48 protein-coding genes and 1 pseudogene (2 of these 49 cut by a window edge) are annotated in these 57,671 nt (G+C 42.4%); 41 read left to right on the top strand and 8 right to left on the bottom strand.

The annotated features are described in order from the left end of the window. Together SORDD05_RS09850 and SORDD05_RS05815 are read right to left on the bottom strand one after the other, a co-directional pair. Nucleotides 1-385 (bottom strand): annotated as a pseudogene (locus SORDD05_RS09850) (transposase) (it extends 967 nt beyond the left edge of the window). Between the two features lie 310 nt (nt 386-695). After that, nucleotides 696-4,412 (bottom strand): pullulanase, encoded by a 3,717-nt coding sequence (locus tag SORDD05_RS05815; RefSeq protein ID WP_061417742.1) that lies wholly within the window; start codon nt 4,410-4,412, stop codon nt 696-698. Nucleotides 4,413-4,853: 441 nt separating this feature from the next. Between SORDD05_RS05815 and rpoB the strand changes: the two genes are divergently transcribed. The 8 genes from rpoB to recA all read left to right on the top strand — a co-directional run bounded on the left by rpoB (nt 4,854) and on the right by recA (nt 17,621). Further along, nucleotides 4,854-8,465, top strand: a complete 3,612-nt coding sequence (rpoB, locus tag SORDD05_RS05810; protein WP_061417739.1) for a DNA-directed RNA polymerase subunit beta — start codon at nt 4,854-4,856, stop codon at nt 8,463-8,465. 32 nt (nt 8,466-8,497) lie between these two features. After that, entirely contained in the window at nt 8,498-12,163 is a 3,666-nt protein-coding gene (gene rpoC / locus SORDD05_RS05805) for a DNA-directed RNA polymerase subunit beta' (protein WP_061417736.1), read from the top strand. 205 nt (nt 12,164-12,368) lie between these two features. Then, complete coding sequence (locus SORDD05_RS05800; protein ID WP_081102463.1) at nt 12,369-12,992, top strand: hypothetical protein; 624 nt, start codon at nt 12,369-12,371, stop codon at nt 12,990-12,992. Nucleotides 12,993-13,095: 103 nt separating this feature from the next. Next, nucleotides 13,096-13,539, top strand: coding sequence for a tRNA (adenosine(37)-N6)-threonylcarbamoyltransferase complex ATPase subunit type 1 TsaE (gene tsaE, locus SORDD05_RS05795; protein WP_061417733.1), 444 nt, complete (start codon nt 13,096-13,098; stop codon nt 13,537-13,539). Continuing rightward, on the top strand, nt 13,529-14,050 hold the full coding sequence (locus SORDD05_RS05790; RefSeq protein WP_061417730.1) for a GNAT family N-acetyltransferase: 522 nt from the start codon (nt 13,529-13,531) through the stop codon (nt 14,048-14,050). The genes tsaE and SORDD05_RS05790 overlap by 11 nt, the downstream gene beginning before the upstream one ends. 4 nt (nt 14,051-14,054) lie before the next feature. Next, nucleotides 14,055-15,089 (top strand): glycopolymer--peptidoglycan transferase LytR, encoded by a 1,035-nt coding sequence (brpA, locus tag SORDD05_RS05785; protein WP_061417727.1) that lies wholly within the window; start codon nt 14,055-14,057, stop codon nt 15,087-15,089. A gap of 73 nt (nt 15,090-15,162) precedes the next feature. Then, nucleotides 15,163-16,419, top strand: coding sequence for a competence/damage-inducible protein A (locus SORDD05_RS05780; RefSeq protein ID WP_061417722.1), 1,257 nt, complete (start codon nt 15,163-15,165; stop codon nt 16,417-16,419). Between the two features lie 83 nt (nt 16,420-16,502). After that, a complete protein-coding gene (gene recA / locus SORDD05_RS05775) occupies nt 16,503-17,621 on the top strand; it encodes a recombinase RecA (protein ID WP_061417719.1) in 1,119 nt (372 codons plus the stop codon). 56 nt (nt 17,622-17,677) lie between these two features. On the opposite strand, the gene SORDD05_RS05770 is transcribed toward recA, so the two are convergent. After that, nucleotides 17,678-18,232, bottom strand: a complete 555-nt coding sequence (locus tag SORDD05_RS05770; RefSeq protein WP_061417716.1) for a GNAT family N-acetyltransferase — start codon at nt 18,230-18,232, stop codon at nt 17,678-17,680. 109 nt (nt 18,233-18,341) lie between these two features. Here SORDD05_RS05770 and SORDD05_RS05765 point away from each other — a divergent pair, with 109 nt between their 5' ends. Beyond that, nucleotides 18,342-19,712 carry an MATE family efflux transporter gene (locus SORDD05_RS05765; protein ID WP_061417713.1) on the top strand — a complete coding sequence of 457 codons (1,371 nt, stop codon included), beginning with the start codon at nt 18,342-18,344 and terminating at the stop codon, nt 19,710-19,712. Nucleotides 19,713-19,808: 96 nt separating this feature from the next. After that, entirely contained in the window at nt 19,809-20,525 is a 717-nt protein-coding gene (locus SORDD05_RS05760) for a YebC/PmpR family DNA-binding transcriptional regulator (RefSeq protein WP_061417710.1), read from the top strand. Between the two features lie 47 nt (nt 20,526-20,572). On the opposite strand, the gene SORDD05_RS05755 is transcribed toward SORDD05_RS05760, so the two are convergent. After that, on the bottom strand, nt 20,573-21,271 hold the full coding sequence (locus tag SORDD05_RS05755) for a CD20-like domain-containing protein (protein ID WP_038804170.1): 699 nt from the start codon (nt 21,269-21,271) through the stop codon (nt 20,573-20,575). A 192-nt stretch (nt 21,272-21,463) separates the two neighbouring features. Between SORDD05_RS05755 and SORDD05_RS05750 the strand changes: the two genes are divergently transcribed. The 24 genes from SORDD05_RS05750 to SORDD05_RS05635 all read left to right on the top strand — a co-directional run bounded on the left by SORDD05_RS05750 (nt 21,464) and on the right by SORDD05_RS05635 (nt 43,415). Then, entirely contained in the window at nt 21,464-21,925 is a 462-nt protein-coding gene (locus tag SORDD05_RS05750; RefSeq protein ID WP_061417706.1) for a MarR family winged helix-turn-helix transcriptional regulator, read from the top strand. Then, nucleotides 21,909-23,678 carry an ABC transporter ATP-binding protein gene (locus tag SORDD05_RS05745; protein ID WP_061417703.1) on the top strand — a complete coding sequence of 590 codons (1,770 nt, stop codon included), beginning with the start codon at nt 21,909-21,911 and terminating at the stop codon, nt 23,676-23,678. Before SORDD05_RS05750 ends, SORDD05_RS05745 begins: the two co-directional genes overlap by 17 nt. After that, on the top strand, nt 23,668-25,428 hold the full coding sequence (locus tag SORDD05_RS05740; protein WP_061417700.1) for an ABC transporter ATP-binding protein: 1,761 nt from the start codon (nt 23,668-23,670) through the stop codon (nt 25,426-25,428). Before SORDD05_RS05745 ends, SORDD05_RS05740 begins: the two co-directional genes overlap by 11 nt. Before the next feature lie 96 nt (nt 25,429-25,524). Further along, a complete protein-coding gene (locus tag SORDD05_RS05735; protein ID WP_061417697.1) occupies nt 25,525-26,028 on the top strand; it encodes a phosphatase PAP2 family protein in 504 nt (167 codons plus the stop codon). A gap of 113 nt (nt 26,029-26,141) precedes the next feature. Next, nucleotides 26,142-26,588 (top strand): LytTR family DNA-binding domain-containing protein, encoded by a 447-nt coding sequence (locus tag SORDD05_RS05730; protein ID WP_000776588.1) that lies wholly within the window; start codon nt 26,142-26,144, stop codon nt 26,586-26,588. A 5-nt stretch (nt 26,589-26,593) separates the two neighbouring features. Beyond that, the gene (locus SORDD05_RS05725) at nt 26,594-27,268 is read left to right on the top strand and encodes a LiaF transmembrane domain-containing protein (protein ID WP_061417695.1); all 675 of its coding nucleotides are present in this window, start codon (nt 26,594-26,596) and stop codon (nt 27,266-27,268) included. A gap of 105 nt (nt 27,269-27,373) precedes the next feature. Beyond that, nucleotides 27,374-27,562: a 50S ribosomal protein L28 gene (gene rpmB / locus SORDD05_RS05720; RefSeq protein WP_001140948.1), complete on the top strand. Its 189-nt coding sequence runs from the start codon at nt 27,374-27,376 to the stop codon at nt 27,560-27,562. A 152-nt stretch (nt 27,563-27,714) separates the two neighbouring features. Next, a complete protein-coding gene (locus SORDD05_RS05715; protein ID WP_000216441.1) occupies nt 27,715-28,080 on the top strand; it encodes an Asp23/Gls24 family envelope stress response protein in 366 nt (121 codons plus the stop codon). Between the two features lie 2 nt (nt 28,081-28,082). After that, nucleotides 28,083-29,750: a DAK2 domain-containing protein gene (locus SORDD05_RS05710; protein ID WP_061417692.1), complete on the top strand. Its 1,668-nt coding sequence runs from the start codon at nt 28,083-28,085 to the stop codon at nt 29,748-29,750. Nucleotides 29,751-29,873: 123 nt separating this feature from the next. Continuing rightward, complete coding sequence (locus SORDD05_RS05705) at nt 29,874-30,080, top strand: hypothetical protein (protein ID WP_000390699.1); 207 nt, start codon at nt 29,874-29,876, stop codon at nt 30,078-30,080. Continuing rightward, nucleotides 30,077-30,271, top strand: a complete 195-nt coding sequence (locus SORDD05_RS05700; protein WP_000709167.1) for a hypothetical protein — start codon at nt 30,077-30,079, stop codon at nt 30,269-30,271. The genes SORDD05_RS05705 and SORDD05_RS05700 overlap by 4 nt, the downstream gene beginning before the upstream one ends. Further along, nucleotides 30,258-31,133: an ABC transporter ATP-binding protein gene (locus SORDD05_RS05695; RefSeq protein WP_061417689.1), complete on the top strand. Its 876-nt coding sequence runs from the start codon at nt 30,258-30,260 to the stop codon at nt 31,131-31,133. The genes SORDD05_RS05700 and SORDD05_RS05695 overlap by 14 nt, the downstream gene beginning before the upstream one ends. Nucleotides 31,134-31,145: 12 nt before the next feature. Further along, nucleotides 31,146-31,880, top strand: a complete 735-nt coding sequence (locus SORDD05_RS05690) for an ABC transporter permease (protein WP_061417688.1) — start codon at nt 31,146-31,148, stop codon at nt 31,878-31,880. Nucleotides 31,881-31,884: 4 nt separating this feature from the next. Beyond that, on the top strand, nt 31,885-32,982 hold the full coding sequence (locus tag SORDD05_RS05685) for a sensor histidine kinase (RefSeq protein ID WP_061417685.1): 1,098 nt from the start codon (nt 31,885-31,887) through the stop codon (nt 32,980-32,982). Nucleotide 32,983: 1 nt separating this feature from the next. Continuing rightward, nucleotides 32,984-33,583: a response regulator transcription factor gene (locus SORDD05_RS05680; RefSeq protein WP_061417682.1), complete on the top strand. Its 600-nt coding sequence runs from the start codon at nt 32,984-32,986 to the stop codon at nt 33,581-33,583. A 317-nt stretch (nt 33,584-33,900) separates the two neighbouring features. Continuing rightward, nucleotides 33,901-34,314, top strand: coding sequence for a 30S ribosomal protein S12 (rpsL, locus tag SORDD05_RS05675; RefSeq protein ID WP_001142332.1), 414 nt, complete (start codon nt 33,901-33,903; stop codon nt 34,312-34,314). Nucleotides 34,315-34,333: 19 nt separating this feature from the next. Next, complete coding sequence (gene rpsG, locus SORDD05_RS05670) at nt 34,334-34,804, top strand: 30S ribosomal protein S7 (protein WP_000087873.1); 471 nt, start codon at nt 34,334-34,336, stop codon at nt 34,802-34,804. Nucleotides 34,805-35,192: 388 nt separating this feature from the next. Next, complete coding sequence (gene fusA, locus SORDD05_RS05665; RefSeq protein ID WP_000090331.1) at nt 35,193-37,274, top strand: elongation factor G; 2,082 nt, start codon at nt 35,193-35,195, stop codon at nt 37,272-37,274. Nucleotides 37,275-37,537: 263 nt separating this feature from the next. Then, a complete protein-coding gene (locus SORDD05_RS05660; protein ID WP_061417679.1) occupies nt 37,538-39,238 on the top strand; it encodes an acetolactate synthase large subunit in 1,701 nt (566 codons plus the stop codon). After that, nucleotides 39,231-39,707: an acetolactate synthase small subunit gene (ilvN, locus tag SORDD05_RS05655; protein WP_061417676.1), complete on the top strand. Its 477-nt coding sequence runs from the start codon at nt 39,231-39,233 to the stop codon at nt 39,705-39,707. The genes SORDD05_RS05660 and ilvN overlap by 8 nt, the downstream gene beginning before the upstream one ends. A 65-nt stretch (nt 39,708-39,772) precedes the next feature. Beyond that, nucleotides 39,773-40,795 (top strand): ketol-acid reductoisomerase, encoded by a 1,023-nt coding sequence (gene ilvC, locus SORDD05_RS05650; RefSeq protein WP_000290685.1) that lies wholly within the window; start codon nt 39,773-39,775, stop codon nt 40,793-40,795. Between the two features lie 78 nt (nt 40,796-40,873). Then, nucleotides 40,874-42,124 (top strand): threonine ammonia-lyase IlvA, encoded by a 1,251-nt coding sequence (gene ilvA / locus SORDD05_RS05645; protein WP_061417673.1) that lies wholly within the window; start codon nt 40,874-40,876, stop codon nt 42,122-42,124. A gap of 77 nt (nt 42,125-42,201) precedes the next feature. Further along, nucleotides 42,202-43,098, top strand: a complete 897-nt coding sequence (locus tag SORDD05_RS05640) for an SPFH domain-containing protein (RefSeq protein WP_000242874.1) — start codon at nt 42,202-42,204, stop codon at nt 43,096-43,098. Between the two features lie 101 nt (nt 43,099-43,199). Continuing rightward, the gene (locus SORDD05_RS05635; protein WP_001130035.1) at nt 43,200-43,415 is read left to right on the top strand and encodes a capsule biosynthesis transcriptional regulator; all 216 of its coding nucleotides are present in this window, start codon (nt 43,200-43,202) and stop codon (nt 43,413-43,415) included. A 93-nt stretch (nt 43,416-43,508) separates the two neighbouring features. Here the strand turns inward: SORDD05_RS05635 and SORDD05_RS05630 are convergent, their stop codons facing one another. Further along, nucleotides 43,509-44,249, bottom strand: a complete 741-nt coding sequence (locus SORDD05_RS05630) for an amino acid ABC transporter ATP-binding protein (RefSeq protein WP_061417670.1) — start codon at nt 44,247-44,249, stop codon at nt 43,509-43,511. After that, nucleotides 44,249-45,808 carry an ABC transporter substrate-binding protein/permease gene (locus SORDD05_RS05625; protein ID WP_061417667.1) on the bottom strand — a complete coding sequence of 520 codons (1,560 nt, stop codon included), beginning with the start codon at nt 45,806-45,808 and terminating at the stop codon, nt 44,249-44,251. The genes SORDD05_RS05630 and SORDD05_RS05625 overlap by 1 nt, the downstream gene beginning before the upstream one ends. Before the next feature lie 132 nt (nt 45,809-45,940). Between SORDD05_RS05625 and SORDD05_RS05620 the strand changes: the two genes are divergently transcribed. Then, on the top strand, nt 45,941-47,830 hold the full coding sequence (locus SORDD05_RS05620; protein WP_061417664.1) for a DUF2207 domain-containing protein: 1,890 nt from the start codon (nt 45,941-45,943) through the stop codon (nt 47,828-47,830). A gap of 59 nt (nt 47,831-47,889) precedes the next feature. Beyond that, nucleotides 47,890-48,735 (top strand): undecaprenyl-diphosphate phosphatase, encoded by an 846-nt coding sequence (locus SORDD05_RS05615; RefSeq protein WP_061417661.1) that lies wholly within the window; start codon nt 47,890-47,892, stop codon nt 48,733-48,735. A gap of 33 nt (nt 48,736-48,768) precedes the next feature. Here SORDD05_RS05615 and dinB read toward each other — a convergent pair whose 3' ends face one another. Continuing rightward, the gene (gene dinB / locus SORDD05_RS05610) at nt 48,769-49,830 is read right to left on the bottom strand and encodes a DNA polymerase IV (protein WP_061417657.1); all 1,062 of its coding nucleotides are present in this window, start codon (nt 49,828-49,830) and stop codon (nt 48,769-48,771) included. A gap of 236 nt (nt 49,831-50,066) precedes the next feature. On the opposite strand from dinB, the gene pflB reads away from it, so the two are divergent. Both pflB and SORDD05_RS05600 read left to right on the top strand, forming a co-directional pair. Further along, nucleotides 50,067-52,382 carry a formate C-acetyltransferase gene (gene pflB / locus SORDD05_RS05605; RefSeq protein ID WP_000260613.1) on the top strand — a complete coding sequence of 772 codons (2,316 nt, stop codon included), beginning with the start codon at nt 50,067-50,069 and terminating at the stop codon, nt 52,380-52,382. 392 nt (nt 52,383-52,774) lie between these two features. Beyond that, a complete protein-coding gene (locus SORDD05_RS05600) occupies nt 52,775-54,880 on the top strand; it encodes an ATP-dependent Clp protease ATP-binding subunit (protein WP_061417654.1) in 2,106 nt (701 codons plus the stop codon). Nucleotides 54,881-54,939: 59 nt separating this feature from the next. Here SORDD05_RS05600 and SORDD05_RS05595 read toward each other — a convergent pair whose 3' ends face one another. Continuing rightward, nucleotides 54,940-55,422, bottom strand: coding sequence for an S-ribosylhomocysteine lyase (locus tag SORDD05_RS05595; protein WP_000032544.1), 483 nt, complete (start codon nt 55,420-55,422; stop codon nt 54,940-54,942). A 295-nt stretch (nt 55,423-55,717) separates the two neighbouring features. On the opposite strand from SORDD05_RS05595, the gene SORDD05_RS05590 reads away from it, so the two are divergent. The 3 genes in view from SORDD05_RS05590 to SORDD05_RS05580 are tightly spaced (at most 1 nt apart) and all read left to right on the top strand, a layout consistent with a single transcriptional unit that may run on beyond the window. Further along, nucleotides 55,718-56,425 (top strand): ABC transporter ATP-binding protein, encoded by a 708-nt coding sequence (locus SORDD05_RS05590; protein WP_061417650.1) that lies wholly within the window; start codon nt 55,718-55,720, stop codon nt 56,423-56,425. A 1-nt stretch (nt 56,426) separates the two neighbouring features. Next, nucleotides 56,427-57,215 carry a lantibiotic ABC transporter permease gene (locus SORDD05_RS05585; protein WP_061417647.1) on the top strand — a complete coding sequence of 263 codons (789 nt, stop codon included), beginning with the start codon at nt 56,427-56,429 and terminating at the stop codon, nt 57,213-57,215. Further along, nucleotides 57,215-57,671, top strand: partial view of a lantibiotic ABC transporter permease gene (locus SORDD05_RS05580; protein WP_061417644.1) — the 5' portion only. Its footprint extends 266 nt past the window's final position; only the first 457 of its 723 coding nucleotides appear in the window; it begins with the start codon at nt 57,215-57,217; its stop codon lies beyond the right edge, outside the window. Before SORDD05_RS05585 ends, SORDD05_RS05580 begins: the two co-directional genes overlap by 1 nt.

Below are 57,671 nucleotides of genomic sequence, written 5' to 3'. Positions count from 1 at the left end.
TGGCCAGCTGATAAGTAATATCAGTCATAGAGGTCTTTTCAATCAACTTTTGAGCAATTTTTTGGTTGATAATACGAGGGATTTGGTGCTTTTTCTTGACGAGAGAAGTCTCAGCGACCAACATTTTCGAACAATGATAGCACTTGAAACGACGTTTTTTCAGAAGAATTCTAGTAGGCATACCAGTCATTTCAAGGTAAGGAATCTTAGAGGTTTTTTGGAAGTCATATTTCTTCATTTGGGTTCCGCAATCAGGACAAGATGGGGCATCGTAGTCCAGTTTAGCGATGATTTCCTTGAAGGTATCTCTATTAACAACATCCATAATTTGGATATTAGGGTCTTTAATATCGAGTAGTTTTGTGATAAAATGTAATGGTTCCATATGATTCTTTCTAATGATGGTTTGGTCGCTTTTCATTATAGATCTTATGGGACTTTTTTTCTACAACAAAATAGGCTCCATAATATCCATAGGGGATTTACCCACTACAAATATTATAGAGCCTGCAAACAACACCCCATGACTAGAAGATTCTTCTAACCATGGGGTGTTTTCTCTATAGGAGGGCTAGGTTATACTCTTCGAAAATCTCTTTAAACCAGGTCAGCTTCGCCTTATCTACAACCTCAAAGCTGTGCTTTGAGCAGCCTGTGGCTAATTTCCTAGTTTACTCTTTGATTTTCATTGAGTGTTAGTTCTTTTTCTTGTTTTTTATCAACCATCCAAGTCCAAGAAGGGCAAGGATGCTGAATCCAGCAAGGGCAAGGAGGGATTTGCTCTCAGTTCCTGTGTTTGGAAGGAGGTTCTGAGAGTGAGCCTCTGCAGCAGTTTCTTGAGTTTCAGGATTGGCTGCTAGGTTTTGAGCTTGGCCTTGTTCTGGTTCAACTTTCAAGCTAGAAAAATCAAATTCTGGTTTTTCTTCCACAGCTGGAGCGACAATGGCACCACCTTGAGACAAGCGGAGAACGACAGCAGTGAGAGCGTTTAATTTCAAGCCTTTTTCGGTCCATTCGAGACCTTGAGGATTGGCAATTCCTACGAATCCTGCTTGGTTTTCATCAGCCAAAACTTCGGCCTTTCTTAAGTGAGCAAATGCAGTTCCCAAGTTGAATTCTCGAGCCTTACTATCCGCATTGACAAAGACTGCGTAGACATCTCCATTTGGAGCGGTGATTTGGTAGCCGATGACTACGTCTTCTTTTTCAACACCATTTTGGCCTGGGACAGTAATGAGTTGGACGCGTTCTTTGATATCTTGTAGACTCTTGAGGCGGAAGGCGTCTGTAGATTGACGAAGAGCGATCAATCCTTTCATGTAGTCACGGCTCTTGACATTTTCAGGATATGCTTTGCTATCTGTAGCCTTGGTCCAATCAAACTTGTTGACAGCATCACTAGAGTCGTAAGAGTCATGGATAAAGTAAGGATAGACAAATGGCTTGCCGTCTTTGTCACGTAACAAGTGAGACTTGTTTGGAACCTTATCGTCTGGAACAGGAGTCTTATAGGCTGGATCAAGGAATTGTTTGGTACGTCCGTATTCCTGACCAGAGTGGATAAACGGAGTTCCTTGAGCAGTCAAGACCATGAGGTTTCCAAGTCGCAAACGGCGATGGATTTCAGCGTAGTTCTCAGCCTTGCTTGGGTCTTTTTTGATCGACTGGGCAATGATGTCAAAGAGGGTCAAGTTATCATGGGCTGCGATATACTGGATAACATCTCCAGGACTGTCTGCTTCAAAGTTGGTTGGTTGGGCAATGAGATTTTTAAAGATGGTATTGATATCTCGTTTGCCACCTGTTATAAAGGCAGGTTGACCTTCGTTTGGATAGCCAGACTTGAGGTTGTTGCGGATGTCGTCTGAAAAGACAGCGACAGTATCTGTTTTCTTCATCCAATCTTGGTCGGCAGGTTGTACAAGCGCATTTTCATCACCAGTATAGGTTCTCCAGCCTTCACCTAGCATGATAAGATTTGGATTGAGGGCGCGTGCAGCCTTGTAAGCTTCTTCAATTGAAGCAGCATCGTGGTCACCCATCATATCGAAGCGGAAACCATCTACTTTGTAAGTTTCAACCAGATACTTGATAGAGTCTACCAAGACACGTTTAGACATGTAGTGGGTAGTTCCCAAACGGCCGCCTCCAAAGCTAGTACGTGGAGTTCCGTCTGCGTCCATAAAGTGATAGTAGTTTGGCTCAATATCTTCAAAAATGTCAACATTGGCAGTATGGTTGTAGACCACGTCCAAGATAGCCCCCATGCCACGTTTGTGGATTTCGTTGATGAGGTTTTTGAATTCGGCAATTCGTTTTTCTGGATCCTTAGGATCGCTTGAGTACATACCAGTCAAGGAGAAGTAGTTTTGAGGGTCATATCCCCAGTTGTAGTTGCTGTTGCTTGAAGCGTAGGCAGATAAACGTTCATGGTTTTTCAATTCATTGACAAAGTAGTAAGACAAGACTGGAAGGAGTTGGATATGAGTCACACCCAAGTCTTTGAGATAGTCTAGTTTTTCGATAAAGGCTTCAAAGGTACCAAATGGTTTGGTCAAGTCTTTTGCGATGGCAGGATCCGAAGTGAAGTCACGCACATGAGCTTCATAGATGACGGCATCTTCACGCGATTTGAAGTTGCGAATCTTCCCATAGGTCAAGTCTTGCGGACCTAACTTCGCTGGATCGACAAAGGCAGCCTTAGCAACTTTATGGGCAGCGTCTGTTTTTGCAAGATCGCTGTTCCAAGCTGCTAACGATTTAGCATAAGGGTCAAGAACGAGGACAGTTTTACCTTGGCGCTCGATTTGGTAGTGGTAGTAGTAGCCAGTGTAGTTGCTGATACCGAGACCAGAGTTTGCATCCAGAGTTTGTTTCCAGGTGCCTTTTTCTCCTTTTTCAAGGGCAACAGTTCCGACTACTTTTTCAGGATCTTTCTTGTCATATACGACAACGGAAACCTTATCAGCGCTTGGAGACCAGAGGGTGAGGTCAACACGCTTGCCATCTTCTTTTAGAGTTGCGCCGAGTGGACCATCGTAACTGTAGGACTCATCCTTGAGGCGCCAGCTTGAACGTGTGGTAAAGCGGTCTGAATTGTAGCTGACAGTGTACGGGTGTTGGGTGTCAGAGAAGTCGCCGATGTAGGTCACTTTTTTACCTGTCTCATCCACTTCCACGTCTGTGATAGCTACTTTATTCCCTTGGTAATCAGTGATGCTGGAGTGTTTGAGGATATCGTCTTTCTTAGCTCCAACGAGGGTAGAAAAACTGCTTTCGATACGAGATTTAGCCACGTGTTGGGCACCAGTCATACGGATATCGTGAACGTAGTAGGGGTTGGTATAGATGGTTTCGTCATCATCTTTGAGGAAAATCTGACTGTGATTTTTTAGATCAGTGAATTTATAATCTTCTTTTCTGATTTTCACATCATCGCCTTTCTTGCTTTCGTCTAGTAATAAAAATCCAAATTCTCTCGCAGCTTCATTGAGTGGGATATCAATGTAGCGACCATATTTTCCAGTTGCGGTAAAGTCAGTACCGTCAGGCCATTCTCCACTGCTTGGGTTTTTGACATCGCCCCAATACCAAAGAGATTTTTTGTCATAGTTGCCATCGGTGCGGTAGTAGTTGACACGAATAGTTCCTGCTGGTTGAGGGCGATAATTGTATACCTTGTAGTTTTCATCTAGCCAGGCCTCGTTCATTTTTGGAGAGAGGCGCTCTACAGAACGATCCCCTGTCAGGTTATCCCCCTTGGTATTGTTGATAAGGAAGCTGACTTTCTTGGCTTGCTCATTTTTGAGTTTGACATCTAGATAATAGCCGTAGTCATCTTGCTTGGCATCCTTGAAGGACTTGGCTCCATTGGGCCAGTTTTCAGACGGCTTTTCAACATCGTCCCAAGTCCAAAGACCTTGAGAATCTTTGTTTTCTTCAGGGAGTTTTTTTACATGGATACGGAAGTGGTTGTCTGCGATGGGTTCTTCAGAAGATGTGTCAGCTTGTGGTTTTTGATCTGAAGTTGGCGTTGAAGTGCTGGCATCTACTTTCTCTTCCTTGCTGTTAGCCTGGCTTGTAGTAGCATCTTCTGTTTTAGGTGTTTCTGGTGCTGTAGTAGTTTCCGCAGCTGTAGCTTCTTTTTTAGCGTCAAGGGAAGCGTTTGCATTCTTTTGTTCAGAAATAGGCGTTTCCTTTTGAGTTTGACTAGTTTCAGTCTCAGTAGGAGCCTTGGTCACTACGCTAGTATTCTCCTGAGTTTGAGGAAGGTTTTCGTTGGCCGAAATAGTTGGCATTGCAGCAGAAAGTAGGACAATACTAGCACCAATAAGGACAGAACCAGTTCCGTTCTTCAAGGAACGAATACCGTAAATCATTTTTTTCTCAGTTTGAGATGGGATCTTTTTCATCACAATTCTCCTTGTGTAGTTGTTCCCTATCAGTATAGCACGAGGTAAACATTAATGCAAGCGTTTTCCTAATTTTTGAGAGAAAATATAATGCTTCATTCTCTTGAAATTTAGCAATAATATATAGGAAAAAATTGTTTGAAAAATGGTAAAAAATCTTGAAAAATCTAGCTAAATAAGGTATAATATGAGTAATCATTTGTCGTAGGTTTTGTCTGAAATATTGTCCAGACAAGGCTCACAGCAGTTAAATCTTCTGAAAAAGTCAGATTTAGCTGCTCTTTTTGTGCTTTTTTTCAGGTTTTTGAGTGTTTGTAACAAAGATTTAAAGATTCTGAAAATTCATCAAAGGGACACGGTGATAGGGGTTTAAAAAACCATATGACGATTAGAAAAGCCTGATTGACAAGGCTTGGAACTTATTTACAAAGGAGAATCATCTTGGCAGGACATGACGTTCAATACGGGAAACATCGTACCCGTCGTAGTTTTTCAAGAATCAAAGAAGTTCTTGACTTACCAAATTTGATTGAAATTCAAACGGATTCATTCAAAGATTTCCTAGATCACGGTCTTAAGGAAGTGTTTGAAGATGTATTGCCAATTTCAAACTTCACAGACACAATGGAGTTGGAATTTGTTGGCTATGAAATCAAGGAACCAAAATACACGCTCGAAGAAGCACGTATCCACGATGCTAGCTACTCAGCACCAATTTTTGTAACCTTCCGCTTGATTAATAAAGAAACAGGCGAAATCAAGACTCAAGAAGTCTTCTTTGGTGATTTCCCAATCATGACCGAAATGGGTACTTTCATCATCAATGGTGGTGAACGTATTATCGTTTCTCAGTTGGTCCGCTCACCAGGTGTTTACTTTAATGACAAAGTAGATAAGAACGGTAAAGTGGGTTACGGTTCTACTGTTATCCCTAACCGTGGAGCTTGGTTGGAACTTGAAAGCGACTCAAAAGACATCGCTTATACTCGTATCGACCGTACTCGTAAGATTCCATTTACGACCTTGGTTCGTGCGCTTGGTTTCTCAGGTGATGATGAAATCTTTGATATCTTTGGTGATAGTGAGTTGGTTCGCAATACTGTTGAAAAAGATATCCACAAGAATCCAATGGACTCTCGTACAGACGAAGCCTTGAAAGAAATCTACGAACGCCTTCGTCCAGGTGAGCCTAAGACTGCTGAAAGCTCACGTAGCTTGCTTGTGGCTCGTTTCTTTGATCCACGTCGCTACGATTTGGCAGCTGTTGGTCGTTATAAGATCAATAAAAAATTGAACATCAAGACACGCTTGCTCAACCAAACCATCGCTGAGCCATTGGTAGACCCTGAAACTGGTGAAATCTTGGTAGAAGCGGGTACCGTTATGACTCGTAGCGTGATTGAAAGTATCGAGAGTCACTTGGATGGCGACTTGAACAAGATCGTTTATATTCCAAACGATGCAGCTGTTCTGACAGAACCAGTTGTGCTTCAAAAATTTAAGGTTGTTGCCCCAACGGACCCAGACCGTGTTGTAACCATCATCGGAAATGCTAATCCAGACGACAAGGTTCGTGTTGTAACTCCTGCGGATATCCTTGCTGAAATGAGCTACTTCCTCAACTTGGCGGAAGGTATCGGCCGTGTGGATGATATCGACCACCTTGGAAACCGTCGTATCCGTGCAGTTGGTGAATTGCTTGCCAACCAAGTACGTCTTGGGCTTTCTCGTATGGAACGTAATGTCCGTGAACGTATGTCTGTTCAAGACAATGAAGTCTTGACACCACAACAAATCATCAATATCCGTCCTGTAACAGCTGCGGTTAAAGAATTCTTTGGTTCATCACAGTTGTCGCAGTTCATGGACCAACACAACCCGCTTTCTGAGTTGTCTCACAAACGCCGTTTGTCAGCCTTAGGACCTGGTGGTTTGACTCGTGACCGTGCTGGATATGAAGTACGTGACGTGCACTATACTCACTATGGACGTATGTGTCCAATCGAGACACCTGAAGGACCTAACATCGGTTTGATCAATAACTTGTCATCTTACGGGCACTTGAACAAATATGGTTTTGTTCAAACACCATACCGTAAGGTTGACCGTGAAACAGGTGTTGTGACCAACGAAATCGTTTGGTTGACAGCCGATGAAGAAGATGAATTTACTGTAGCACAGGCCAATTCTCGTCTGAATGAAGATGGAACATTTGCTGAGAAAGTTGTCATGGGACGTCACCAAGGGGTCAACCAAGAGTATCCAGCTAATGTTGTTGACTACATGGACGTGTCACCAAAACAAGTAGTTGCCGTTGCGACTGCATGTATTCCTTTCTTGGAAAACGATGACTCCAACCGTGCCCTCATGGGTGCCAACATGCAACGTCAGGCTGTACCATTGATCGATCCAAAAGCGCCTTACGTTGGTACTGGTATGGAATACCAAGCAGCTCATGACTCAGGTGCAGCTGTTATTGCTCAGTATGATGGTAAAGTTACTTACGCAGATGCTGACAAGGTAGAAGTACGCCGTGAAGATGGTTCGCTAGATGTTTACCATATCCAAAAATTCCGTCGTTCAAACTCAGGTACTGCTTACAACCAACGCACTCTCGTTAAAGTTGGCGATGTCGTTGAAAAAGGCGACTTTATCGCTGACGGACCTTCTATGGAAAAAGGGGAAATGGCACTTGGACAAAACCCAATCGTTGCCTACATGACATGGGAAGGTTACAACTTTGAGGATGCCGTTATCATGAGCGAACGCTTGGTCAAAGACGATGTCTACACATCTGTCCACCTCGAAGAATACGAATCAGAAACGCGTGATACAAAGCTTGGGCCTGAAGAAATTACTCGTGAAATTCCAAACGTTGGGGAAGATGCCCTTAAAAACCTTGACGAAATGGGAATTATCCGTATTGGTGCCGAAGTTAAAGAAGGGGACATCCTTGTAGGGAAAGTCACACCTAAGGGTGAGAAAGACCTCTCAGCTGAAGAACGTCTCTTGCACGCTATCTTCGGAGACAAGTCTCGTGAAGTGCGTGATACTTCTCTTCGTGTACCACACGGTGCCGATGGTGTCGTTCGTGATGTTAAGATCTTTACACGTGCAAATGGAGATGAGCTGCAATCAGGCGTTAACATGCTGGTTCGCGTCTACATCGCTCAAAAACGTAAGATCAAGGTCGGAGATAAGATGGCCGGACGTCACGGAAACAAAGGGGTTGTCTCTCGTATCGTTCCTGTAGAAGACATGCCTTACCTTCCAGACGGAACCCCAGTCGATATCATGTTGAACCCACTTGGGGTGCCATCACGTATGAATATCGGTCAGGTTATGGAACTCCACCTTGGTATGGCAGCCCGTACTCTTGGTATCCACATCGCAACACCAGTCTTTGACGGAGCAAGTTCTGAAGACCTTTGGGACACTGTCAAAGAAGCAGGTATGGACAGCGATGCTAAAACAATCCTTTACGATGGCCGTACTGGTGAGCCGTTTGACAACCGTGTATCAGTTGGTGTCATGTACATGATCAAACTCCACCACATGGTTGATGATAAATTGCACGCGCGTTCAGTCGGACCTTACTCAACCGTTACTCAACAGCCACTTGGAGGTAAAGCTCAGTTTGGTGGACAACGTTTCGGTGAGATGGAGGTTTGGGCTCTTGAAGCCTACGGTGCGTCAAATGTTCTTCAAGAAATCTTGACTTACAAATCTGACGATATCAACGGACGTTTGAGAGCTTATGAAGCTATTACAAAAGGAAAACCAATTCCAAAACCAGGTGTTCCAGAATCCTTCCGAGTTCTTGTAAAAGAATTGCAATCTCTTGGTCTTGACATGCGTGTTCTTGACGAAGATGACCAAGAAGTGGAACTTCGCGACTTGGATGAAGGAATGGACGAAGATGTCATCCACGTAGATGACCTTGAAAAAGCCCGCGAAAAAGCAGCCCAAGAGGCTAAAGCAGCCTTTGAAGCTGAAGAAGCTGAGAAAGCAACAAAAGCGGAAGCAACAGAAGAAGCTGCTGAACAAGAATAAGCAGTTCACTTAGAATAGAAAGGGAAGAAATAGTGGTTGATGTAAATCGTTTTAAAAGTATGCAAATCACCCTAGCTTCTCCAAGCAAAGTCCGTTCATGGTCTTATGGAGAAGTCAAAAAACCTGAAACAATCAATTACCGTACGTTGAAACCAGAACGTGAAGGACTCTTTGACGAAGTCATCTTTGGTCCTACAAAAGACTGGGAATGTGCTTGTGGTAAGTACAAACGCATTCGTTACAGAGGGATTGTTTGTGACCGCTGTGGGGTTGAAGTAACGCGTACAAAAGTTCGTCGTGAGCGTATGGGGCACATCGAGTTGAAAGCTCCTGTATCTCACATCTGGTATTTCAAGGGGATTCCAAGTCGTATGGGCTTAACCCTTGATATGAGCCCTCGTGCCCTCGAGGAAGTTATCTACTTTGCGGCTTATGTGGTGATTGATCCTAAGGATACACCACTTGAGCACAAGTCTATCATGACAGAGCGCGAATACCGTGAGCGCTTGCGTGAGTATGGCTATGGATCATTCGTTGCCAAGATGGGTGCCGAAGCTATCCAAGACCTTTTGAAACAAGTAGATCTTGAAAAAGAAATTGCTGAACTCAAAGAAGAGTTGAAAACAGCTACTGGACAAAAACGTGTCAAAGCTATCCGTCGTTTGGATGTTTTGGATGCCTTTTACAAGTCTGGAAATAAACCTGAATGGATGATTCTCAACATCCTTCCAGTTATTCCACCAGATCTTCGTCCAATGTTGCAGTTGGATGGTGGCCGTTTTGCCTCATCTGACTTGAACGACCTTTACCGTCGTGTTATCAACCGTAACAACCGTTTGGCTCGCTTGCTTGAGTTGAATGCACCAGGTATCATCGTTCAAAATGAGAAGCGTATGCTTCAAGAAGCGGTTGACGCTTTAATTGACAACGGTCGTCGTGGTCGTCCGATCACAGGACCAGGTAGCCGTCCACTGAAATCATTGAGCCACATGCTTAAAGGTAAACAAGGACGCTTCCGTCAAAATTTGCTCGGTAAACGTGTTGACTTCTCAGGACGTTCCGTTATCGCCGTTGGTCCAACTCTTAAGATGTACCAATGTGGTGTGCCACGTGAAATGGCGATTGAACTCTTTAAACCATTCGTCATGCGTGAAATCGTTGCCCGTGACATCGTGCAAAACGTCAAGGCAGCTAAACGCTTGGTAGAACGCGGAGACGAACGTATCTGGGATATTCTTGAAGAAGTAATCAAAGAACACCCAGTGCTTTTGAACCGCGCACCGACCCTTCACCGTTTGGGTATCCAAGCCTTCGAGCCAGTCTTGATTGATGGTAAGGCCCTTCGCTTGCACCCACTTGTCTGTGAAGCCTACAATGCCGACTTTGACGGGGACCAAATGGCCATCCACGTACCGCTTTCAGAAGAAGCTCAAGCAGAAGCTCGTATCTTGATGTTGGCTGCTGAGCATATCTTGAACCCGAAAGATGGTAAACCAGTTGTTACTCCTTCTCAGGACATGGTTTTGGGTAACTACTACTTGACCATGGAAGAAGCTGGTCGTGAAGGTGAAGGAATGGTCTTCAAAGACCGTGACGAAGCTGTTATGGCTTACCGCAATGGTTATGTTCACCTCCACTCACGTGTTGGTATCGCGACAGATAGCCTCAACAAACCTTGGACTGAAGAGCAAAAACACAAGGTCTTGCTGACAACAGTTGGTAAAATCCTCTTCAACGACATCATGCCAGAGGGGCTACCTTATTTGCAAGAACCTACAAATGCCAACTTAACAGAAGGTGTTCCAGCTAAATACTTCTTGCCACTAGGTGGAGATATCAAGGAAGCAATCAGCAATCTTGAACTTAACCCTCCGTTCAAGAAGAAAAACCTTGGAAATATCATCGCTGAAATCTTCAAACGTTTCCGTACGACAGAAACTTCTGCCCTACTTGACCGCATGAAGAACCTCGGTTACCACCACTCAACTCTTGCAGGTTTGACAGTGGGTATTGCCGATATCCCAGTTGTTGAAGACAAGGCTGAAATCATCGAAGAATCACACAAACGTGTAGAACAAATCACCAAACAATTCCGTCGTGGTATGATTACAGACGATGAGCGCTACAACGCTGTTACAGCTGAATGGCGTGCAGCCCGTGAAAAATTGGAGAAACGTTTGGTTGCCAACCAAGATCCTAAGAACCCAATCGTTATGATGATGGACTCTGGAGCCCGTGGTAACATCTCAAACTTCTCACAGCTTGCCGGTATGCGTGGTCTGATGGCCGCTCCGAACGGACGTATCATGGAATTGCCAATCCTTTCAAACTTCCGCGAAGGTTTGTCAGTACTCGAAATGTTCTTCTCAACTCATGGTGCCCGTAAGGGTATGACCGATACGGCCCTTAAGACAGCCGACTCAGGTTACTTGACTCGTCGTTTGGTTGACGTTGCCCAAGACGTTATCATTCGTGAGGACGACTGTGGAACAGACCGTGGTCTCTTGATCCGCTCTATAGCAGAAGGAAAAGAGATGATCGAGTCTCTCGAAGAACGCCTCAATGGTCGTTACACTAAGAAAACTGTTAAACACCCAGAAACTGGTGCAGTGATCATCGGTCCAAATGAGTTGATTACAGAAGACAAGGCGCGTGAAATTGTCAATGCTGGTGTGGAAGAAGTGACTATCCGTTCTGTATTTACATGTAACACTCGTCATGGTGTCTGCCGTCACTGTTACGGTATCAACTTGGCGACTGGTGATGCGGTTGAAGTTGGTGAAGCAGTTGGTACAATCGCTGCCCAATCTATCGGGGAACCTGGTACACAGCTTACAATGCGTACCTTCCACACGGGTGGGGTTGCCTCAAATACCGATATCACTCAGGGTCTTCCTCGTGTCCAAGAAATCTTTGAAGCCCGCAATCCTAAAGGGGAAGCGGTCATCACTGAAGTCAAGGGTGAGGTCACAGCAATCGAAGAAGATGCTTCAACTCGTACCAAGAAAGTCTTTGTTAAGGGTGAAACTGGTGAAGGTGAGTACGTGGTGCCATTTACAGCACGTATGCGTGTCGAAGTTGGAGACCAAGTCTCTCGTGGTGCAGCATTGACAGAGGGATCTATCCAACCAAAACGTCTCCTCGCTGTTCGCGATGTCTTGTCAGTTGAAACCTACCTCCTCGGTGAGGTGCAAAAAGTTTACCGTAGCCAAGGGGTAGAAATCGGTGACAAACACATTGAGGTAATGGTTCGTCAAATGATTCGTAAAGTTCGTGTCATGGATCCAGGTGATACAGATCTTCTCATGGGTACCCTCATGGATATCAACGACTTTACAGATGCCAACAAAGATGTTCTTATCGCAGGTGGAGTTCCAGCGACTGGTCGTCCAGTCCTTATGGGAATCACCAAAGCCTCACTTGAAACTAATAGTTTCTTGTCAGCGGCTTCCTTCCAGGAAACAACTCGTGTCCTTACAGATGCAGCTATCCGTGGTAAGAAAGATCATCTCCTTGGACTCAAGGAAAATGTTATCATCGGTAAGATCATCCCAGCAGGTACTGGTATGGCTCGCTACCGTAACCTTGAACCACAAGCTATCAATGAAGCAGAATATCTGGCTCCAGAACAAGAAGATTCAGAACTTGCTCCAGTAGATGAAACTGTGGAAATCCAAGTTGAAGAAACAGTAAAATAAGAAGCAAATAAGGGAACCTTCGGGTTCTCTTTTGTTTTACACCTCTGCCTATTGGGGTTAGGTGAGCACGACGCAATATCTCTCAAAACGCTTCAACTATTTTTCATTTTTGTCAGTTGAGCGTCAAAATTGGACATTTGAGACGAGAGGGGAATTTTTATCTTTCTCGCAGAGTATAATCATGTATACGAAGGGAGAACTGAAAATGATAAAATCAATTCGCATCTTATTGTTGCTGGCTTTGATCCAGATTAGTCTGAGTAGCTGTTTACTGTGGAAGGGAGCCATCTTAACCTTAAAGCAATCAAGCGCCTATTTTCTAGTGTTTATCGTATTGGCATCAGGTCTGTGCGCAGGGATGAATTTCTTTTATACTCGAGATCAGGATGTTCATAGCATTATAAACAGTCAGAAAAAAGTGAAACTATTTTATAGTATCTTGTTGGTTTTAAACCTAGTAGGCGTCTGTCTGGTGTTGTCGGAGACTATTTTAACACAGACAGCTGTTCAGCAAGAGCTGGTAGATCTTTTCTTGCCCTCCTTCTTTTTCTTGTTTGGGATTGATTTACTTGTCTTTTTACCATTTGAAAAATACAGCCGAGATTTGGGAACCACTCTCAATAAGAAAAAAACAGTTATCCTGACAGTTCTCGCAACCTTGCTGTTCTTAAGAAATCCAATGACGGTTTTATCTATTGTTTTTTATGTTGGTTTAGGCTTCATTTTTGCTCGGTTTTTGTTTCCAAAATCTATGAGAAGAGAATTTTCTTTTTACGGTCATGTGATCCGAGATATTTTACTTGTTAGCGCCATGTGTATATTCTTCTAAAAACGCTTTTCTATCAATAAAAATTCCTTATTTTACCAAATTTATTATAGTAAGTTTGTAAAGAAAATTTACATAAAATAGAACTTTTTGGTATAATAGTAGCATGTACACAAAAAATGAAGAAGAGCTGATCAATCTGGGAGAACGCCTAGGAACCTTGCTCCAAAAAAATGATGTTTTGATCCTGTCTGGTGAATTGGGTGCTGGTAAAACAACCTTTACAAAGGGTCTTGCCAAGGGCTTAGGGATTCGTCAGATGATCAAAAGTCCAACCTACACCATCGTGAGAGAGTATGAGGGTCGCCTTCCGCTCTACCACTTGGATGTCTATCGGATTGAGGGGGATGCTGATTCGATTGACTTGGATGAGTTTCTCTTTGGTGGTGGAGTGACCGTTATCGAGTGGGGACATCTTTTGGGTGAGGATTTACCAGATTCCTACTTGGAGTTGGAACTCTTGAAAGAGGCTGAGGGTCGTCGCCTCTATTTTACCGCTCAGGGTTCTCGTGCTGAGGAATTGATTAAGGAGCTTCAAGATGGAGTATGAACTTTGTATTCGTGAGGCTGAAGCTCAGGATGCTGCTGCTTTGGTTGCATTCTTGGATTTAGTTGGTCAGGAGACAGATTTCACCAGTTTGGATGAAAATGGTATCCTGATGACAGAATCTGAAATGGCGCTTTTTATTGAAAAGCAAGCGACTTCAGATAATCAAATCACTCTCCTAGCCCTCCTGAATGATGAAATTGCAGGTGTTTTGAACATCACGGCAGAGCAACGTATACGGATTCGTCACATCGGGGATATCTTTTTGGTCATCCAAAGGAAGTTTTGGAATCATGGCTTAGGAAGCATACTCCTTGAAGAGGGAATTGAGTGGGCTAAAACTAGTGGAGTTCTGCGTCGTTTGCAGCTCAGTGTACAAAAGCGCAACGAGGCAGCTATCCACCTCTATTCAAAATTTGGATTTGTTACAGAAGGCTTACAAGAAAGAGGAGCCTATTTAAAAGAAGGGATATTTTTAGACGTTTACCTGATGGGTAGACTGATAGATAAATGATAAGATGGTAAAAAAAATAATCGGAATGCTATTAGCTTTTCTAACAGTAACGGCTTTAGGTGTAGGTGCGTATGCCTATACTATTTATTATCAAGGAACTGAAACCTTAAGTAAAAAAACTTATAAGAAAATTGGTGAAGAAACCAACGTTATCGAAGCGACAGAGCCTTTAACTATTCTCTTGATGGGGGTGGATACGGGAAATGTGGAACGTACAGACCCCTGGGCGGGGAATAGTGATTCCATGATTCTTCTGACAGTCAATCCGAAAACCAAGAAAACCACTATGATGAGTTTAGAACGGGATATTTTGACCAAGATTGAGACTGGAAACGGTCAAGTTCAGGAAGCCAAACTCAATGCGGCCTATGCCAATGGCGGTGCAGAGTTGGCTATTTCAACAATTCAAAAAATGATGAACATTCATATCGATCGTTATGTGATGGTCAACATGCAAGGACTCCAACAGCTAGTTGATGCAGTTGGGGGCATCACAGTAAATAACACACTCGGTTTTCCAATTTCGATTGCTGATCAGGAAGAATTTAATAAAATCTCGATTGGAGTCGGTGAGCAAACTTTGAATGGTGAGGAAGCCCTGGTCTATTCACGGATGCGTTATCAGGATCCTGAGGGAGACTATGGTCGTCAAAAACGTCAACGTGAAGTCATTCAAAAGATTATGGAAAAGGTCTTGAGCCTCAATAGTATCAGTCATTATCAAGCTATCTTAAAAGCGCTTAGTGATAATATGCAGACAAATGTTGATTTGTCTGCCTCCAGTATCCCACAACTACTTGGTTACCAAGATTCCTTTAAAAACATCGAAACTCATCAACTTCGTGGTGAAGATGCTGAGTTGCAAGGAATCTCTTACCAAATCGTAACGAGAGAGCATATGCTAGAAATGCAAAATCTCTTGCGTCGTTCCCTAGGGAGAGAGGACGTAGCAGAGTTGGAGACCAACGCTGTTCTGTATGAAAATCTTTATGGTCGAACAGCACCTTCCACAAATGCTTCAAACGAAGAGATAGAATAAAACAAAGAATCAAATCGTGGGACTTTCCTGCGATTTTTTCAAAAAGAATCCGAATAGATAGGTAGGAGGAAAGATGAAAGCAGAAATCATTGCTGTAGGAACGGAAATTTTAACAGGGCAGATCGTCAATACCAACGCCCAGTTTTTATCAGAAAAGCTAGCAGAAATTGGAGTAGATGTCTACTTCCAAACAGCTGTCGGAGATAATGAAGCGCGTCTCATGTCCTTGCTAGAGATTGCGAGCTCGCGTAGCAGTCTAGTCATTTTGACAGGGGGGTTGGGACCAACTGAGGATGATTTGACCAAACAAACTCTGGCAAAATTTTTGGGAAAAAACTTAGTGTTTGATCCTCAAGTACAAGAAAAACTGGATATCTTTTTTGCTCATAGACCTGACTATGCTCGGACACCAAATAATGAGCGCCAAGCACAAATTGTAGAAGGGGCAACTCCACTGCCAAATGAGACAGGTTTAGCAGTAGGAGGGGTGTTGGAAGTGGATGGCGTGACCTATGTGGTCCTTCCAGGACCGCCAAGCGAGTTGAAACCCATGGTCTTAAATCAACTCTTGCCTAAGCTGATGACAGGCAGCAAGCTGTATTCCCGTGTGCTCCGTTTCTTTGGGATTGGTGAAAGTCAGTTGGTGACCATTTTGGCGGATTTGATTGACCATCAAACTGATCCGACCTTAGCTCCTTATGCCAAAACGGGAGAGGTAACCTTGCGCTTGTCTACAAAAGCAGTCAGTCAAGAAAAGGCTGATCAAGCATTGGACACCTTGGAAAATCAAATCTTAGATCGCCAGACTTTCGAGGAACTTTCTCTTCGAGACATCTGTTATGGATATGGGGAGGAGACCAGCCTAGCAAGTGTCGTTGTAGAAGAGCTAAAGAAGAGACAGAAAAGCATTACTGCGGCAGAAAGCTTGACCGCAGGTCTTTTTCAGGCTACTTTAGCAGACTTTTCGGGCGTTTCAGCCATCTTTAATGGCGGTTTTGTCACTTACAGCCTAGAAGAAAAGTCCAAGATGTTGGATATTTCCGAGCAAGAGCTAAAAGAGCACGGGGTCGTTTCTGAGTTTACGGCTCGAAAAATGGCAGAGCAGGCTCGACTCAAGACTCAGTCTGACTACGGAGTTAGTTTGACGGGTGTGGCAGGACCAGATAGCTTAGAGGGGCATCCAGCTGGTACAGTTTTTATTGGACTGGCACATGCGAAAGGGACAGAGGTGATCAAGGCTAATATTGCAGGGCGGAGCCGAGCAGATGTTCGTCAGATTGCGGTCATGCATGCCTTTAACCTAGTTCGCAAGGCTTTATTAAGTGACTAACTTTTGATATAATAGTAGATAGGTCTTAGGACTATTAGAATACAGGAGAATAGAATGGCGAAAAAACCAAAAAATTAGATGAAATTTCAAAAAAGTTTGGAGCGGATCGTGAAAAAGCCTTGAACGATGCCCTTAAATTGATCGAGAAAGACTTCGGTAAAGGCTCAATCATGCGCTTGGGTGAGCGTGCGGAGCAAAAAGTGCAAGTCATGAGTTCAGGTTCCTTGGCTCTTGACATTGCTCTTGGTTCAGGTGGTTATCCTAAGGGACGTATCATCGAAATCTATGGGCCAGAATCATCTGGTAAGACAACAGTTGCCCTTCACGCTGTCGCGCAAGCACAGAAAGAAGGTGGTATTGCAGCCTTTATCGATGCGGAACATGCGCTTGACCCAGCCTATGCTGCGGCCCTTGGTGTAAACATTGATGAGTTGCTCTTGTCACAACCAGACTCAGGTGAGCAAGGTCTTGAAATTGCAGGGAAATTGATTGACTCAGGTGCAGTTGACCTCGTCGTTATCGACTCAGTTGCTGCCCTTGTACCTCGTGCAGAAATTGATGGAGACATTGGAGACAGCCACGTTGGTTTGCAGGCTCGTATGATGAGCCAAGCCATGCGTAAACTCGGAGCTTCTATCAATAAGACTAAAACAATTGCCATCTTTATCAACCAATTGCGTGAAAAAGTTGGGGTCATGTTTGGAAACCCAGAAACAACCCCTGGTGGACGTGCTTTGAAATTCTACGCTTCAGTCCGTTTGGATGTTCGTGGAAGCACACAAATCAAGGGAACTGGTGACCAAAAAGATACCAATGTCGGTAAGGAAACCAAGATCAAGGTCGTGAAAAACAAGGTGGCTCCACCATTTAAGGAAGCCTTTGTTGAAATCATGTACGGAGAAGGAATTTCTAAGACCGGTGAGCTCTTGAAGATTGCAAGCGATTTGGATATCATCCAAAAAGCAGGAGCTTGGTACTCGTACAAAGGTGAAAAAATCGGACAAGGATCTGAAAATGCTAAGAAATACTTGGCAGATCACCCAGAGATCTTTGATGCCATCGACCATCAAGTTCGTGTTCAATATGGCTTGATTGAAGATGAAAAAGGGACAACCCCTACTTCTGTCGCTGAAGATCTGGCACCTAACCAAGAAGTAACGCTTGACCTAGGCGATGGACTTGAAATCGAAATTGAAGAATGACATAAAAAGTAGCAGTTCCTATCTGCTACTTTTTATGTTTGTTTCAGATGAAAGAACTAATGATCACTGAAACGACGATACTCGATATGAAAGTCGAAATAATGCTCATCCTGTAACTTTTGGAAGATGTCGCGATAGGCTTCCTCATCGAAATGGTCGCCACGGTAGAGAATTTCAAAACTCAAACCTTCGTACTCTAGAAAAGCGTTGGCTGTTTTGAAACCATTTTGGTGATAGAAATCCATGCGGGCCTTTCTCTGCTCCAAGTTATTGCATTCTTCATCCAATCGCTCGACTTCCAGCAACATGGTTCGCTGGTAAAAATCAGTCAGCTTTTCGATGATTTCCTTTCCGTACCCATGGCTCCTCAAGTGAGGCATGATGGCAAAAAAGCTGATATAGAAGGCTTTTTGATTGGAGATGGAGAAGGCAAAGCCAACAAACTCTTCTTCGTTATAAAAGGCAAAAAAGTGCGCGTCATCTCGGTCCTGATAGCGTAAGAACTCTGACAGAGGGACTCGTTCTTCCTCGGGGAAAGCTTCCTTGTTTAGCTTTTCAACCTTATCAAGATCTGGAAACACATCGGTTATTAATTGACTGGTCAAACTCATAAGTGACCTCCTTTTCTTGATTATAGCAAATTGTTTCTCTGTAAGCAATTGATTTTAAGAAAGCCAAGCAATCCTTGTCGCTCCTCTAGAAAGCTGATATAATAGCTTTATGAATAAGAAACGATCCGTGGACCTGATACATGGTCCTATTCTTCCTGCGCTGTTAAGCTTTGCCTTTCCAATCTTGCTGTCAAATATTTTTCAGCAACTCTATAATACAGCTGACGTCTTGATTGTTGGGCGTTTTCTTGGTCAAGATTCCTTAGCTGCAGTAGGGGCGACAACGGCCATTTTTGACTTGATTATAGGCTTTACTCTAGGTGTTGGAAATGGCATGGGGATCGTCATTGCCCGCTATTATGGAGCTCGTAATTTCACTAAAATTAAAGAAGCAGTAGCAGCAACCTGGATTTTAGGAGGGCTTCTCAGTATTTTGGTCATGCTGATGGGCTTTGTCGGTCTGTATCCACTCCTGCAATATTTAGATACTCCTGCAGAAATCCTTCCTCAATCCTACCAATATATTTCTATGATTGTGACTTGTGTAGGTGTCAGCTTTGCTTATAATCTCTTTGCAGGCTTGTTGCGGTCCATTGGTGATAGTCTAGCAGCTCTTGGCTTTCTGATTTTCTCTGCCTTAGTCAATGTGGTTCTGGATTTGTATTTCATTACGCAACTGCATCTGGGAGTTCAATCTGCGGGGCTTGCTACCATCATTTCGCAAGGCTTGTCAGCGGTTCTCTGCTTTTATTATATTCGCAAGAGCGTTCCAGAACTGCTCCCTCAACTTAAGCATTTTAAATGGGACAAGGCCTTGTATGCGGATCTCTTGGAGCAAGGTTTGGCTATGGGGTTGATGAGTTCGATTGTGTCTATCGGTAGTGTGATTTTACAATCCTCTGTCAATACCTTTGGTGCTGTGATTATTAGCGCCCAGACAGCGGCTAGACGCATTATGGCCTTTGCTCTGCTTCCGATGACGGCTATTTCTTCTGCCATGACAACCTTTGCTTCTCAGAATCTCGGGGCTAAGCGACCAGACCGCATTGTTCAAGGACTTCGAATCGGTAGTCGTTTGAGCATGTCCTGGGCAGGTTTTGTTTGTATTTTCCTCTTTTTTGCCAGTCCTAGCTTGGTTTCCTTCTTGGCCAGTTCAACGGATAATTACTTGGTAGAAAATGGTAGCCTCTACCTGCAAATCAGTTCAGTCTTTTATCCGATTTTGAGCCTTTTGCTGATTTATCGGAATTGCTTGCAGGGATTGGGGCAGAAAATCTTACCACTTGTTTCCAGTTTTATAGAACTAATCGGGAAAATCGTTTTTGTGGTCTTGATTATCCCTTGGGCAGGGTATAGGGGAGTTATCCTTTGCGAACCCCTTATCTGGGTTGCCATGACCACCCAACTGTACTTTTCACTTTTCCGCCATCCCCTGATAAAAGAAGGCAAGGCAATCTTGGCAGCCAAAGGACAATCCTAGCTGGATTTGCTGAATAAAATCCATTTCCTCTAGTGAAAATCGAAAAAACTTGTGTTATAATAAGAAAGATTAAAATGTGAAAAAAGGAGATTCCTAATGGGACGTAAATGGGCCAATATCGTAGCCAAGAAAACGGCTAAAGATGGAGCTAACTCTAAAGTATATGCAAAATTTGGTGTAGAAATCTATGTAGCAGCTAAAAAAGGTGATCCAGACCCAGAATCAAACACTGCTTTGAAATTCGTTATCGATCGTGCCAAACAAGCCCAAGTGCCGAAACACGTTATCGATAAAGCGATTGATAAAGCAAAAGGAAACACAGACGAAACCTTTACAGAAGGACGTTACGAAGGATTTGGACCAAATGGTTCTATGCTGATCGTTGATACCTTGACTTCAAACGTCAACCGTACAGCTGCGAACGTTCGTGCTGCATTTGGTAAAAACGGCGGAAACATGGGTGCTTCAGGTTCAGTTTCATACCTCTTTGACAACAAGGGTGTGATCGTATTTGCAGGTGAAGACGCTGATGCGGTCTTTGAGCTTTTGCTAGAAGCAGATGTGGATGTGGATGATGTAGAAGCAGAAGATGGAACAATCACTGTTTACACAGCTCCAACAGACCTTCACAAGGCTATCGTTGCCCTTCGTGAGTCTGGCATCGAAGAATTCCAAGTGACTGAATTGGAAATGATTCCTCAGTCTGAAGTGGAATTGTCAGGCGAAGACCTTGAAACCTTTGAAAAACTTTACAGCGTCCTTGAAGACGACGAAGACGTACAGAAGATCTATACCAACGTAGATGGATTCTAATAGAAAAGCGAACAGACTTGCTAGCTGTTCGCTTTTTATATTTGAGATTAGATTCTGGTTCCAGAATCTCTTTGCTGCTGGCTTTCTCCTAGGCCTACAGCTATTTTATGAACGAGTAAGAGTTGACCATTATCCTGTTTTACAAAGGTTAGAGTAACGGTTTTGATTCTATCATTAATGCCAATATAGGTAATTTTCTTGGTGTCGTAGCCCTCAATGATTGAATCAAATTCGGAATTTGGTAGTCCGTGTTTTTTGATAATATCCTTGTAGTTGGTACCACCTTTTCCTTTATTGTCAAGGTCACCTTCGATTAAGGCGTCGAACTGTTCTTGGGTCCAGGTGAAGGTATCGTCTTCTTCCTCTTCAGGGATGGAATAGGCGCTATCATCTGTCAAGTCGCTTTCTTCTTCGCGTTCCATTGAGGAACTTGCCTCCCTATAGGAACGGTTAAACTCCCTGGCAAACTCTTTGTAGACATTAGCGTACAGTATCTGGGTCGTAAAGAAAAGTACAACAGAAGCAATTGCTAGGGATGTTCCGATAATGGCCATCGTTTTCCGTTTTTTAAGGTTGACGATAAGGCCGATAATGCCCAAGATCAAAGCGACAATAGCGATGAAAAACGATAGATAGTTAATAAACGGAATCCAAGACCCTAAAAGTGCGATAGCTCCAAAAATAGTTGCTAAAATTCCTAAAACTTTTTGTTCTTCTGGTTTCATTTGAAAGTTTTCTCCCTTCATCGAGTGAATGGATTTCTATCCATGGTAGTTAGTGCTTATTATAGAAAAAATATTGCATAATGTCAATTTGTGCCAAAATAGTTCTCTAGGAAACTTTTTTCTTGACATCTCTTCTGAAAGTGATAAAATAGTTCTCATGGAAACTTAAATAGTTCTTGTGAGAACTATTTAAAGGATAAGAAAGGAGCAATCATGGACAAGCCGATGTTAATGTTTAAACGTTTTGGACACCAGGTTCATCTGATGGTACAGAAAGAAGCCAAGCGATGTGGCATTGAATTTATGGGTGGACCGCAAGGGCAGGTTCTGCGATTTTTAGATTTTCAAGAACAGTCTAAAAATCTGGTCTTGATTAAAGATATCGAGCAGGAACTCAATATTACCAAATCTGTTGCGAGTAATCTAGTCAAGCGCATGGTACAAAATGGTTTGGTTGAGTTAGAGGCGAGCCCGAGCGATAAGCGGGCAAAATTTGTTCGCCTGACGGAGAAATCGCGTTCGCAGATGCAAAAAGTTAAGGAATTTTTTGATCGGATCGATCAGATTCTGCTAGAGGGTGTTTCAAAGTCAGACTTGGCAATATTTGAAAAAGTTCTCGGTCAGTTGCAAAAAAATGTTGAGAAGATAGGAGGAGAAGATGAAGAAACTCGCTAAACGTATTACAGGAAAAGAGTGGGGGATGATTGTCCTTACGATTCTTTTCACTTGTTTCTCGGTCTATCTCGAGTTAGAAGTGCCGACCTATATTTCGCAAATTACAGAATTACTGGGAACGTCTGGAACGCAGTTGGGTGAACTCTGGTCACCAGCTGCGAAGATGATTGGTTTGTCTTTATTGGCTTTCTTTTCATCTGTTATGGTTGGTTTCTTTGCCGCTCGTGTTGCAGCATCCTCTACAACCCATCTACGTAGAGACGTATTTCATCGTGTTTTAGATTTTTCGCAGACAGAGATCAAACGTTTTTCAATCCCCAGTCTCTTGACTCGGACGACCAATGATATTACCCAGGTACAGATGCTCTTTACCATGGGCTTGCAAGTGGTCACTCGTGGGCCAATTATGGCTATCTGGGCCATTGGAAAAATCCTTGGGAAATCGGAATACTGGCTCTGGGCGGTCGTTGTGGCTGTTATTGTGAATGTCTTGATGACCACCGTTCTCATGACTCTGGCCTTTCCAAAACAATCGGTCATCCAAAAATTGACAGATAAACTCAATAGCATCACTCGTGAAAGTTTGACTGGGATTCGAGTTGTTCGCGCATACAATGCGGAAGATTACCAAGATGAAAAATTTGAAGCAGCCAATGATGAAGTGACGCGCCTCAATCTCTTTGTCAATCGATTGATGGCGATTATGAACCCGATTATGATGGGGATTTCAAGTGGATTGAGTTTAGCCATTTACTGGATTGGTGCCTATATCATCAACGACGCAAGTTTGACAGAACGTCTGCCGCTCTTTAGTGATATGGTGGTCTTCATGTCCTATGCAATGCAGGTCGTGATGGGCTTCCTTCTCATGGGAGCACTCTTTATCGTTCTTCCTCGTACCTTGGTTTCGGCAGGACGTATCAATCAAGTATTGGATCTGCATTCTTCTATTGAAAATCCTAGTCATGCACAGACAGCGGATCCTTCAGTTCAAGGACAAGTGGAATTTCGTGATGTAACTTTCCGCTACTCTAAAAACTCAGAAGCAGTCGTGGAACATGTCACTTTCAAAGCAGAAGCGGGTCAAACCGTAGCCTTCATCGGATCGACTGGATCAGGAAAGTCTACGCTTGTCAACCTCTTGCCACGTTTTTACGACGTTTCAGATGGACAAATCCTAGTGGATGGTGTCAATGTGCAAGATTATGACTTGGAAGATTTGCGCAATAAGGTCGGCTATATTCCTCAAAAAGCAGTCCTCTTTTCTGGAGATGTCAAGGGGAACTTGGACTTTGGTAAGAGCAAAGAAACTCCTCTAAGCGAAGCTGCTATGTGGCAAGCCCTTGAATTGGCCCAGTCTAAAAGCTTCATCGAGGACAAGGAAGCAGGACTTGCATCAGAAGTAGCCCAAGGTGGAACCAACTTCTCAGGAGGTCAAAGACAGCGTTTGGCCATTGCGCGTGCCTTGGCTCGTAAACCAGAGATTCTCATCTTTGATGATTCTTTCTCAGCCTTGGACTATAAGACAGATCGTGTCCTACGCCAAGAGCTAGCTGAGAAAACAAAATCCATGACCAAGCTCATCGTAGCGCAGCGGATTTCTACCATTATGGATGCTGACCTGATTTTAGTACTGGATCAAGGTAAAGTTGTGGGACAAGGCACCCACAAGGAACTTCTAGCTACCAACGAAGTCTACCAAGAAATTGCCTACTCACAACTATCGAAGGAGGAATTGGAACATGGAAAATAAAAAAGTTTCGGTCTGGAAACAGTGCAAACCTTATATGGCAGGCCTCCAACTCCCTCTCCTAATAGCAGTTTTGGCTGCGGTCATTTCAAGCATCATTACCGTTTATGGGCCAACTAAGATTAAGGAAATTACAAACTTAATTTCAGATGGTTTGATGACTGGAATTGATTTAGAGGCTGTGTCAAGTATTGCTAGCTTTTTAGTGATTCTCTATGTATTTGGCGCCATCCTTAACTATACACAGGCCTATATCTTTTCAACGAGCATTCAGCATTTTTCAAAACGCTTGCGGACAGCAATCGCTGAAAAAATCAATCGTTTGCCACTTGGCTATTTTGACCGTCATTCACAAGGAGATACCCTTTCGCGCGTGACCAATGATGTGGATACGGCAGCGCAATCTCTCAACCAAAGTCTAGGGACAGTTCTTTCAGCTAGTTTCTTGTTGATTGCTGTCTTGGTGACCATGTTTGGGATGAACTGGATTTTGGCATTGGTAACCGTTGTATCAACCCTTGTTGGTTTTGCGGCGGTTTCCGTAATCATGGCCAAGTCACAGGGTTATTTTAAAGCCCAACAAAATAATCTAGCAGCCGTCAATGGTTATGTGGAAGAGATGTACTCTGGCCATAATGTAGTGACCAGCTACAACGCAGTGGACACCTCCAAAGCGAGATTTGCAGGGTTAAACCAAGACTTGCATGACAGTATCTGGAAATCTCAGTTTATCTCTGGTATCATGATGCCAGCCATGTTCTTTGTTGGGAACTTTAGTTATGTCTTAGTCATCATCGTTGGTGCCGCGCTGGCGTTAGAAGGACATATCACGATAGGGATTATTGTAGCCTTTATGGTTTACGTACGGACCTTCTCCCAACCTCTGTCACAGATTGCCCAAGGGATTACGAGCCTGCAACAAGCGAGTGCAGCCATGACTCGTGTATTAGAATTTCTAGCTGAAGCAGAGATGCAGGATGAATCTCATAAGGAAAGACAATTGGCCCATATGAAAGGGGAAGTAGTCTTTGATCATGTGTCCTTTGGCTATACACCAGAGCGCACCATCATCCATGACTTTTCTGCGACAGCTCATGCAGGTCAGAAAGTCGCGATTGTTGGACCGACTGGAGCTGGTAAGACAACCATTGTCAATCTTTTGATGAAGTTTTATGAGATTGATAAGGGAAGCATCCGTATCGATGGTGTGAATACCAAGGACATGAAGCGTTCGGAAGTACACGATGCCTTTTCAATGGTCTTGCAGGACACTTGGCTCTTTGAAGGAACCATTCGAGAGAACCTGATCTATAATCAGACAGACATCAGTGATGAACGAATGATAGAAGCCAGCAAGGCTGTGGGAATCCACCACTTTATCATGACCTTGCCAGACGGTTACGACACTATCTTGGACGATACCGTGACCTTGTCTGTCGGACAAAAACAGCTCTTGACCATTGCTCGTGCCCTTCTCAAGGATGCACCGCTCTTGATTTTGGATGAAGCGACATCCTCAGTCGACACACGTACAGAGGAATTGATCCAAAAAGCTATGGACCGTTTGATGGAGGGAAGAACTTCCTTTGTCATTGCCCACCGCTTGTCAACCATCCGTAATGCCGACTTGATTCTTGTCATGAAAGATGGCAATATCATCGAACAAGGCAACCATGAGGAACTGATGGCACAAGGTGGCTTCTACGCTGACTTATACAATAGTCAATTTACAGAAGACGAAGCAGAAGAATAAATCAAAAGAAGGCTTGACGGTCTTCTTTTTCTGCACTATACTAGAAGACAAATGTCTCACCAGTAGACAAAAACAAGGTAATGAATGAGAAATTTAATGAAAAATTATCAAGAATGGTATCGAAATATCAGCTCCAGACTCACCAGTCATCCCACTCTTTTATTTCTGTTACGCAGTTTCAATCGTTTGATGACAGTTGCCATGCCCCTGGTCTACCTGACCTTGCTAGTCACTACTTACCTGCAACTAGGACTTGGTCAGCAAGTTGGGGTTTATGTGCTTATCCCTGCAACAGGTTTTGTAATTTTGTCTCTTTTCCGTAAGAAAATCACCCACCCGCGACCTTATGAAACTTGGGACATTAGTCCTCTGCTTGAAAAGGATAGTTCGGGACAGTCGATGCCCAGTCGCCATGTCTTTTCGGCAACCATCATTTCCATGGCCTGTCTGCATGCTAGTCTACCTGTTGGCTTAGCATGCTTGATCTTTTCAGCTTTGCTGGGCTTGGTGAGGGTTTTAGGAGGTGTTCATTATCCCAAGGATGTCTTGGTTGGCTATGCTTGTGGTCTGGTGTGGGGATTCCTTTTCTTCCTATTCTGATATGTAAGTTAAGCTAGTCCTACAACCACTTACAGGCTCAGATTGACCACTTGCTTTTTTGCCCTTGTTTTCCTATCCTAGCTTTGATATAGTAGAGTCAGAAAGGAGATGTGATGAAGTTACGAATTGAGATTGACGGCAATTTAGAGGAGACTGAAATTGTCATCAAGACCCCCACTTTGACAGATGAAATTGCAGATTTGCAACGACTCTTGCAAGAGTCAAAGGCTCCGAGGTTGACTTTTTACAAGGGGACAGGTGAATATTATCTAGACCTGTCAGAAATTCTCTTCTTTGAAACAGAAGGGAGTAAGATCTATGCTCATAACCAGAAGGAAGCCTATGAAGTACGTCTCAAACTTTATGAGTTGGAGTCCATCCTGCCTCGCTATTTTATTCGAGTATCCAAGTCAACTATCGCAAATATCCGTCAGATTTACTCAGTGGACAAGTCCTTTTCAGGAACGGGCACCATTTCCTTTTATCAGACGCACAAGGAGGTTCATGTCTCACGGCATTACCAATCCCTCCTAAAAGAAAATCTAAGAAACATGAGGTAAAAAACATGAAAAAGAAAGCATTTGGTATTGTTTTATTGGTTTTAGCAGCCTGGATCTTGCTGCAAGGAAATTTTGGTATTCCTTCTTTGGATGGTAAAATATGGCCTTTGATTGGTATCGCCTTTTTTGCCTACCAGTCAGTTGAAGCTTTGCTTCGTCGTCACCTGACATCGGCAGTTTTTACCGCTCTAGTAGCCTTAATGATTGCAAATCATTTTTATAACATTTTGCCAATCCCAAACCAGTCTTTGTTTTGGGCTAGCATCTTAGCAGTGCTAGGTGTCGGCTATCTCACTCACTCAAGTAAGTTTTGGTATGGCAAAAAATGGTGGTACAGTGGTGAGCGAACAGTCATCACGGATAAGGAAGTCGCTTTTGGTAGTGGAACCTTTTATAAACAAGATCAAGATCTTGTAGATGACCAAGTGGAAGTCGCTTTTGGTGACGCAAAAATCTACTATGATAACGCAGAGATGTTAGGTGATTTTGCCACTCTGAATATCGAAGTGGCTTTTGGTAATGCAACTGTCTATGTTCCACAACACTGGCGTGTAGACTTGAAAGTAGAAACATCCTTTGGTGCAGCCAAGGCAGACGCTCCTGTAGCTCCAACAAGCAAAACCTTGATTATTCGCGGGGAAGTTGCTTTTGGTAAACTTGGTGTTGTTTACGTCAAATAAAAAAATATTTTAATTCTCTTGATAAATTCAAGAAAGTGTGATAACATAGTACGGTATGTGGTGCTAGCACATCCGCTATATTAGATCTAATAGGAGGAAAATACAATGGCTAAAGTATGTTACTTTACAGGTCGTAAGACTGTATCAGGAAACAACCGTTCACACGCGATGAACCAAACAAAACGTGCCGTAAAACCAAACCTTCAAAAAGTTACTGTTCTTATCGATGGTAAACCTAAAAAAGTTTGGGCTTCAGCTCGTGCTTTGAAATCAGGTAAAGTTGAACGCGTTTAATAAAAATGAAAAGGCCACTTAGGTCTTTTTCTTTTGCTCGATAGATAAAACCATTTGAAAAATAGAGTAAATATCCGCCGATACAGCATTCTGCTTTTACACTTGGAATGAAATATGATAAAATAAAGTATCAACTAGTTGAGGTAAAAAAAATGACTGTAAAAATTAATACAAAAGATGGTCAAATCGAACTGACAGATGAAGTGATTGCAACCGTTGTAGGTGGTGCAGCAACTGAGATTTTTGGTGTGGTCGGTATGGCTAGCAAAAATACCCTCAAAGATAATTTCCAAGCCCTCCTTGGTAAGGAAAATTATGCAAAAGGTGTTGTCGTGAAGGCAGCCGAAGATGGCAGCATTGCAGTTGATGTTTATACCGTCTTGAGCTACGGAACAAAGATTAGTGAAGTCTCAAAAAACATCCAAGAGCGTGTTCGTTTTAGTTTGGAAAACCAACTAGGAATCACTGCTCAGACTGTGAATGTCTACATTCAAAATATCAAAGTTGTAGGAGAATAATCGTGTCAAAAATTACTACCAGCTTATTTCAAGAAATGGTGCAGGCTGCATCAACTCGTTTGAATAAGCAAGCTGAATATGTCAATTCATTAAACGTCTTTCCAGTTCCAGATGGAGATACTGGGACAAACATGGGAATGACCATCGAGAATGGTGCCAAAGAAGTAGCAGACAAGCCAGCTTCTACAGTTGGAGAAGTGGCGAGCATTCTTGCTAAGGGGCTCTTGATGGGTGCGCGTGGAAACTCAGGAGTTATCACGTCTCAACTTTTCCGTGGCTTCTCCCAAGCTATCAAAGATAAAGACGAATTAACAGGTCAAGACTTGGCTCTTGCCTTCCAATCTGGTGTCGAAGTAGCCTACAAGGCGGTTATGAAACCAGTTGAGGGAACTATTTTGACAGTTTCTCGTGGTGCGGCCATTGGGGCTAAGAAAAAAGCCGAGGAGACAGATGATGCTGTTGAGGTCATGCGTGCAGCCTTGGAAGGTGCTAAGAGAGCTCTGGCTAAGACTCCTGATATGCTCCCAGTCTTGAAAGAGGTTGGTGTCGTGGACTCTGGTGGTCAAGGTTTGGTCTTCATCTATGAAGGTTTCCTTTCAGCACTCACTGGTGAATACAGCGCTTCTGAGGACTTTGTAGCGACCCCTGCCAACATGAGTGAAATGATCAATGCTGAACACCACAAGTCAGTTGCTGGACATGTGGCAACAGAAGATATCACTTTTGGTTACTGTACTGAGATTATGGTTGCCCTTAAACAAGGTCCAACTTATTCTAAGGACTTTGACTATGATGAATTTCGTAACTACTTGAATGACCTTGGGGACTCGCTCCTTGTTGTCAACGATGATGAGATTGTCAAAGTTCACGTCCATACAGAAGATCCAGGTCTTGTTATGCAAGAAGGGCTTAAATATGGTAGCTTGGTCAAGGTTAAAGTGGACAACATGCGCAACCAACACGAAGCACAAGTTGAAAAAGAAGCAGCACAAGTCAGCAAGCCAGCTGAAGAGAAGGAATATGCCCTTATCGCAGTAGTAGCTGGTCAAGGTTTAGCAGATATCTTCCGTGCCCAAGGTGTGGATTATGTTATCGAAGGTGGTCAGACGATGAACCCTTCAACAGAAGACTTTATCAAGGCTGTTGAACAGGTCAATGCTCGCAACATCATCTTCTTGCCGAACAACAAAAATATCTTTATGGCAGCTCAGTCTGCGGCTGAAGTGCTTGAACAACCTGCTGTTGTTGTAGAAGCTCGTACCCTTCCTCAAGGTTTGACGAGCCTTCTTGCCTTTGAGCCAAGCAAATCAATCGAAGAAAACAAAGAACGCATGACTGCAGCCCTTGGCGATGTCGTAAGCGGAAGTGTAACTACTGCCGTTCGTGACACAACTATCGATGGTTTGGAAATCCATGAAAATGACAATCTTGGTATGGTTGATGGGAAAATCCTTGTGTCAAACCCTGACATGCACCAAACCTTGACTGAGACTTTGAAACACATGTTGGACGAAGATAGTGAAATCGTGACTTTCTATGTCGGTGAAGACGGAAGCGAAGAACTTGCCAATGAAATTGCCCAAGAAATCGCAGAAGAATTTGAAGATGTTGAAGTAGAGATTCACCAAGGTCAACAACCTGTATATCCATATCTTTTCAGTGTGGAATGAAAATTTAATAGATTAAAAGAAAGTTGATTTTTCAACTTTCTTTTTTTATGACATTTGTCATATTTCCTAGTGACAGAAGCATCTAGCACCGCTAACTTCAAAAGACTATAATTGAAGTAGAAACTGGAGGAAGAAGAAATGAAAAATAAAATGATTGTCGCAGTGAGTTTAGTAGCAGCAGGAGTTATGACCTATCTCATGTTTTCAGGATTGGACGAGGGTTTCTACCATTTTCCTTGGGAGCTCTTTGCTGGCTTTGGAATGATGTCTTGGCTTATCAGAGAAGGTTTGAAATTGGTCAGAGATGTGAAAAAGGAGTTTGAGGAATGAAAAAAGCAATCATCTATTTCTTTATCGGCCTGTCACTCTTGGTATGGTTAGTGGAAATGTTTACTGGTTGGTTTGACCAAACCGTGCTTCGCCAATTCATTCGTGGTGCTTGGGGTTTTGGATTTATGATTTTCGTTGTTTTCCCTATGGGAATGAAGTGGTTGAAAGGAGAATCTCATGACTGTGATTAAAGTTGAGAAATTGAGTAAGAAAATAAAAGACAAGGAGATCTTGCGGAACATATCCTTTGAAATCAACGATGGTGAATGTGTCGCCTTGATCGGGCCTAACGGAGCAGGAAAGACAAGCTTGATTGATTGCCTCTTGGGCGACAAGTTCATGAGTTCAGGTCAGATCGCCATTCAAGGCTTTGCACCAACAGATCCTCGATTAAAACAGCTTATTTCTGTCTTGCCCCAAGAAAATGCAGTTGTCCAAAGTTTGAAAGTGAAAGAACTCCTATCATTTTTCAAGTCACTTTATTCTGACAGTCTTTCAGACAAAGAAATTGATGACTTGCTGAGATTCTCAGACAAGCAGAAAAATCAGCTAGCGGGCAGGTTGTCTGGTGGGCAAAAACGTTTGTTCTCTTTCGTGTTGACTTTAATAGGTCGTCCGAAAATTCTATTTTTAGACGAGCCAACTGCTGCCATGGATACCTCGACACGTCAGCATTTTTGGGAAATTGTCAATCAGTTAAAGAAAAATGGTGTCACCATTGTCTATTCTTCCCACTATATCGAAGAGGTAGAGCATACGGCTGACCGCATTTTGGTTCTCCACAAGGGAGAATTGATTCGCGATACGACGCCTTATGCCATGCGTGGTGAAGAACAAGAAAAACACTTTACCGTACCTCTAATCTATCAGGATTTTGTCAATACCCTGACTATAGTTCAAGAGCTTGAAATCAAGCAAAATGCTCTTTCCTTCACAACCAAAGAAGCCAGTCAGGTATGGAAAGTCTTGCAAGAACAGGGCTGCACGATCGAAGAAATTGAAGTTCGTAATCGAACTCTCTTAGACAGTATCTTCGAAACGACTCAAGACTAAAGGAGATTGACGATGAAAAATATGACAAGTCTCATGAAAGTGGAACTCATTTTGATGAAACGGCAAGCCGTCTACTACTTGCTATCCATCGGACTCCCAAGTGTGTTTTACCTTATATTCTCTGGTATGATGTCAGGGTCAGATATTCCAGAAATTGTTCTTCAATCCTATCTTTTTGCCATGACGCTCTTTAGTATCATGTCGAGTGCTTTTTTCAGCATTCCTAGCACACTCGAGTCCGACAAGACAAACAACTGGCAAAAATTGATTCAACATTCTCCAGTATCTATGGTAGAATATTATGTATCGAAACTGTTCAGTACTCTGCTAACTTTCTTGTTATCAATTATAGTTGTCTTTTCGGTTGGTCATTTTGTCCGCGGAGTTACTCTACCTTGGCTTGACTGGTTGGTGATTGGTGTTATTTTGCTGGTTGGAAGCGTGGTCTTTATCAGCATGGGTGTCTTGGTGAGCTTGCTTCCCAGTGCTCAACTGATGACGGTTATTGGAAATATTGCCTATATTGCTTTAGCTGTCCTAGGTGGACTGTGGTTTCCTTTGAATTCCTTCCCAGAATGGCTCCAATCCATTGGGAAACTGACTCCAACCTATCAGCTGATGCAGGTCGTCTCTGCTTATTTGGAACACCATGAGTTTAATATTCTTTCCGCCCTAGTTGTACTAGGCTATACAGTTTTCTTTGGTGTACTGGTAATCCAGCTGAAAAAACGGATCGAGGTAAAATAAATCTATGTTGGAAAAATTAAAAAACACTCATTATATGTTTCATATTTCATTAGTGTTTATCATCTTTCCTATAGCGGGTGTCATCGGTGGAGAGTACCCGCTTTTAACCTTGCTATGGACCCTACTATTTGTCCTTGCTTTCTATTCGATTTTAATCAGTCAGAATCGCACCGTGCAGTGGCTAGCTTGGTGGGTCATGATTGCCTACATTTTTTATACATCAGTTTGGCTGAATTTGGGCTTCACATGGTTTATCTTTTATTTATCCAATCTCCTTATTTATGAGCTGGATGAGATTTCTTTTCACTCTTGGCGTTTTGTCAGTTTTATTGTCTTGCAACCCTTGATTTTAACCGGGATTTATATGGTCAATCATGTTAGTCCCTGGCAACTGCTCTTTTTCTTGCTGACCTTTGTCTTTTCTGATGCTTTTACCTTTGGTCTCTACCGAATTCGAGTATCAGAGGAAATAAAAGAAGAAAAGAGAAAGCAAAATGCTAAGCTTAATCTTTTCTTGGCTGAAAACGAACGCAGTCGAATCGGTCAGGATCTCCATGATAGCCTAGGTCATACCTTTGCTATGCTGAGTGTGAAGACGGACCTTGCCCTCCAACTTCTTCAAATGCAGGCCTATCCTCAAGTGGAAAAAGAGTTAAAAGAAATTCATCAGATCAGTAAGGAATCCATGAATGAAGTTCGTACGATTATCGAAAATCTCAAAACCAGAACTCTTGCCTCCGAATTTGCGACTGTTAAAAAAATGCTGGAAATTGCAGGAATTGAAACAGAAGTCAATCACCAACTAGATACAGCTAGTTTAACTCAGGAATTGGAGTCAACGGCTTCCATGATTTTGCTTGAATTGGTGACCAATATCATCAAACATGCCAAAGCGTCTAAAGCTTACTTAAAATTGGAACGAACAGAGAAAGAACTCATTCTAACAGTGAGAGATGATGGCTGTGGCTTTGCTTCTATGAAAGGGGATGAGCTCCATACAGTTCGAGATCGTGTCCTTCCATTTTCGGGAGAGGTAAAGGTGATCAGTCAGAAGCAGCCGACTGAAGTGCAGGTTCGACTACCTTATAAGGAGAGAAACTAAGATGAAACTACTTGTTGCAGAAGATCAAAGTATGTTGCGAGATGCCATGTGCCAGTTGCTTGCCTTTCAAGCGGATGTAGAGTCTGTCTTACAAGCCAAGAATGGGCAAGAAGCAATCCAACTCTTAGAAAAGGAGTCTGTAGATATCGCTATCCTTGACGTAGAAATGCCTGTTAAGACAGGCCTCGAAGTCTTGGAGTGGATTCGAGCAGAAAAGTTAGAAACAAAGGTAGTTGTGGTGACAACCTTCAAGCGCCCAGGTTATTTTGAACGCGCGATTAAGGCTGGAGTGGATGCATATGTCTTGAAAGAAAGAAGCATTGCAGATCTCATGCAAACCTTGCACACGGTACTCGAAGGACGCAAGGAGTATTCGCCTGAATTGATGGAAGTGGTTATGACCCATCCCAATCCATTGACAGAACAAGAGATTGCTGTCTTAAAGGGAATCGCTCAGGGCTTATCCAACCAAGAAATTGCAGACCAACTCTATCTATCAAACGGAACCGTCCGCAACTATGTCACCAATATTCTTTCCAAGCTAGATGCAGGCAATCGAACAGAGGCAGCCAACATCGCAAAAGAATCAGGTTGGCTTTGATAAGAAAGGTAAAAATATCTCAAACGAACGCTTAATTGAATGAAATCAATAACTGAATTTAGGAAGTCAATGGGCTTCCTTTTCTTTGTTAAAAAAGCGTTAAGAACTAGTGTCGAAGAGTTAAAAGATCGGAATAAAAACGAAAAAAATATTGACAAGGAAAGAAAAAATGTGTTACAATAATAGACGGTACTTTTTACTTTTGGTCTCTCAAAAGTGTACAGGGACGTGCTGACAAATGTTGCAAAAGTACACACAGATGGTAGCTGTCACCAAGTGTATCATCACCAAAAATAAAAAAATACAGGAGAATGTAGATGCCTACAATTAACCAATTGGTTCGCAAACCGCGTAAATCAAAAGTAGAAAAATCTAAATCACCAGCTTTGAACGTTGGTTACAATAGTCATAAAAAAGTTCAAACAAACGTTTCTTCACCACAAAAACGTGGTGTTGCAACTCGTGTGGGAACAATGACACCTAAAAAACCTAACTCTGCCCTTCGTAAATTTGCTCGTGTACGTTTGAGCAACCTTATCGAAGTTACTGCCTACATCCCAGGTATCGGACACAACTTGCAAGAGCACAGTGTGGTGCTTCTTCGCGGTGGACGTGTAAAAGACCTTCCAGGGGTACGTTACCACATCGTCCGTGGTGCACTTGATACTGCAGGTGTTAACGATCGTAAACAAGGCCGTTCTAAATACGGTACTAAACGTCCAAAAGCATAAGGAAAGGGGATAAAGAGAAATGAGTCGTAAAAATAGAGCTCCAAAACGTGACGTATTGCCAGATCCGCTTTACAATTCACAACTAGTTACTCGTCTTATCAACCGCGTTATGCTTGATGGTAAACGTGGTACAGCTGCTTCAATCGTTTACGGTGCTTTTGAGCAAATCAAAGAAGCTACTGGTAACGATGCACTTGAAGTATTTGAAACAGCTATGGAAAACATCATGCCTGTACTTGAAGTACGTGCACGTCGTGTTGGTGGATCTAACTACCAAGTCCCAGTTGAAGTTCGTCCAGAACGTCGTACAACACTTGGACTTCGTTGGTTGGTAACAATCGCTCGCCTTCGTGGTGAACACACAATGCAAGACCGTCTTGCAAAAGAAATCTTGGACGCTGCGAACAACACTGGTGCAGCTGTTAAGAAACGTGAAGACACTCACCGTATGGCTGAAGCTAACCGTGCCTTCGCACACTTCCGTTGGTAAGAATAAGATACTAAGGGCGTTAAAAAAGCGACTGAAAATTAGGAAGCTTGACGCAGAATCAAAGATTCTAGGAAAGCTTATCTATTTTCCAAGCTTTTAGCCCGAGTTCAATTATGATGCTAGGAACGGTAAGGATGCACAGTGAGAATAGGAAACTGACGCAGTATTCGACGAATACAAGGAAGTTTATCTTTTTCACACAGCATCCCGTTCCAGCTCAAATCGGCTAACTTAAGCTTTTAGCCCGAGTTCAATTCAACTTACCATCTCGTAAGTTGAAACCAACCAAAACAAGATAAACATTGAGAACGGGTAGGTCCTGCCTATCCGTTTTTTCTAAATAATGTTATAATAGATTGTAAAATAAAAAATAGGAGAAACTAACCTCATGGCACGCGAATTTTCACTTGAAAAAACTCGTAATATCGGTATCATGGCTCACGTTGATGCCGGTAAAACAACAACTACTGAGCGTATTCTTTACTACACTGGTAAAATCCACAAAATCGGTGAAACTCACGAAGGTGCGTCACAAATGGACTGGATGGAGCAAGAGCAAGAACGTGGTATCACTATCACATCTGCTGCGACAACAGCTCAATGGAACAACCACCGCGTAAATATCATCGACACACCAGGACACGTGGACTTCACAATCGAAGTACAACGTTCTCTTCGTGTATTGGATGGTGCGGTTACTGTTCTTGACTCACAATCAGGTGTTGAGCCTCAAACTGAAACAGTTTGGCGCCAAGCAACTGAGTACGGAGTTCCACGTATCGTATTTGCTAACAAAATGGACAAAATCGGTGCTGATTTCCTTTACTCAGTAAGCACACTTCACGACCGTCTTCAAGCAAATGCACACCCAATCCAATTGCCAATCGGTGCTGAAGATGACTTCCGTGGTATCATCGACTTGATCAAGATGAAAGCTGAAATCTATACTAACGACCTTGGTACAGATATCCTTGAAGAAGATATTCCAGCTGAATACCTTGATCAAGCTCAAGAATACCGTGAAAAATTAATCGAAGCAGTTGCTGAAACTGACGAAGAATTGATGATGAAATACCTCGAAGGTGAAGAAATCACTAACGAAGAATTGAAAGCTGGTATCCGTAAAGCGACTATCAACGTTGAATTCTTCCCAGTATTGTGTGGTTCTGCCTTCAAAAACAAGGGTGTTCAATTGATGCTTGATGCGGTTATCGACTACCTTCCAAGCCCACTTGACATCCCAGCGATCAAAGGTATCAACCCAGATACAGATGAAGAAGAAACTCGTCCTGCATCTGACGAAGAGCCATTTGCAGCCCTTGCCTTCAAGATCATGACTGACCCATTCGTAGGTCGTTTGACATTCTTCCGTGTTTACTCAGGTGTTCTTCAATCAGGTTCATACGTATTGAACACTTCTAAAGGTAAACGTGAACGTATCGGACGTATCCTTCAAATGCACGCTAACAGCCGTCAAGAAATTGACACTGTTTACTCAGGTGATATCGCTGCTGCCGTTGGTTTGAAAGATACAACAACTGGTGACTCATTGACAGATGAAAAAGCTAAAATCATCCTTGAGTCAATCAACGTTCCAGAACCAGTTATCCAATTGATGGTTGAGCCAAAATCTAAAGCTGACCAAGACAAGATGGGTATTGCCCTTCAAAAATTGGCTGAAGAAGACCCAACATTCCGCGTTGAAACAAACGTTGAAACTGGTGAAACAGTTATCTCAGGTATGGGTGAACTTCACCTTGACGTCCTTGTTGACCGTATGCGTCGCGAGTTCAAGGTTGAAGCAAACGTAGGTGCTCCTCAAGTATCTTACCGTGAAACATTCCGCGCTTCTACTCAAGCACGTGGATTCTTCAAACGTCAGTCTGGTGGTAAAGGTCAATTCGGTGATGTATGGATTGAATTTACTCCAAACGAAGAAGGTAAAGGATTTGAATTCGAAAACGCAATCGTCGGTGGTGTGGTTCCTCGTGAATTTATCCCAGCGGTTGAAAAAGGTTTGGTAGAATCTATGGCTAACGGTGTTCTTGCAGGTTACCCAATGGTTGACGTTAAAGCTAAGCTTTACGATGGTTCATACCACGATGTCGACTCATCTGAAACTGCCTTCAAGATCGCGGCTTCACTTGCTCTTAAAGAAGCTGCTAAGACTGCACAACCAGCTATCCTTGAGCCAATGATGCTTGTAACCATCACTGTTCCTGAAGAAAACCTTGGTGATGTTATGGGTCACGTAACTGCTCGTCGTGGACGTGTTGATGGTATGGAAGCACACGGTAACAGTCAAATCGTACGTGCTTACGTTCCACTTGCTGAAATGTTTGGTTACGCAACTGTTCTTCGTTCAGCATCTCAAGGACGTGGTACCTTCATGATGGTATTTGACCACTACGAAGATGTACCTAAGTCAGTACAAGAAGAAATCATTAAGAAAAATAAAGGTGAAGACTAATCAGTCCTCACTCTAGAAGGAAGTCACTTAGTGGCTTCCTTTTTATATTCTATATCAAGGAAGGTTAGAAAAATATACCCTAAACTAAATTTGGCAGTAATAAAATCGTTCAATTCCCTATTCATATTTATAAAAATAGGAAAAACATTCATAAAAACACGTTTAGATAGAAAATTCAGAAAATTGCTTCTTTTGCCTTGAAAATTTTTGAAAAAATGGTATGATAGTAACAAGCTATTTTTAAGAGAAGAGAAAGGGGAACAATGGAAAAAATCAGTTTAGACGCTCCTAAGACGGGATCGGATCTAGTTTTGGAAACCCTCCGTGGTTTAGGAATTGATACCATATTTGGTTATCCTGGTGGGGCTGTCTTGCCTTTATATGATGCGATTTATAATTTCAAAGGCATTCGCCACATCTTGGGTCGCCATGAACAAGGCTGTTTGCATGAAGCCGAAGGTTATGCCAAATCAACTGGAAAGTTGGGCGTTGCCGTCGTCACGAGTGGACCGGGAGCAACAAATGCCATTACAGGAATCGCGGATGCCATGAGCGATAGCGTTCCCCTCTTGGTCTTTACGGGACAAGTCGCTCGAGCAGGCATTGGGAAGGATGCTTTTCAGGAGGCAGACATCGTGGGTATTACCATGCCCATTACCAAATACAATTACCAAGTCCGTGAGACAGCAGATATTCCTCGTATCATTACGGAAGCTGTCCATATTGCGACCACAGGTCGTCCTGGCCCAGTTGTGATCGACTTGCCAAAGGATGTATCTGCCTTAGAGACGGACTTCATCTATTCACCAGAGGTAAATTTACCAAGCTATCAACCGACGCTTGATCCGAATGACATGCAAATCAAGAAAATCTTGAAACAATTGTCTAAGGCTAAGAAACCTGTATTGCTAGCTGGTGGCGGGGTTAGTTATGCAGAAGCGGCTGCCGAGCTCAATGAGTTTGCTGAACGTTACCAAATTCCAGTCGTGACCAGTCTTTTGGGGCAAGGTACGATTGCGACTAGCCATCCGCTCTTCCTAGGAATGGGAGGTATGCACGGTTCTTTCGCAGCTAACATTGCCATGACCGAAGCGGACTTTATGATTAGTATTGGTTGCCGTTTCGATGACCGCTTGACGGGGAATCCTAAGACCTTTGCTAAGAATGCCAAGGTTGCTCATATCGACATTGACCCAGCTGAGATTGGTAAGATTATCAGTGCAGATATTCCTGTGGTCGGGGACGCTAAGAAAGCTTTGCAGATGCTACTAGCAGAACCAACTGTTCATAACAATACTGAAAAGTGGATTGAAAAAGTCACGAAAGACAAGAACCGTGTTCGTTCTTATGATAAGAAAGAACGTGTGGTTCAACCTCAGGCCGTTATTGAACGCATCGGAGAGTTGACGAATGGGGATGCCATTGTTGTCACAGACGTTGGTCAACACCAAATGTGGACAGCTCAGTATTATCCTTACCAAAATGAGCGTCAGTTAGTCACTTCGGGAGGCTTGGGTACCATGGGATTTGGAGTTCCTGCGGCTATCGGAGCCAAGATTGCCAATCCAGAAAAAGAAGTAGTTCTTTTTGTCGGTGATGGTGGTTTCCAAATGACCAACCAAGAACTAGCTATCCTAAACATCTACAAGGTGCCGATTAAGGTTGTCATGTTGAATAACCACTCCCTGGGAATGGTTCGTCAGTGGCAAGAATCCTTCTATGAGGGTAGAACTTCAGAGTCGGTCTTTGACACTCTTCCTGACTTCCAGCTGATGGCACAGGCTTACGGCATTAAAAATTATAAATTTGACAATCCAGAAACGATAGAAAAAGATCTAGAGGCTATTCTGGAGGATGTGCCGATGTTTATCGAGGTGGATATTTCTCGTAAGGAACAGGTCTTACCGATGGTACCAGCTGGTAAGAGCAATCATGAGATGTTGGGGGTGAAGTTCCATGCGTAGAATGTTAACGGCAAAACTACAAAATCGTTCAGGAGTCCTCAATCGCTTTACAGGTGTCCTTTCACGTCGTCAAGTCAATATTGAGAGTATCTCAGTTGGTGCGACAGAGGATCCAAACGTTTCACGGATTACCATCATTATTGATGTAGCTTCTCATGATGAGGTCGAGCAAATCATCAAGCAACTCAATCGTCAGATTGATGTGATTCGCATTCGAGATATCACGGATAAGCCACACTTGGAAAGAGAAGTTATCTTGGTGAAGATTGCAGCACCAGCTGAAAAGCGTGCAGAAATCTTGGCTATTATCCAACCTTTCCGTGCAACGGTGGTGGATGTGGCTCCAAGCTCCATCACTATTCAGATGACGGGAAATGCTGAAAAAAGTGAAGCTTTATTGCGAGTGATTCGACCATACGGTATTAAAAATATCGCTCGTACGGGTGCAACTGGATTTACCCGCGATTAAAAATCCAGCTTAAATTTGGTAAAACCGCCTAAGAGGCAATAAATAATAGAAAAGAGAGAAAAACTATGGCAGTTCAAATGGAATACGAAAAAGATGTTAAAGTAGCAGCGCTTGACGGTAAAAAAATCGCCGTTATCGGTTATGGTTCACAAGGACATGCGCATGCGCAAAACTTGCGTGACTCAGGTCGTGATGTCATCATCGGTGTGCGTCCAGGTAAATCTTTTGACAAAGCAAAAGAAGACGGATTTGATACTTACACAGTAGCAGAAGCAACTAAATTGGCTGACGTTATCATGATCTTGGCACCAGACGAAATTCAACAAGAATTGTACGAAGCAGAAATCGCTCCAAACTTGGAAGCTGGAAATGCAGTTGGATTTGCTCATGGTTTCAACATTCACTTTGAATTTATCAAAGTTCCTGCAGATGTAGATGTCTTCATGTGTGCTCCTAAAGGACCAGGACACTTGGTGCGCCGTACTTATGAAGAAGGATTTGGTGTTCCAGCTCTTTATGCAGTCTACCAAGACGCCACAGGAAATGCGAAAAACATTGCTATGGACTGGTGTAAAGGTGTTGGAGCAGCTCGTGTTGGTTTGCTTGAAACAACTTACAAAGAAGAAACTGAAGAAGATTTGTTTGGTGAACAAGCTGTACTTTGTGGTGGTTTGACTGCCCTTATCGAAGCAGGTTTTGAAGTCTTGACAGAAGCAGGCTATGCCCCAGAATTGGCTTACTTTGAAGTTCTTCATGAAATGAAATTGATCGTTGACTTGATCTATGAAGGTGGATTCAAGAAAATGCGTCAATCTATTTCAAATACTGCTGAGTACGGTGACTATGTATCAGGCCCACGTGTGATTACTGAGCAAGTTAAAGAAAACATGAAAGCAGTTCTTGCAGACATCCAAAATGGTACATTTGCAAATGACTTTGTAAATGACTACAAGGCTGGTCGTCCAAAACTCACTGCTTACCGTGAACAAGCAGCTAACCTTGAAATTGAAAAAGTTGGTGCAGAACTACGTAAAGCAATGCCATTCGTTGGTAAAAACGACGACGATGCTTTCAAAATCTATAACTAATTCTTAGAATAAAAACAGAAGGCGAGTTGGGGGGTACCTAACTCGCTTTTTACCTTGTAAAGTATTTGAGGAGGAGACATGCTAAGTGCAAAAGATGTGGTGAAAGCCCACAAAGTTTTAAGTGGTGTAGTAGTGAATACACCACTAGAATATGATCATTATTTATCAGAGAAATATGGAGCTAAAATCTATTTAAAAAAGGAGAATGCGCAACGAGTTCGCTCTTTTAAAATTCGCGGAGCTTATTATGCCATTTCTCAACTGTCAAAAGAAGAACGTGAGCGTGGTGTAGTCTGTGCCTCTGCGGGAAATCATGCCCAAGGTGTCGCCTACACTTGTAAGGAGATGAAGATTCCCGCAACGATTTTTATGCCAATCACAACGCCCCAACAAAAAATTGGTCAAGTTCGCTTTTTTGGTGGAGAGTTTGTGACAATCAAGTTGGTTGGGGATACCTTTGATGCTTCTGCTAAGGCAGCGCAAGAGTTTACGTTGTCAGAAAACCGTACCTTCATTGATCCTTTTGATGATGCCCATGTTCAGGCAGGGCAAGGAACAGTTGCTTATGAAATTTTAGAAGAAGCTCGGAAAGAGTCAATTGACTTTGACACTGTTCTTGTTCCTGTTGGTGGTGGAGGTCTGATTGCGGGAGTTTCTACCTATATCAAGGAAACAAATCCGGAAATTGAAGTCATTGGTGTAGAAGCCAATGGTGCCCGTTCGATGAAGGCTGCTTTTGAGGCTGGAGGACCAGTTAAACTCAAAGAAATTGACAAATTTGCTGATGGAATAGCTGTGCAGAAAGTTGGGCAGCTGACTTATGAAGCAACTCGTCAGAATGTTGAAACTCTTATCGGAGTGGATGAGGGTTTGATTTCAGAAACCTTGATTGATCTTTATTCTAAGCAAGGGATCGTCGCCGAACCTGCTGGAGCGGCCAGCATTGCGGCCTTGGAAGTTCTATCAGACTATATTAAAGACAAGACAATCTGTTGTATCATTTCTGGAGGAAATAACGATATTAACCGTATGCCGGAAATGGAAGAACGTGCCTTGATTTACGATGGCATCAAGCATTACTTTGTAGTCAATTTCCCACAACGTCCAGGAGCTCTCCGAGAGTTTGTAAATGATATCTTGGGACCGCATGATGATATTACTCGTTTTGAATATATCAAACGAGCAAGCAAGGGGACAGGCCCAGTATTGATTGGAATTGCTCTTGCAGATAAACATGATTATGCTGGTTTGATTCATCGAATGGAGAAGTTTGACCCATCTTATATCAATCTAAACGGGAATGAGACTTTATATAATATGCTAGTCTAAAATAAATTTGCTATCATATTATTTGCATAATAAATATGATGGTGCTATAATGAGGGTGACGAAAGGGGGAGATTCCCATGGTTTTACATGTTTTACTTGTTCTCTTTATTCTAGTGCTGATTGCATCAGCGATTATTATCAGCTCTGTGTATGTTGTAAGGCAGCAATCTGTCGCCATTATTGAACGTTTCGGTAAATACCAAAAGTTGAGTAACAGTGGGATTCATGTGCGAGCGCCTTTTGGAATTGATAGAATTGCAGCCAGGGTGCAGTTGCGCCTATTGCAAAGTGAGATTGTCGTGGAAACAAAAACGCAGGATAACGTCTTTGTGACCATGAATGTGGCAACTCAGTATCGAGTGAATGAGAACAACGTCACAGATGCTTACTATAAACTAATGAGACCAGAAGCTCAAATCAAATCCTATATCGAGGATGCCTTGCGTTCGTCTGTACCGAAATTGACCTTGGATGAACTATTTGAGAAAAAAGATGAAATCGCATTAGAAGTTCAAAAACAAGTAGCAGAAGAAATGTCTACATATGGTTACATCATTGTAAAAACATTGATTACGAAGGTTGAGCCTGACGCTGAAGTTAAACAATCAATGAATGAAATCAATGCTGCCCAGCGTAAGAGAGTTGCAGCGCAAGAACTTGCAGAAGCAGATAAGATTAAGATTGTGACAGCAGCAGAAGCAGAGGCAGAAAAAGATCGCCTACACGGGGTAGGGATTGCAGAACAGCGTAAGGCTATTGTTGACGGACTTGCTGATTCTATTCAAGAATTAAAAGGAGCCAATGTTGAACTCACAGAAGCCCAGATTATGTCTATTCTATTAACAAATCAGTATTTAGATACCTTGAATAATTTCGCAGACAATAAGGGCAATAACACCATCTTCCTACCAGCAAATCCTGATGGAGTTGAAGATATACGAACAAGCATATTGTCAGCTTTAAAAGCTAAGTAATAACAATTCATTATTTGTTTTCAATAAGTAGATGTTTTTTTATGTATAGTCCTCAAAATGACTATATTTCAACATCGTAAAGAATGAAATAGGAGAAGAACATGGCTAAATCAAACTTTGAAAAAGTAGAATCAGTTGTTGGCTGGGTTCGTGATAAGAAAATCACAGGTTACCGTATCTCTAAGGAAACAAATGCACGTGAAATGTCAATTATTGCTTTGGCACAAGGTCGTGCAAAAGTGAAAAATATTTCATTTGAAACAGCCCTAGGCTTGATTGATTTTTATGACAAGAATCATGAAAAATTTGAAGATTAAACTAGGCTTACAGGCAGATTCTTAAAATGGATCTGCCTTTTGTTTTGAAAAGAGTTAGTAAAAAGACTACATATTTTATGCAGTCTTTGTTTGTTATTTGAGATAGCGCTGAAGAAATTCTCGCGTTCGTTCTTCTTTAGGGTTTGTGAAGAGGTCTTCTGGCTTGCCTTCTTCAGCAATGACACCCTTATCCATAAAGATGACACGGTGTGAGACATCGCGGGCGAACTCCATTTCGTGGGTGACGACGATCATGGTCAAGCCTTCTTGAGCTAGATCCTGCATGATTTTAAGGACTTCACCGACCATTTCCGGGTCAAGAGCAGATGTTGGTTCGTCAAAGAGAATGGCGTCAGGATTCATGGAGAGTGCGCGAGCGATGGCTACACGTTGCTTTTGTCCACCTGAAAGTTGTTTAGGCTTGGCTTGCCAGTAGCGTTCTCCCATGCCAACTTTTTCGAGATTTTCTTTGGCAATTTTTTCAGCTTCAGAGCGTTCTCGTTTAAGGACAGTCGTTTGGGCAACGATCGTATTTTCGAGAACATCGAGGTTTTCAAAGAGATTGAAAGATTGGAAAACCATACCGAGTTTTTCACGATAATGGGTGAGGTTATAGCCTTTTTCTAAGACGTTTTCTCCTCGATAGAGAATCTCTCCCTCTGTAGGTGTTTCTAGTAAATTAATTGAACGAAGGAAGGTTGATTTTCCGCTTCCTGAGCTTCCGATGATGGAAATAACCTCTCCTTTATGGACAGTAAGAGAAATGTCTTTTAGCACTTCATTTTGTCCATAGGATTTTTTGAGGTGTTTGATTTCAAGAATTGCTTGTGTCATTATTTCAAATCCTCCGTTTGCATTTGGTTAGCACCTGTAGTGTAAGTATCCATGTCCATACGGCGTTCGATAAAACGTAGGATACGGGTCACGGTAAAGGTGAGGACAAAGTAAATCACGGCAATGATTGTAAAGGTCTGGAAGTATTGATAGGTTTGAGTTGCGACAGTATTTCCTGAGAAATAAAGCTCAACAACTGAAATAACGTTTAATACAGAGGTATCTTTGATGTTGATGACAAACTCATTACCAGTAGCGGGTAGAATATTGCGAACAACCTGAGGGAGGACAACCTTGCGCATGGTCTGATTATGGGTCATACCAAGAGCCGTTGCGGCTTCAAACTGTCCCTTGTCAACTGCTAGAATACCACCACGAACGATTTCTGTCATGTAGGCACCAGTATTGATTGAGACGATAAAGATAGCAGCCAGTGTACGATCGAGATTGATTCCGAAGGCTTGTGCTGTACCGTAGTAGATAACCATCGATTGAACAATCATTGGCGTACCGCGGAAAATTTCAATATAGACATTGAGAATCCAGCCAAGTAGTTTTTGCAAGCCATAGATGACCTTGTTTTCAGATAGTGGAGCAGTACGGAAGACCCCGATTGCAAGTCCGATAATGAGACCTGTGATGGTTCCGATAATAGAGATTAAGAGTGTGATACCAGCACCACGCAAGAGTTGTTGCCAGTTTTCAGAAAGGATCTTAGCGACTTGACTAAAGAAACTGCTTTCTTCCTCCGTTGTTGCCTCAACTGGTTGCTCTTTAATCATACGATCCATCAGTGCAACTTGCTCATCCTTAGAGATGGTTTCGATACTAGTATTGATTTGGCTGATACGGCTGTCATCTTTACGAAGACCAATGGCAATAGCGGTGTCTTCTTCGCCAGTTTTGAAACCTGGTTGGGGTTGAATCATTTTGAACTTAGCGTTGGCAGATTCAGCGGTCAGGGCTTCAGGGCGTTCTGAGACATAGGCATCGATGACACCTGCTTCAAGTGCTTGACGCATCTGAGCAAAATCCCCCATGGCTGTTTCTTTCTTTGCACCTGAAATTTGGGAAATCAGGTCATAAAGGTAAACACCCTGTTGAGAAGTGATTTTTGCCCCGCTAAAGTCCTCTAAAGATTTGGCATTCGCATAGGCAGAGTCCTTTTTGACCAATAGAACCGGTTCGCTAGTATAGTAACTGCTTGAAAAAGCAATTTCTTGTTTGCGTTCAGCGGTTGGGCTCATACCGGCAATGATCATATCGATTTTGCCAGAAGTAAGTGCTGGAACAAGTCCTTCCCATTTGGTTTTCACAACCAAAGGTTCCTTACCAAGGTCTTTGGCAATTTTTTTAGCAATTTGAACATCGTAGCCGTTAGCATATTGGTTGGTACCGTCGATTTTGACGGCGCCATTACTATCGTCGTCTTGGGTCCAGTTGAAGGGAGCGTAAGCTGCCTCCATCCCAATGCGTAAATATTCGTCGGCTTGGACTTGGCTAACTAGTCCCAGTGTAAGGGCTAGGCTAGCAAGGATAGATAAGCATAATTTTTTCATGTTTTCTCCTATTTCTAGTCTAAAAATGACTCTCTCTATTGTATCTAAAAATAGTGAGATTTTCAATACAAGTAAGCCTTTACTTATAAAAAATGATATAATGATAGCAAAGATAAAAAGGGGGATTGTGTTGTGAAAAAGATTTTTTTCGTGCTTTTATTTGCCTTGATTTGTGTTCTACCACTCTCTGTTTTTGCGGTTGATTTCAAGATTCGCTCTTATCAGGGTGATTTGTATATTCATGCAGATAATACAGCAGAATTTAGGGAGAAAGTAGTCTATCATTTTGATGAGGATTTTAATGGACAACTAGTAGGACTTGGCCGTTCTGGTAAGATGCCAAAGGGCTTTGAAATAGATCCCAGTCCGAAGGTTCAGGTATGGAAAAATACTAGCGCCATTGAGGATGTCAATAGTGAAGTGATAGAAGAATCGGAAGGGTATACTATAAAAGTGTATAATCCAGGTCAAGAGGGAGATACTGTTGAAGTGGTAATCACATGGCAACTAAAAAATCTCCTTTTCCTATACGATGACATCGCGGAACTTAATTGGCAACCTCTGACGGATAGTTCAGAACCTATCGAAAATTTTGAGTTTCGAGTAATGGGCTTTAATGGAGCTGAAAAACTTTTCTTTCATACAGGGAAACTCTTTACAGAGGACAAGGTAGAGAAGATAGATGGTGATTATCGTGTTCATTTGCAGAACCTACCTCGTCAGCGTGGGGTTGAATTGCATGCCTATTGGCCTAGAAAAGATTTTGAAACAGCTTTGGATCAGGGACTGAAAGGTAATCGTTTAGCAGAATTTGAAAAAATAGAGGAATCCATTACTGCTGAAAAAGCTCAAAGTAAAGCTCTGGCTACGTGGATTATCCCTTTACTGCTCTCGCTTTCTTTAGTCTTAAGTGTCATTTTCTACCGCATTTACAGAAGAAGAACCTCCCCATCGAAGAAATATGACAAAAATCACCGTCTCTATGAACCGCCAATGGACTTAGAACCGATGGTCTTATCAGAAACTGTTTACTCCACTTCTTTAGAGGAAGTCAGCCCCTTGACCAAGGGAAGAGGGAAGTTCACCTTTGATCAACTCGTTCAGGCAACTTTATTGGATGTGATTGACCGTGGAAATGTTTCGATCATCTCAAATGGAGATGAGGTCCGTTTAAAAGTCGTAAAAGAAAAAGGATTGGTAAGTTTTGAAAAAGATTGCCTTAATTTGGCCTTTTCAGGAAGAGAAGAAGTACTTGTTTCAGACTTGTTTGCAGATTACCAAGTGTCAACTAGTCTTTACCAAGGTGCAAAAGCAGCTGATGAAAAACGGATTCAGAAAACAGGACGTAAGCTTAAGTCGTCTTTTGAGCAAGCTCTGAAGCAGATGCAGGATGGGGTGAGAAAGCGGGTATCCTCTTTGCAACTTCCAGCTTATTATCGTCCACTGAGTAATGGAGAAAAAATCCTGAGATTGACGATAGGTGTCTTTACGATTTTACCTGCTTTCGTTGGTTTTGGCTGGTTTTTGTATAGTTTGGATGCCCACGGGTATCTTTCTCTGCCACTTCTTATCCTTGGATTTGCAGGCTTGCTGTTAGCTGCCGTCTATTATTGGACGACCCGATTTGATACTCGTGATGGTGTTTTAAATGAAGAAGGGTTAGAAGCGTACTATCTCTGGACTAGTTTTGAAAACATGCTTCGCGATATCGCTCACCTAGACAAGGCAGAATTAGAAAGTATCGTTCTTTGGAATCGTCTCCTTGTCTATGCTACTTTATTTGGTTATGCGGACAAGGTGAGTCGTTTGATGAAATCTTATCAGATTCAGGTCGAGAACCCAGATATCAATCTTTACGTAGCTTATGGCTGGCACAGTATGTTTTATCATTCAACTGCTCAAATGAGTCACTATGCTAGTATTGCAAATACAGCTAGCAATTACTCTGTATCTTCTGGAAGTGGTTCTTCAGGTGGAGGATTCTCAGGAGGCGGAGGCGGTGGTAGCATCGGCGCCTTCTAAAAAATCTATCGCAACATCCGAAATTATGCTATAATAGAGGACAGAAAAAGGAGTAATGTATGTATTTTATTGAAATTTTGAAGTCAATCTTTTTTGGGATTGTTGAAGGAATTACAGAATGGTTGCCCATTTCAAGTACAGGACACTTGATCTTGGTGGAAGAATTTGTCCAATACAAGGACCAAAATGAAGCCTTCATGTCCATGTTTAATGTTGTCATTCAGCTTGGCGCTATTTTAGCAGTTATGGTCATTTACTTTAACAAGCTCAATCCCTTCAAACCTGGTAAAAACAAGGTCGAAGTTCGTAGAACTTGGCAATTGTGGTCAAAAGTCTTCGTTGCAACCTTGCCTTTGCTATTGGTCTTTAAACTAGATGATTGGTTTGATGCCAACTTCCATAACATGGTTTCGGTTGCCATTATGTTGATTATCTATGGTGTTGCCTTTATCTATCTTGAAAAACGAAATAAGGCGCAAGCCATTGAACCAACAGTAACAGAGCTAGACAAGTTGCCTTATAAAACAGCTCTTTACATTGGACTCTTCCAAGTCCTCGCCCTCTTCCCAGGAACGAGCCGTTCCGGTGCTACTATCGTTGGTGGTTTGTTGAATGGAACAAGTCGCTCTGTCGTAACAGAGTTTACCTTCTATCTCGGGATTCCTGTCATGTTCGGAGCTAGTGCTTTAAAGATTTTCAAATTTATTAAAGCAGGTCAACTCTTGAGTTTTGGGCAATTATTCTTGCTCTTGGTAGCTATGGGTGTTGCTTTTGCAGTCAGCATGGTTGCCATTCGTTTCTTGACCAGCTATGTGAAGAAACACGACTTTACACTCTTTGGTAAATACCGTATCGTACTCGGTAGCGTCTTGTTGCTTTATAGTTTTGTGCGTTTGTTTGTATAAGCAAAAGCTTGAAGGAATCTCCCTTCAAGCTTTTTAAAATCCTGTCACTGTAATTCCTAGTAGACGAACGCCTTTCTCTTTTTCAGTTAGTTCTTCGTAGAGTTGAAGGGCAGTTTGAGAAATCTGACTAGCGTCCTGTGTTGCTTGTGGAAGGCTTTTTCGTCTAGTTAGAGTGGAGAAATCAGCGTAACGAATCTTTAGGATAATGATTTTTCCAGTTTTGTCTTGTTTACTGAGATTGAGAGCAACTTTTTCAGAGAGAAGAGTCAGCTCTTTTTTAATATCTTCTTCTACTTGTAGGATCTTTCCATAGGTTTTCTCCTTGCCAATGGACTTACGAATCCGATTGGATTTGACTGGAGAATTGTGAATACCACGAGCCTTTCGATACAGGTCAAAACCAAGTCTGCCAAAGCGATCAATCAAAGTGATTTCAGAGACCTTCAATAAGTCTGCACCAGTATAAATGCCCATTTCATGAAGCCTTTCCACTGTTTTCTTGCCCACTCCATGAAATTTAGCAATATCCATTTGTTTGAGAAATTCTTGGGCTTGGTCAGGTAGAATCACTGTTAAACCATGGGGCTTCTGATAATCACTGGCCATTTTAGCTAAAAATTTATTGTAAGAAACACCAGCAGAAGCAGTTAAGTGTAGTTCCTGCCAGATATCTTGTTGGATGAGACGAGCTATTTTGACTGCCGACTTGATACCAAGTTTATTTTCGGTTACATCCAAGTAGGCTTCGTCAATACTCATAGGTTCAATCAAATCAGTATAGCGTTTAAAAATAGCTCGAATCTGAAGTCCCACAGTTTTGTATTTTTCATAATTTCCCGAGATAAAGATGGCCTGAGGACAACGCTCATAAGCTTCTTTAGAACTCATGGCAGAGTGAATGCCAAAGGCTCGCGCCTCGTAGCTACAAGTAGACACAACTCCCCGTCCGCCAGTTTGTCTGGGGTCGCTCCCAATGATAACAGGTTTTCCTTTTAACTTAGGATTGTCTCTTATTTCCACCGCAGCAAAAAAGGCATCCATGTCGATATGGATGATTTTTCTGGACAAATCATTAATCAATGGAAATATGAGCATTTTGCTTCCTTTCTAATGTCATTTTTTATTCATTATACCTTTTTTTCTGAAAAAATGGAAAAGAGCACTCATTCTTTCAAATATATAACACAGATTGCGCCGATAAACAGACTGTATTAGAAAAGAAAGTGATGAAAAAGCCTTTTTTCGCTTGTTGAAATCGGTTACTGTATGGTATACTGGTCTCATGAATGTAACAGATGACTGTTACTAGAAAGAAAAATGAGGACATTAACATGGTTGTTAAGACAGTTGTTGAAGCACAAGACATTTTTGACAAAGCTTGGGAAGGCTTCAAAGGCGTAGATTGGAAAGAAAAAGCAAGTATTTCTCGCTTCGTTCAAGCTAACTACACACCTTACGATGGAGATGAAAGTTTCCTTGCTGGACCAACAGAACGTTCACTTCACATCAAAAAGATTGTAGAAGAAACTAAGGCACACTACGAAGAAACTCGTTTCCCAATGGACACTCGTCCAACATCTATTGCTGATATTCCTGCTGGATTTATCGACAAAGAAAACGAATTGATCTTTGGTATCCAAAACGATGAACTCTTCAAATTGAACTTCATGCCAAAAGGTGGTATCCGTATGGCTGAAACTACTTTGAAAGAAAATGGATACGAACCAGACCCAGCTGTTCACGAAATCTTTACTAAATACGTAACAACAGTTAACGACGGTATCTTCCGTGCCTACACTTCAAACATTCGTCGTGCTCGTCACGCTCACACTGTAACTGGTCTACCAGATGCCTACTCACGTGGACGTATCATCGGTGTTTACGCACGTCTTGCTCTTTACGGTGCAGACTACTTGATGCAAGAAAAAGTAAACGACTGGAATGCAATCAAAGAAATTGACGAAGAAACAATCCGTCTTCGTGAAGAAGTAAACCTTCAATACCAAGCATTGCAACAAGTTGTTCGCTTGGGTGACCTTTACGGAGTTGATGTCCGCAAACCAGCGATGAACACGAAAGAAGCGATCCAATGGGTTAACATCGCCTTCATGGCTGTCTGCCGTGTTATCAACGGTGCTGCTACATCTCTAGGACGTGTGCCAATCGTACTTGATATCTTTGCAGAACGTGACCTTGCTCGTGGTACATTTACTGAATCAGAAATCCAAGAATTTGTTGATGATTTCGTTATGAAACTTCGTACAGTTAAATTTGCTCGTACAAAAGCTTATGACCAATTGTACTCAGGTGACCCAACTTTCATCACAACTTCTATGGCTGGTATGGGTAACGACGGTCGTCACCGTGTTACTAAGATGGACTACCGTTTCTTGAACACTCTTGACAACATCGGTAACTCTCCAGAGCCAAACTTGACAGTTCTTTGGACTGACAAATTGCCATACAACTTCCGTCGCTATTGTATGCACATGAGCCACAAACACTCTTCTATCCAATACGAAGGTGTAACAACAATGGCTAAAGACGGATACGGAGAAATGAGCTGTATCTCATGCTGTGTGTCACCACTTGACCCAGAAAACGAAGATCAACGCCACAACATCCAGTACTTCGGTGCTCGTGTAAACGTTTTGAAAGCTCTTCTTACTGGTTTGAACGGTGGTTACGACGATGTTCACAAAGACTACAAAGTATTTGACATCGATCCTATCCGTGACGAAGTTCTTGAATTCGAATCAGTTAAAGCGAACTTTGAAAAATCTCTTGACTGGTTGACTGACACTTACGTAGATGCTTTGAACATCATCCACTACATGACTGACAAGTACAACTACGAAGCTGTTCAAATGGCCTTCTTGCCAACTAAACAACGTGCTAACATGGGATTCGGTATCTGTGGATTTGCTAACACTGTTGATACATTGTCAGCGATTAAATACGCTACTGTTAAACCAATCCGTGATGAAGATGGTTACATCTACGATTACGAAACAATCGGTGAATACCCACGTTGGGGTGAAGATGACCCACGTTCAAACGAATTGGCAGAATGGTTGATTGAAGCTTACACAACTCGTCTACGTAGCCACAAACTTTACAAAGACGCAGAAGCTACAGTATCACTTTTGACAATCACATCTAACGTTGCTTACTCTAAACAAACTGGTAACTCACCAGTCCACAAAGGTGTATACCTCAACGAAGATGGTTCTGTGAACTTGTCTAAACTTGAATTCTTCTCACCAGGTGCTAACCCTTCTAACAAAGCTAAAGGTGGATGGTTGCAAAACTTGAACTCACTTGCTAGCCTTGACTTTGGTTACGCAGCTGACGGTATCTCATTGACAACTCAAGTTTCTCCACGTGCTCTTGGTAAGACTCGTGACGAACAAGTGGATAACTTGGTAACGATCCTTGATGGTTACTTCGAAAACGGTGGACAACACGTTAACTTGAACGTTATGGACTTGAACGATGTTTACGAAAAGATCATGTCAGGTGAAGACGTAATCGTTCGTATCTCTGGATACTGTGTAAACACTAAATACCTCACACCAGAACAAAAAACTGAATTGACACAACGTGTCTTCCACGAAGTTCTTTCAATGGATGACGCATTGAGCTAAGATTCAATTGGAATAGAGAAAAGCCAGTCGATATGACTGGCTTTTTGTGTGCTTAAAAATTTTTTAAAAAATAGTCAAAATTGGTCAAAAATTTATTGACTTTTACTGATCAATGTGATATAGTAGAAACATAAGGAAAATGAATTCCTTAGAAAGCTCATTTTCAACGAATTAGTCTTTGAGAATGAGGTATAGAATCCCGAGAAAGGGGTGAGGCCTATGTTTAATCTAACAGACTTTGAAAAGAAGATGATAAAAGGCTTATTTAAAAAAGAAAAACCAGAAATTATACGTAGGATAGCTAGTTAGCTAGTCTAAAATTTTTAAAACAAAGGTCAAAGATAGTCAATATCAGAGATCGCAAATAATTAACAATAAACGAGGTAATGAATATGAACAACAACTTTAATAACTTTAACAACATGGATAATTTATTTAACCAATTGATGGGTGGTATGCGAGGATATAGTTCTGAAAATCGTCGCTACTTGATTAATGGACGTGAAGTGACACCTGAGGAATTTGCTCATTATCGTGCAACTGGTCAATTGCCAGGAAATGCAGAAGTTGATGGACAAATGCAACAACACGCTTCAGGTATGAAACAAGACGGTGTCCTTGCTAAACTAGGTCGAAACTTGACCGCAGAAGCTCGTGAGGGTAAGCTGGATCCTGTTATCGGACGAAACAAGGAAATTCAAGAAACATCTGAAATCCTCTCACGTCGTACCAAGAACAATCCTGTACTTGTCGGAGATGCAGGTGTTGGTAAGACAGCCGTTGTCGAAGGCCTAGCACAAGCTATTGTGAATGGAGATGTTCCAGCTGCTATTAAGAATAAGGAAATTATTTCTATTGATATCTCAGGTCTTGAGGCTGGTACTCAATACCGTGGTAGCTTTGAAGAAAACGTTCAAAACTTAGTCAATGAAGTGAAAGAAGCAGGAAATATTATCCTCTTCTTTGATGAAATTCACCAAATTCTTGGTGCTGGTAGCACTGGTGGAGACAGTGGTTCTAAGGGGCTTGCGGATATTCTCAAACCAGCTCTCTCTCGTGGTGAGTTGACTGTTATTGGAGCGACAACTCAAGATGAATACCGTAACACCATCTTGAAAAATGCAGCTCTTGCTCGTCGTTTCAACGAAGTGAAGGTCAATGCTCCTTCGGCAGAGGATACTTTTAAAATCCTTCAAGGGATTCGTGACCTCTATCAACAACACCACAATGTCATCTTGCCAGACGAAGTTTTGAAAGCAGCAGTGGATTATTCTATCCAATACATTCCTCAACGTAGCTTGCCAGATAAGGCTATCGACCTTGTCGATGTAACGGCAGCTCACTTGGCAGCTCAACATCCTGTAACAGATGTGCATGCTGTTGAACGTGAAATTGAAGCAGAAAAAGACAAGCAAGAAAAAGCAGTTGAAGCAGAAGACTTTGAAGCAGCTCTCAATGCTAAGACACGTATTGCAGAATTGGAGAAAAAAGTTGAAAACCACACAGAAGACATGAAAGTGACTGCTAGCATCAACGATGTGGCTGAATCTGTGGAACGAATGACGGGTATTCCAGTGTCACAAATGGGGGCGTCAGACATCGAACGTTTGAAAGATATGGCTCATCGTTTGGAACACAAGGTTATCGGCCAAGACAAGGCGGTTGAAGCTGTAGCTCGTGCTATCCGTCGTAACCGTGCAGGATTTGATGAAGGCAATCGCCCAATCGGTAGCTTCCTCTTTGTAGGCCCAACTGGGGTTGGTAAGACCGAGCTTGCTAAGCAATTGGCACTGGATATGTTTGGAACTAAGGATGCTATCATTCGTTTGGATATGTCTGAATACAGTGACCGCACAGCTGTATCTAAGTTGATCGGTACAACAGCAGGTTATGTGGGGTATGATGACAATAGCAATACCTTGACAGAACGTGTTCGTCGCAATCCATACTCTATCATTCTCTTGGACGAGATTGAAAAGGCTGATCCTCAAGTGATTACTCTTCTCCTCCAAGTCTTGGATGATGGTCGTTTGACTGATGGTCAAGGCAATACAGTGAACTTCAAGAACACTGTCATTATCGCAACATCAAATGCTGGCTTTGGCTATGAAGCTAACTTGACAGAAGATGCAGATAAGCCAGAATTAATGGATCGTTTGAAACCATACTTCCGTCCAGAATTCCTTAACCGCTTTAATGCAGTTATCGAGTTTTCACACTTGAATAAGGAAGACCTTTCTAAGATTGTGGACTTGATGTTGGCTGAAGTCAACCAAACCTTGGCTAAGAAAGACATTGATTTGGAAGTCAGCCAAGCAGCTAAGGACTTTATCACAGAAGAAGGCTATGACGAAGTTATGGGTGTCCGTCCTCTTCGTCGCGTGGTTGAACAACAAATTCGTGATAAGGTGACAGACTTCCACTTGGATCATCTAGATGCCAAACATTTGGAAGCAGATATGGAAGATGGCGTTTTGGTCATTCGTGAAAAAGCCTAACTCGAGATTTTGAGAATAAAAAATAAGGAACTAGCTAAAAAGCTGGTTCCTTTATTTGTTTAGATGACATGACGCTCAAAGGCATCATCTGATATTCCTTGTTCCAAGATGAGTTTTGCCCATTCTTTAGCAGAAAAGAGGCTGTGGTCCTTGTAGTTTCCGCAAGATTCGATGGTTGTTCCAGGAACATCTTCCCAAGTAGTGGTTTCAGCAATTTCCTTGAGTGAATCCTTGATAACGGCTGCAATCTCAGCGCTGGTATGGCGTCCCCACATAATCATGTGGAAGCCTGTACGACAACCAAATGGCGAACAGTCAATCATACCGTCAATGCGGGTACGGATGAGTTTGGCTAAGAGGTGCTCAATGGTGTGAAGGCCAGCGGTAGGGATAGAGTCCTCATTTGGCTGTACCAAGCGAATATCAAAGTTGGAGATGATGTCTCCCTTTGGCCCTGTTTCTTCCCCAATCAAGCGAACATAGGGTGCTTTAACAATAGTGTGGTCAAGTTCAAAACTTTCAACAATAACTTCTTTTGACATGGTAAATCCTTTCAATTTGCTTCTTTCATTATATCATAAAGGTTGCTGTTGATGGAGTTTGATAAGTGACTTTTTGGTACTAGAATGATAATAAAGTCTCTATACATAAACCTCAGAATTATAAAGAAAGAATGGAGAGAAGAATACCTTGTGAAAGAAAAGTTTAGTTTTTCTAGTGGAACTAAGGTGACTTTTGAAAAGTGGATCAACTTTTTCTGAAATTTCTGTTTAATCTCTGAACTAATTCTGAACTAGATTGGGTATACTGGAGAAAATAAAGACAAAGGAGTTCAGTATGGAACATATTGTAAAAATTGATCGTGTTTCTAAAAAATATGGAGACAAGCAAATTTTAAAGGATATTTCTTTTACAGCTAGGAGTGGTCGCATTACGGCTTTTCTAGGACATAATGGTGCAGGAAAAAGCTCGACCTTGAGGATTCTCTTGGGCTTAGATCGGGCGACAGCAGGAACTGCGACTTTTGATGGACAAACCTATCAGTCAATGATTTATCCTCTCAAAACAGTAGGTGCAGCTTTTGACGGTATTGGAGGTCTGCCAAATAGAAAGGTTTACGACCATCTGCATATTATTGCTGCAAGTAATGCTATTCCCAAGTCTCGGATCGATGAGGTTTTAGAGATGACTGGAATCGCTCATAAGAGAAAGGACCTCTTGTCAAGCCTGTCTCTGGGGGAAGGTCAGCGGCTGGGTTTGGCCGCAGCTTTGCTGGGTGATCCTCAGTTTCTTATATTAGATGAGCCGACTAATGGGCTGGATCCAAGTGGGATTAAGTGGTTTAGAAAGTTCATCCGTCAGCAGGCTGATTTAGGGAAAACGGTACTTCTATCTTCCCATATCCTGTCAGAGGTACAAATGGTGACAGATGATGTGGTCTTGATTCATCATGGGCGAATTATTGAGCAAGGACGATTGGAAGAGGTGCTGCAAGATTCAGACAGTCTAGAAGATCTCTTCTTTGATTTGACAGAGGAGGTTTAAGATGAAAGAAACGATGTCTTTATTGCATTCAGAATGGTTGAAAATCCGATCAATCAAGGCTTTCAGAGTGAGTATGGCCTTCATGCTGCTCTTGGTGCCTGCCGTATCCTGGCTAGAGGGCCGACAGTATCTATCTATCGGCTTGGATGCTACGCCTGAGACGGTTCCTAATCTGATAAACGCCATTGATCCGCTGGAATATCTAGGTCTCAACGGGGCCTCTATGGCAGTCATGGTTTTGGTCATTCTAGCTGGAATTTTGGGAGCACTGGAATTTCAGTCTCATAGCTTGAGAACCAGTCTCTTGACCTGTAATAACCGCCTGAAGTTGCTTGTGGGGAAACTCATGACCTTTACTTGCTTTTCTCTTGCTACTAGCTTTTTATCAATCTACTTTAGTTATATGGTCATGCATCTCGCTTTAGGAAAGGAAGGGCTTGATCCGATTCTGCTCAATCAGGCAGCTTGGAGTCTGATTTTGTGGAAAACCTTATCTCTGACCTTATTGGGAATCCTTTCGTTTTTGTTAGGTTTGTTGGCTCGGACCATGCTAGTTCCCCTGCTTTTTCTCGTACCCCAAATCTATAATCTGGGAAACTACCTGGCAGCTCACACGAGTTGGGGAGCTTATCTGCCACAGCCAGCAGGAGAGTTGTTTGCTGCAACGCCAACTTCCCAATATGCTAACAATCCCTTGCAAGGGCTGTTGATACTTGGCGCATGGATACTAATCATCGGCGGCATGACTTCTCTGCGCTTTTTGAAGACGGATTTAGGAGGGCGATACTGATGATAAAAGCTCTACTTAGAAGCGAATGGATTAAGTTCCGTTCTTACTATCTCGCTCTTGGTGTAGCCTTGGTGGCTCTGGTAATCGTTCCATTTTTTCTGATGAATCTTGACTACAGTCAAACAGCAGTTTGCCAGACAAAGGCTCTGAGTGAGACTTTGCATGCCCTCTATCTGGCGCAGCCTGTCATCGTCATCTTTACTTCCCTCTATTTTGCCCAGGAGTTTGTCAAGTCTGGGATGCGAGCGAATTTTCTAACTGTATCAAATAGAAAGGCTTGGTTGGCTGGGAAATTCCTTTTTCTGGTCTTGCTGCTCTTGGTTCTCTATAGTATCATTATAAGCAGCTGTTTCCTTGTTATGCTGGCTCGTTTTGACCTGGACTTTAGCTGGTCCTTGCTGGGGAAATTCCTTTATTACAGCTCTTTTGGTCTTCTCAGCAATCTTTTTCTGGCTT

The organism is Streptococcus oralis, assembly GCF_001578705.1.
Taxonomy (GTDB): Bacteria; Bacillota; Bacilli; order Lactobacillales; family Streptococcaceae; genus Streptococcus; species Streptococcus oralis_J.
Note: the sequence above shows the minus strand (reverse complement) of the source record. Positions and strands in the feature narration are given on the sequence as shown.

What these genes read in the sequence shown, in the direction of transcription:
- SORDD05_RS05630 (WP_061417670.1), bottom strand. Translation starts at nt 44,249, where the DNA reads ATGACACAAGCAATTCTTGAAATCAAACACCTCAAAAAATCCTATGGA.
- SORDD05_RS05680 (WP_061417682.1), top strand. Translation starts at nt 32,984, where the DNA reads ATGAAACTACTTGTTGCAGAAGATCAAAGTATGTTGCGAGATGCCATG.
- SORDD05_RS05660 (WP_061417679.1), top strand. Translation starts at nt 37,538, where the DNA reads ATGGAAAAAATCAGTTTAGACGCTCCTAAGACGGGATCGGATCTAGTT.
- SORDD05_RS05800 (WP_081102463.1), top strand. Translation starts at nt 12,369, where the DNA reads ATGATAAAATCAATTCGCATCTTATTGTTGCTGGCTTTGATCCAGATT.
- rpsG (WP_000087873.1), top strand. Translation starts at nt 34,334, where the DNA reads ATGAGTCGTAAAAATAGAGCTCCAAAACGTGACGTATTGCCAGATCCG.
- ilvC (WP_000290685.1), top strand. Translation starts at nt 39,773, where the DNA reads ATGGCAGTTCAAATGGAATACGAAAAAGATGTTAAAGTAGCAGCGCTT.
- ilvN (WP_061417676.1), top strand. Translation starts at nt 39,231, where the DNA reads ATGCGTAGAATGTTAACGGCAAAACTACAAAATCGTTCAGGAGTCCTC.
- SORDD05_RS05715 (WP_000216441.1), top strand. Translation starts at nt 27,715, where the DNA reads ATGACTGTAAAAATTAATACAAAAGATGGTCAAATCGAACTGACAGAT.
- dinB (WP_061417657.1), bottom strand. Translation starts at nt 49,830, where the DNA reads ATGCTCATATTTCCATTGATTAATGATTTGTCCAGAAAAATCATCCAT.
- SORDD05_RS05695 (WP_061417689.1), top strand. Translation starts at nt 30,258, where the DNA reads ATGACTGTGATTAAAGTTGAGAAATTGAGTAAGAAAATAAAAGACAAG.
- SORDD05_RS05745 (WP_061417703.1), top strand. Translation starts at nt 21,909, where the DNA reads ATGAAGAAACTCGCTAAACGTATTACAGGAAAAGAGTGGGGGATGATT.
- SORDD05_RS05640 (WP_000242874.1), top strand. Translation starts at nt 42,202, where the DNA reads ATGGTTTTACATGTTTTACTTGTTCTCTTTATTCTAGTGCTGATTGCA.
- SORDD05_RS05730 (WP_000776588.1), top strand. Translation starts at nt 26,142, where the DNA reads ATGAAGTTACGAATTGAGATTGACGGCAATTTAGAGGAGACTGAAATT.
- brpA (WP_061417727.1), top strand. Translation starts at nt 14,055, where the DNA reads ATGGTAAAAAAAATAATCGGAATGCTATTAGCTTTTCTAACAGTAACG.
- SORDD05_RS05735 (WP_061417697.1), top strand. Translation starts at nt 25,525, where the DNA reads ATGAAAAATTATCAAGAATGGTATCGAAATATCAGCTCCAGACTCACC.
- rpsL (WP_001142332.1), top strand. Translation starts at nt 33,901, where the DNA reads ATGCCTACAATTAACCAATTGGTTCGCAAACCGCGTAAATCAAAAGTA.
- SORDD05_RS05585 (WP_061417647.1), top strand. Translation starts at nt 56,427, where the DNA reads ATGAAAGAAACGATGTCTTTATTGCATTCAGAATGGTTGAAAATCCGA.
- tsaE (WP_061417733.1), top strand. Translation starts at nt 13,096, where the DNA reads ATGTACACAAAAAATGAAGAAGAGCTGATCAATCTGGGAGAACGCCTA.
- ilvA (WP_061417673.1), top strand. Translation starts at nt 40,874, where the DNA reads ATGCTAAGTGCAAAAGATGTGGTGAAAGCCCACAAAGTTTTAAGTGGT.
- SORDD05_RS05590 (WP_061417650.1), top strand. Translation starts at nt 55,718, where the DNA reads ATGGAACATATTGTAAAAATTGATCGTGTTTCTAAAAAATATGGAGAC.
- rpmB (WP_001140948.1), top strand. Translation starts at nt 27,374, where the DNA reads ATGGCTAAAGTATGTTACTTTACAGGTCGTAAGACTGTATCAGGAAAC.
- fusA (WP_000090331.1), top strand. Translation starts at nt 35,193, where the DNA reads ATGGCACGCGAATTTTCACTTGAAAAAACTCGTAATATCGGTATCATG.
- SORDD05_RS05625 (WP_061417667.1), bottom strand. Translation starts at nt 45,808, where the DNA reads ATGAAAAAATTATGCTTATCTATCCTTGCTAGCCTAGCCCTTACACTG.
- SORDD05_RS05770 (WP_061417716.1), bottom strand. Translation starts at nt 18,232, where the DNA reads ATGAGTTTGACCAGTCAATTAATAACCGATGTGTTTCCAGATCTTGAT.
- SORDD05_RS05740 (WP_061417700.1), top strand. Translation starts at nt 23,668, where the DNA reads ATGGAAAATAAAAAAGTTTCGGTCTGGAAACAGTGCAAACCTTATATG.
- SORDD05_RS05635 (WP_001130035.1), top strand. Translation starts at nt 43,200, where the DNA reads ATGGCTAAATCAAACTTTGAAAAAGTAGAATCAGTTGTTGGCTGGGTT.
- SORDD05_RS05725 (WP_061417695.1), top strand. Translation starts at nt 26,594, where the DNA reads ATGAAAAAGAAAGCATTTGGTATTGTTTTATTGGTTTTAGCAGCCTGG.
- SORDD05_RS05615 (WP_061417661.1), top strand. Translation starts at nt 47,890, where the DNA reads ATGTATTTTATTGAAATTTTGAAGTCAATCTTTTTTGGGATTGTTGAA.
- SORDD05_RS05600 (WP_061417654.1), top strand. Translation starts at nt 52,775, where the DNA reads ATGAACAACAACTTTAATAACTTTAACAACATGGATAATTTATTTAAC.
- SORDD05_RS05685 (WP_061417685.1), top strand. Translation starts at nt 31,885, where the DNA reads ATGTTGGAAAAATTAAAAAACACTCATTATATGTTTCATATTTCATTA.
- SORDD05_RS05790 (WP_061417730.1), top strand. Translation starts at nt 13,529, where the DNA reads ATGGAGTATGAACTTTGTATTCGTGAGGCTGAAGCTCAGGATGCTGCT.
- SORDD05_RS05760 (WP_061417710.1), top strand. Translation starts at nt 19,809, where the DNA reads ATGGGACGTAAATGGGCCAATATCGTAGCCAAGAAAACGGCTAAAGAT.
- SORDD05_RS05755 (WP_038804170.1), bottom strand. Translation starts at nt 21,271, where the DNA reads ATGAAGGGAGAAAACTTTCAAATGAAACCAGAAGAACAAAAAGTTTTA.
- SORDD05_RS05595 (WP_000032544.1), bottom strand. Translation starts at nt 55,422, where the DNA reads ATGTCAAAAGAAGTTATTGTTGAAAGTTTTGAACTTGACCACACTATT.
- pflB (WP_000260613.1), top strand. Translation starts at nt 50,067, where the DNA reads ATGGTTGTTAAGACAGTTGTTGAAGCACAAGACATTTTTGACAAAGCT.
- SORDD05_RS05765 (WP_061417713.1), top strand. Translation starts at nt 18,342, where the DNA reads ATGAATAAGAAACGATCCGTGGACCTGATACATGGTCCTATTCTTCCT.
- SORDD05_RS05700 (WP_000709167.1), top strand. Translation starts at nt 30,077, where the DNA reads ATGAAAAAAGCAATCATCTATTTCTTTATCGGCCTGTCACTCTTGGTA.
- SORDD05_RS05815 (WP_061417742.1), bottom strand. Translation starts at nt 4,412, where the DNA reads ATGAAAAAGATCCCATCTCAAACTGAGAAAAAAATGATTTACGGTATT.
- SORDD05_RS05750 (WP_061417706.1), top strand. Translation starts at nt 21,464, where the DNA reads ATGGACAAGCCGATGTTAATGTTTAAACGTTTTGGACACCAGGTTCAT.
- SORDD05_RS05780 (WP_061417722.1), top strand. Translation starts at nt 15,163, where the DNA reads ATGAAAGCAGAAATCATTGCTGTAGGAACGGAAATTTTAACAGGGCAG.
- SORDD05_RS05690 (WP_061417688.1), top strand. Translation starts at nt 31,146, where the DNA reads ATGAAAAATATGACAAGTCTCATGAAAGTGGAACTCATTTTGATGAAA.